The organism is Chroococcidiopsis sp. CCALA 051 (genome assembly GCF_003015105.1).
GTDB classification, from domain to species: Bacteria; Cyanobacteriota; Cyanobacteriia; order Cyanobacteriales; family Chroococcidiopsidaceae; genus Chroococcidiopsis; species Chroococcidiopsis thermalis.
Genome location: NZ_PYCI01000044.1, coordinates 1 through 45,367, shown reverse-complemented (window position 1 = coordinate 45,367; position 45,367 = coordinate 1). Strand labels below are relative to the sequence as shown.

The 45,367-nt window shown below is 43.8% G+C and carries 42 protein-coding genes and 1 tRNA gene; 20 read left to right on the top strand and 23 right to left on the bottom strand.

The annotated features are described in order from the left end of the window. The coding region (locus C7Y66_RS31070) for a hypothetical protein (protein WP_158265916.1) at positions 1–421 on the top strand (421 nt) is incomplete at its 5' end. A 200-nt stretch (positions 422–621) separates the two neighbouring features. Further along, on the top strand, positions 622–1,185 hold the full coding sequence (locus C7Y66_RS13080; protein ID WP_106545912.1) for a zinc ribbon domain-containing protein: 564 nt from the start codon (positions 622–624) through the stop codon (positions 1,183–1,185). 71 nt (positions 1,186–1,256) lie between these two features. On the opposite strand, the gene C7Y66_RS13075 is transcribed toward C7Y66_RS13080, so the two are convergent. Further along, entirely contained in the window at positions 1,257–1,784 is a 528-nt protein-coding gene (locus C7Y66_RS13075; RefSeq protein ID WP_015155203.1) for a DUF3172 domain-containing protein, read from the bottom strand. Positions 1,785–1,966: 182 nt separating this feature from the next. Here C7Y66_RS13075 and C7Y66_RS13070 point away from each other — a divergent pair, with 182 nt between their 5' ends. Further along, positions 1,967–2,776 carry an ABC transporter permease gene (locus tag C7Y66_RS13070; RefSeq protein ID WP_015155202.1) on the top strand — a complete coding sequence of 270 codons (810 nt, stop codon included), beginning with the start codon at positions 1,967–1,969 and terminating at the stop codon, positions 2,774–2,776. 107 nt (positions 2,777–2,883) lie between these two features. Here the strand turns inward: C7Y66_RS13070 and C7Y66_RS13065 are convergent, their stop codons facing one another. Together C7Y66_RS13065 and C7Y66_RS13060 are read right to left on the bottom strand one after the other, a co-directional pair. Beyond that, positions 2,884–3,705, bottom strand: coding sequence for a circadian clock KaiB family protein (locus tag C7Y66_RS13065; protein ID WP_106545911.1), 822 nt, complete (start codon positions 3,703–3,705; stop codon positions 2,884–2,886). A 143-nt stretch (positions 3,706–3,848) separates the two neighbouring features. Continuing rightward, the gene (locus C7Y66_RS13060) at positions 3,849–5,237 is read right to left on the bottom strand and encodes a type IV pilus twitching motility protein PilT (protein ID WP_106545910.1); all 1,389 of its coding nucleotides are present in this window, start codon (positions 5,235–5,237) and stop codon (positions 3,849–3,851) included. A gap of 722 nt (positions 5,238–5,959) precedes the next feature. On the opposite strand from C7Y66_RS13060, the gene C7Y66_RS13055 reads away from it, so the two are divergent. Next, positions 5,960–6,340 (top strand): hypothetical protein, encoded by a 381-nt coding sequence (locus tag C7Y66_RS13055; protein ID WP_015155199.1) that lies wholly within the window; start codon positions 5,960–5,962, stop codon positions 6,338–6,340. A gap of 106 nt (positions 6,341–6,446) precedes the next feature. Here the strand turns inward: C7Y66_RS13055 and C7Y66_RS13050 are convergent, their stop codons facing one another. Further along, the gene (locus C7Y66_RS13050; protein WP_015155198.1) at positions 6,447–6,827 is read right to left on the bottom strand and encodes a hypothetical protein; all 381 of its coding nucleotides are present in this window, start codon (positions 6,825–6,827) and stop codon (positions 6,447–6,449) included. A 98-nt stretch (positions 6,828–6,925) separates the two neighbouring features. Here C7Y66_RS13050 and wecB point away from each other — a divergent pair, with 98 nt between their 5' ends. Next, positions 6,926–8,026, top strand: a complete 1,101-nt coding sequence (wecB, locus tag C7Y66_RS13045; protein WP_106545909.1) for a non-hydrolyzing UDP-N-acetylglucosamine 2-epimerase — start codon at positions 6,926–6,928, stop codon at positions 8,024–8,026. A gap of 6 nt (positions 8,027–8,032) precedes the next feature. Further along, the gene (locus C7Y66_RS13040) at positions 8,033–8,821 is read left to right on the top strand and encodes an S-adenosyl-l-methionine hydroxide adenosyltransferase family protein (RefSeq protein WP_106545908.1); all 789 of its coding nucleotides are present in this window, start codon (positions 8,033–8,035) and stop codon (positions 8,819–8,821) included. 131 nt (positions 8,822–8,952) lie between these two features. On the opposite strand, the gene glgA is transcribed toward C7Y66_RS13040, so the two are convergent. Continuing rightward, entirely contained in the window at positions 8,953–10,431 is a 1,479-nt protein-coding gene (glgA, locus tag C7Y66_RS13035; protein ID WP_106545907.1) for a glycogen synthase GlgA, read from the bottom strand. 515 nt (positions 10,432–10,946) lie between these two features. On the opposite strand from glgA, the gene C7Y66_RS13030 reads away from it, so the two are divergent. From C7Y66_RS13030 to C7Y66_RS13015, 4 genes are all read left to right on the top strand, one after another. After that, complete coding sequence (locus C7Y66_RS13030; RefSeq protein ID WP_106545906.1) at positions 10,947–11,336, top strand: hypothetical protein; 390 nt, start codon at positions 10,947–10,949, stop codon at positions 11,334–11,336. A gap of 127 nt (positions 11,337–11,463) precedes the next feature. Continuing rightward, on the top strand, positions 11,464–12,339 hold the full coding sequence (locus tag C7Y66_RS13025; protein WP_106545905.1) for a M48 family metallopeptidase: 876 nt from the start codon (positions 11,464–11,466) through the stop codon (positions 12,337–12,339). Then, positions 12,318–12,401: transfer RNA gene (locus C7Y66_RS13020), tRNA-Leu, on the top strand. The genes C7Y66_RS13025 and C7Y66_RS13020 overlap by 22 nt, the downstream gene beginning before the upstream one ends. A gap of 37 nt (positions 12,402–12,438) precedes the next feature. Beyond that, positions 12,439–12,648, top strand: coding sequence for a hypothetical protein (locus C7Y66_RS13015; RefSeq protein WP_015155192.1), 210 nt, complete (start codon positions 12,439–12,441; stop codon positions 12,646–12,648). Between the two features lie 73 nt (positions 12,649–12,721). On the opposite strand, the gene C7Y66_RS13010 is transcribed toward C7Y66_RS13015, so the two are convergent. The 8 genes from C7Y66_RS13010 to kdpA form a co-directional block, all read right to left on the bottom strand. Next, positions 12,722–14,428: a GspE/PulE family protein gene (locus C7Y66_RS13010; RefSeq protein WP_106545904.1), complete on the bottom strand. Its 1,707-nt coding sequence runs from the start codon at positions 14,426–14,428 to the stop codon at positions 12,722–12,724. A gap of 456 nt (positions 14,429–14,884) precedes the next feature. Beyond that, positions 14,885–15,589, bottom strand: a complete 705-nt coding sequence (locus C7Y66_RS13005) for a Nif3-like dinuclear metal center hexameric protein (RefSeq protein WP_106545903.1) — start codon at positions 15,587–15,589, stop codon at positions 14,885–14,887. Positions 15,590–15,686: 97 nt separating this feature from the next. Further along, complete coding sequence (locus tag C7Y66_RS13000) at positions 15,687–16,451, bottom strand: rubrerythrin family protein (protein ID WP_106545902.1); 765 nt, start codon at positions 16,449–16,451, stop codon at positions 15,687–15,689. A gap of 133 nt (positions 16,452–16,584) precedes the next feature. After that, entirely contained in the window at positions 16,585–17,688 is a 1,104-nt protein-coding gene (locus C7Y66_RS12995; RefSeq protein WP_106545901.1) for a universal stress protein, read from the bottom strand. A gap of 74 nt (positions 17,689–17,762) precedes the next feature. After that, complete coding sequence (kdpC, locus tag C7Y66_RS12990) at positions 17,763–18,365, bottom strand: K(+)-transporting ATPase subunit C (protein ID WP_106218050.1); 603 nt, start codon at positions 18,363–18,365, stop codon at positions 17,763–17,765. Next, the gene (locus C7Y66_RS12985) at positions 18,365–18,625 is read right to left on the bottom strand and encodes a potassium-transporting ATPase subunit F (protein ID WP_106545900.1); all 261 of its coding nucleotides are present in this window, start codon (positions 18,623–18,625) and stop codon (positions 18,365–18,367) included. Before C7Y66_RS12985 ends, kdpC begins: the two co-directional genes overlap by 1 nt. Positions 18,626–18,641: 16 nt before the next feature. Beyond that, complete coding sequence (kdpB, locus tag C7Y66_RS12980) at positions 18,642–20,738, bottom strand: potassium-transporting ATPase subunit KdpB (protein ID WP_106545899.1); 2,097 nt, start codon at positions 20,736–20,738, stop codon at positions 18,642–18,644. A 61-nt stretch (positions 20,739–20,799) separates the two neighbouring features. Continuing rightward, positions 20,800–22,482 carry a potassium-transporting ATPase subunit KdpA gene (gene kdpA / locus C7Y66_RS12975; RefSeq protein WP_106545898.1) on the bottom strand — a complete coding sequence of 561 codons (1,683 nt, stop codon included), beginning with the start codon at positions 22,480–22,482 and terminating at the stop codon, positions 20,800–20,802. Positions 22,483–22,938: 456 nt separating this feature from the next. On the opposite strand from kdpA, the gene C7Y66_RS12970 reads away from it, so the two are divergent. The 3 genes from C7Y66_RS12970 (at position 22,939) to C7Y66_RS12960 (ending at position 25,740) form a co-directional block, all read left to right on the top strand. Continuing rightward, a complete protein-coding gene (locus tag C7Y66_RS12970; RefSeq protein ID WP_370143939.1) occupies positions 22,939–24,012 on the top strand; it encodes a sensor histidine kinase in 1,074 nt (357 codons plus the stop codon). A 2-nt stretch (positions 24,013–24,014) separates the two neighbouring features. Beyond that, on the top strand, positions 24,015–24,686 hold the full coding sequence (locus C7Y66_RS12965) for a response regulator transcription factor (protein WP_106545896.1): 672 nt from the start codon (positions 24,015–24,017) through the stop codon (positions 24,684–24,686). A gap of 118 nt (positions 24,687–24,804) precedes the next feature. Further along, positions 24,805–25,740: a ParA family protein gene (locus C7Y66_RS12960; RefSeq protein WP_106545895.1), complete on the top strand. Its 936-nt coding sequence runs from the start codon at positions 24,805–24,807 to the stop codon at positions 25,738–25,740. A 33-nt stretch (positions 25,741–25,773) separates the two neighbouring features. On the opposite strand, the gene C7Y66_RS12955 is transcribed toward C7Y66_RS12960, so the two are convergent. Further along, a complete protein-coding gene (locus C7Y66_RS12955) occupies positions 25,774–26,013 on the bottom strand; it encodes a hypothetical protein (protein ID WP_106545894.1) in 240 nt (79 codons plus the stop codon). 324 nt (positions 26,014–26,337) lie between these two features. Here C7Y66_RS12955 and bioF point away from each other — a divergent pair, with 324 nt between their 5' ends. Then, positions 26,338–27,522 carry an 8-amino-7-oxononanoate synthase gene (gene bioF / locus C7Y66_RS12950; RefSeq protein WP_106545893.1) on the top strand — a complete coding sequence of 395 codons (1,185 nt, stop codon included), beginning with the start codon at positions 26,338–26,340 and terminating at the stop codon, positions 27,520–27,522. A gap of 71 nt (positions 27,523–27,593) precedes the next feature. On the opposite strand, the gene C7Y66_RS12945 is transcribed toward bioF, so the two are convergent. From C7Y66_RS12945 to C7Y66_RS12935, 3 genes are read right to left on the bottom strand one after another with little or no spacing between them, the layout of a single operon-like run. Beyond that, the gene (locus tag C7Y66_RS12945) at positions 27,594–28,049 is read right to left on the bottom strand and encodes a GNAT family N-acetyltransferase (protein WP_106545892.1); all 456 of its coding nucleotides are present in this window, start codon (positions 28,047–28,049) and stop codon (positions 27,594–27,596) included. Beyond that, positions 28,050–28,250, bottom strand: a complete 201-nt coding sequence (locus C7Y66_RS12940; protein ID WP_015155177.1) for a hypothetical protein — start codon at positions 28,248–28,250, stop codon at positions 28,050–28,052. A gap of 48 nt (positions 28,251–28,298) precedes the next feature. Further along, positions 28,299–28,604, bottom strand: coding sequence for a hypothetical protein (locus tag C7Y66_RS12935; protein WP_199197415.1), 306 nt, complete (start codon positions 28,602–28,604; stop codon positions 28,299–28,301). A 64-nt stretch (positions 28,605–28,668) separates the two neighbouring features. Between C7Y66_RS12935 and C7Y66_RS12930 the strand changes: the two genes are divergently transcribed. Further along, a complete protein-coding gene (locus C7Y66_RS12930) occupies positions 28,669–30,825 on the top strand; it encodes a Tex family protein (RefSeq protein WP_106545891.1) in 2,157 nt (718 codons plus the stop codon). 248 nt (positions 30,826–31,073) lie between these two features. Here C7Y66_RS12930 and C7Y66_RS12925 read toward each other — a convergent pair whose 3' ends face one another. Beyond that, positions 31,074–32,012, bottom strand: a complete 939-nt coding sequence (locus tag C7Y66_RS12925; RefSeq protein ID WP_106545890.1) for an exopolyphosphatase — start codon at positions 32,010–32,012, stop codon at positions 31,074–31,076. A gap of 229 nt (positions 32,013–32,241) precedes the next feature. Between C7Y66_RS12925 and C7Y66_RS12920 the strand changes: the two genes are divergently transcribed. Continuing rightward, entirely contained in the window at positions 32,242–34,695 is a 2,454-nt protein-coding gene (locus tag C7Y66_RS12920) for a putative PEP-binding protein (RefSeq protein ID WP_106545889.1), read from the top strand. Between the two features lie 108 nt (positions 34,696–34,803). Here the strand turns inward: C7Y66_RS12920 and proS are convergent, their stop codons facing one another. Beyond that, positions 34,804–36,294: a proline--tRNA ligase gene (gene proS / locus C7Y66_RS12915; protein ID WP_106545888.1), complete on the bottom strand. Its 1,491-nt coding sequence runs from the start codon at positions 36,292–36,294 to the stop codon at positions 34,804–34,806. Positions 36,295–36,438: 144 nt separating this feature from the next. On the opposite strand from proS, the gene C7Y66_RS12910 reads away from it, so the two are divergent. Both C7Y66_RS12910 and C7Y66_RS12905 read left to right on the top strand, forming a co-directional pair. Further along, positions 36,439–37,173, top strand: a complete 735-nt coding sequence (locus C7Y66_RS12910; protein ID WP_106545887.1) for a DNA-3-methyladenine glycosylase — start codon at positions 36,439–36,441, stop codon at positions 37,171–37,173. Continuing rightward, positions 37,170–38,711 carry a cryptochrome/photolyase family protein gene (locus tag C7Y66_RS12905; RefSeq protein WP_106545886.1) on the top strand — a complete coding sequence of 514 codons (1,542 nt, stop codon included), beginning with the start codon at positions 37,170–37,172 and terminating at the stop codon, positions 38,709–38,711. Before C7Y66_RS12910 ends, C7Y66_RS12905 begins: the two co-directional genes overlap by 4 nt. On the opposite strand, the gene C7Y66_RS12900 is transcribed toward C7Y66_RS12905, so the two are convergent. Then, positions 38,695–38,877 (bottom strand): type II toxin-antitoxin system HicB family antitoxin, encoded by a 183-nt coding sequence (locus C7Y66_RS12900; RefSeq protein WP_106545885.1) that lies wholly within the window; start codon positions 38,875–38,877, stop codon positions 38,695–38,697. The genes C7Y66_RS12905 and C7Y66_RS12900 overlap by 17 nt on opposite strands. Positions 38,878–39,092: 215 nt before the next feature. Here C7Y66_RS12900 and C7Y66_RS12895 point away from each other — a divergent pair, with 215 nt between their 5' ends. Further along, the gene (locus C7Y66_RS12895; RefSeq protein ID WP_106545884.1) at positions 39,093–39,482 is read left to right on the top strand and encodes a hypothetical protein; all 390 of its coding nucleotides are present in this window, start codon (positions 39,093–39,095) and stop codon (positions 39,480–39,482) included. A 65-nt stretch (positions 39,483–39,547) separates the two neighbouring features. On the opposite strand, the gene C7Y66_RS12890 is transcribed toward C7Y66_RS12895, so the two are convergent. Next, positions 39,548–40,399, bottom strand: a complete 852-nt coding sequence (locus C7Y66_RS12890; RefSeq protein ID WP_015155165.1) for an alpha/beta fold hydrolase — start codon at positions 40,397–40,399, stop codon at positions 39,548–39,550. 97 nt (positions 40,400–40,496) lie between these two features. On the opposite strand from C7Y66_RS12890, the gene C7Y66_RS12885 reads away from it, so the two are divergent. Beyond that, positions 40,497–41,177 carry a queuosine precursor transporter gene (locus C7Y66_RS12885; protein WP_106545883.1) on the top strand — a complete coding sequence of 227 codons (681 nt, stop codon included), beginning with the start codon at positions 40,497–40,499 and terminating at the stop codon, positions 41,175–41,177. A gap of 152 nt (positions 41,178–41,329) precedes the next feature. Here C7Y66_RS12885 and C7Y66_RS12880 read toward each other — a convergent pair whose 3' ends face one another. Continuing rightward, the gene (locus C7Y66_RS12880; RefSeq protein WP_015155163.1) at positions 41,330–42,919 is read right to left on the bottom strand and encodes a nucleoside hydrolase; all 1,590 of its coding nucleotides are present in this window, start codon (positions 42,917–42,919) and stop codon (positions 41,330–41,332) included. Between the two features lie 142 nt (positions 42,920–43,061). Then, positions 43,062–45,203: a molybdopterin-dependent oxidoreductase gene (locus tag C7Y66_RS12875; protein ID WP_106545882.1), complete on the bottom strand. Its 2,142-nt coding sequence runs from the start codon at positions 45,201–45,203 to the stop codon at positions 43,062–43,064. Between the last annotated feature and the right edge of the window lie 164 nt (positions 45,204–45,367).

Here is a 45,367-nt window from a genome sequence, read left to right as displayed (position 1 = left end):
GTATATATACTTTCGCGGTATTAAAGGAATAGAAGATTGGGGAAATACTCCCTCTGCAATTGCTCGATACTTGAATCAAAGAGTGAGTTCTACAGATTATATATATGTCTTTAACTATCACGCAGTAATTTACTGCTTAGTACCAGCTCAAGTACCAACTAGATATGCGTTTCCTCTATTTATCACCACAAAACTAGCAAAAATCACCGATCGAGATCCGGCTAGAGAGCTAGATACAATTATGGCAAAAAAACCACTTTATGCGATCGTGTCTAGCGATCGCACTGAAAATAAAAATATTTTAGATAGAATGAAAAACTATCTTCGACAAAACTACAAGCTGGAAAAAACTTTTGTGGATCTAGAAAGGGAAATTCCAGGAAGAGAAAGATTACAGATTCAGCTCTATAGAAGAGTGTAGCGAGAAGAGAATTCAAAAGTCAAAAGTCAGAAGTCAAAATTGGGACAAGGGAAACACAATCAAGTCACGAGTCACGAGTCACGAGTAATGCCCTCTACTCCCTGCTCCCTGTTAACTGATAAATGTTAAGCGATCGCTCTTTAACTGCAAGAAGATTAGATAATAATAGTAATTAGGAATTAATCAGTAAAGAGGTTCTCATGGCTTACGTATGCGAGATTGGCACGGGTCAAAGAGCCTACCTCGACAATCAAGGTAAGCAAACAATTGTGACTACTGCTAGTAGTAGCCTCGGACAGCAGCAACAATCGAGTCAAAGTTTTGTGACGGGAAGTTGGACAGCATCCCCAGAATCATTCCGAAATGCTAGCGGTGTAGTCGTCAAAATTACGACTAGTCAAGGACAATACTTTATCCAAATCCAGGGTAATAGTATGGGCATGATGGCTGAATCTCCGTCACTTCAAGGCGCTCAACAAATCCAACTACAGCAGATCGATTATATTCCTACCTCATTGATGCCACCGATGGAGCCAATGAAACCGATGGAGCCAATGGAGCCGATGAAACCGATGGAGCCAATGAAGCCTATGAAAATGGGTGACATGGAAATGAGTATGAATCCAATGCAAATGCGCATGGGTAACATGGAACTGCGCATGGATAAAGCAGTCTCAGGTACGCACCGCTTTTGCAGTCAGTGCGGTACGGAAGTCAGTCCGAGCGATCGCTTCTGTTCTGCTTGCGGACATCGCTTGCAGTAATTCATTAGTTTTAGGGGGCGTACAGCTAGCTGCACGCCCCCATAAATACCCTATTAGCCTTTTTTAAGCTTTTAGAATTGTTCGGTCTGACCAGGCGTACCGCCAGATTGCGTCAGATAGAAATTCTTGGCTCCGTCATTTTGATAAACGCAATTAATTTCTGGAGAAGTGCCTAAATCTCCCGTAAAACCAAACGTATTCATTCGGTTTTTGCAATCTCGCACTTGTTCGTTAGTCACTAATTTACGGTCTTCTAAAAGATTCCAGCTGTTGGTTCTCAGCACGCAACCTGGGCGCATACTAGGCTGAGATACATACACGTTGAAGGGGTTGAGAGAAACAAATAGTCTAGTATCCATGACCATTGCACTAGCGCCATACTGCACGCACAGATCGGCATTAGGTGCGGCGCGATCGATAAACTCGCGAGAGGCAACGTTTCGAGTATCGGTAATTGTCGTGGAACTAAAAGCAATGCCAATACCAATTCCTAAGATCAACACAGCCGCCAGTACCATAACCGAAAGGTAATTAAAGGCAGTTTTGACTGGTGAAGACTTCGGAGCAGGTGCAGTTCTAGTAGTAGCTTTACGTCTCATCGTTGATAGGGGTGTAGGGTGTAGGGTGTAGGGATAAGAAAGACTTAGGGACGAGGAAGACAAGGGAGACAGGGGAGACAAGGAAGCAATTCTAGCTACTAGTCACTCTCTTTCCCGACTTCCCGATCCCTGATTTTTCATAAAATTAAGAAGTATGAATTCGTAGTTCGGACTCAAAGTAAGTGGATTTTCAAGTTGGCACGTTAAAAGCAAGAAAGAGTTATCTACAAACCCTGATAGCAGATAGTTTAACGATATTTTGGGGCGATTGGCTAGAATTACGAGTGCGGATTGCCCAAGTTGCTGCTTCAGGCTTAGTGTCGCCCTTGATTTATATTTTGGCGTTTGGTCTGGGTTTGGGAAGTTCGTTGCCCAAGCCTGCTGTAGGTGATAGCTATCTAGAGTTTATCTTGCCTGGAATGGCGGCGCTATCGTCCATGACCATTAGCTTTGGTGGCACGACATTTTCAATTTGTGGCGATCGCCTATTTGCCAAAACCTTTGAGGAATTGCTCTTAGTCCCCGTTCATCCCCTTGCCTTACACATGGGTAAAATGCTAGCTGGAGTTGTGAGGGGGTTAATGACTTCAGCGGCGGTGGTTTTAGTGGCGGCGATCTTTACTGGTAAGGTTTGGAGTTTTCTCAATCCCTTGTTCTGGCTGCTGTTAATTTTGAACTGTGCTGTATTTGCTGGGTTGGGGGTAATAGTTGGGTTAAAGGTGCGATCGCTCGAAAGCGTAGGTTTGGTTAACAACTTTCTCATCGTGCCAATGTCATTCCTGGGAGCCACATTTTTCGAGCCTGGGACGCTACCAGGTTTCCTCAAAGTGGTTGTTTACCTTTTACCACTAACCTACACCAGTATTGGGCTAAGAGCGGCTGCGTATTTACCACTATCGCAGTTTCCTTGGTATAGCATTCTTGTTTTATTCATAGTCGCGATCGCCTTATCTCTTTACGGTGCTTACTTGTTCTCCCACCAGCAGGATTAGTCAGTTATCAGGGAGTAGGGAGTAGGGTGTGGGGTGTGGGGTGTGGGGTGTAGGGTGTGGAGATTGTAAATTTCTTTCTCCCTTGTCTCCCCCCTCTCCCTTGTCTCCTACAATTCCGGCGATATCAGCAATTTCAAAATCTTAGCCGTGTTATCTAAGTCACCTACGAGTCTTCGGACTGGGTGAGGCCACGCTCTGACTAAAGTAGGGGTAGCAGAAACTTGATATAGTTCGGCTTGCTCTGGATGTTTAAAGACATCGACAACTTTTAAGGTGTAAGGATGGCGTAGCGATTGTTCTAGCAGCTGATGTAAAGTCTGAAGGATTCGCTCGGTATTTACACTGTGTCCCGCTACAAATAAGCGCAGCACGTAACCTAGCTTTTCGGAATATTGAGATTCTGCTGGGGTTGCCTCTGTAGCTGTGACTGTGGTTTCTATTTCCGGTGCTTTTAGCTCCGTCTGAGAGAAATTAGCAGTCGCATCATATCTCATATGTGGGGTAGCAGTGGAGGGATCGAACCGCACGATCAAACCACGATCGTCCCACAATTGGGGAAAACAAGCGCGATAGGTAGCTAATGCGATCGGATCGCAAAATTCTTCCGACCAAGGAGCTGCCTGCCACACTAATTCTCCGACATCAAAAACTGCATTGAGTAATGCCTGATGGCGCATCACTAATGGATAAGCTTCAGCAAAGGTTTGGATGTGCTGAGTCTGTGGATCTAACCAACAATCTAGCGTTGCTGTGTAGCAAGGAACGAGAAAGTGGGGTGGCTCTGGCAGTCCTAGTATTTGTTGTAGCTCCATGCATAACTGTAAATGCCAGCGCTGCTGTTTAGAGCGATCGATACAATAAATCAGATCCCCCCCCGGCGTAAACAGGGCGATGCCTTTAAATACTTGGAGCGAACTAGAATGACTCAATTTTAGCGGGGGTAGGTAAAGGACAAGGGGGACAAGGGAGACAAGGGAGACAAGGAAGCAGAGGAGCAATTCAAAATGAGCAATCCAAAATTCAAAATCTAAAATTTCCCTCACTCCTCACTCCTCGCTCCTCACCCCTCTTCCTAGACTCGACCTCTGAGGGTCATAGCCATTTCATTAGGTTTGGGTGAGGCTTCTAGGGCTGTTTCTTCCGTGATTCGTCCTTGTTCGTATAGCTGATACAAAGACTGGTTCATGGTACACATACCCTCGAAGCCACAACGAGGAATAATTGCCTCTATTTCTTCAACCTGATTACGTATAATGTAATCTTTAATTGCGTCTGTATTAATCATAATTTCGTGTACGGCTGCTCGTTTGCTATCTGTAGTACGAACTAAGCTTTGAGCGATGACTGCTACGAGCGATTCAGCCACCTGAATTCGCATGGGTCCCTGTTCTTCGGGATTGTAAAGGTTCAAGATCCGTTCGATAGTTTTTACAGCGCTGTTTGTGTGCAACGTACCAAATACTAAGTGTCCGGTTTGTGCTGCTTTGAGGGCTGCGTTCACTGTCTCGCGATCGCGCATTTCCCCAATCAAAATGATATCTGGGTCTTCTCGTAAGGATGCTTTGAGGGCGTTATCGAATTTTAATGTATGAATTCCTACTTCCCGTTGCTTGATCAACGACTTTTGACTGACATGCACGAATTCAACTGGATCTTCAATTGAAATGATATTCTTCGGCATCGTCTTGTTGATAAAGTCGATCATCGCTGCCATCGTGGTAGACTTACCCGAACCTGTGGGTCCTGTCACCAAAATTAATCCTTTGTGGTAGTGGCATAGATCTCTAAATACCTGTGGCAAATTCAGTTGTTCCATTGTTAAGATTTTTAACGGAATCAGCCGCAGTACCATTGCTGGACCATTCAGAGCAACAAAAATATTGATCCGTACCCGCACCAATCCTTCATATTGGGTTGCACCGTCAAATTCTAAATCTTCTTTGAATTGCTCGATTTGCCGATCGCTCAGAATTTCTCGCAGCCAACTGAAAAAAATCTCTTCGTCGATCGGGGGATGATCGGTAAGTATAATCTGACCGCGATCGCGAAAGCGCGGTACTTCACCTACTCCTAAATGTAAGTCGGAAATACCGCGATCGTATGCTTCTCGTACCAATTGTTCTAATGTAGGCGCGTTACTAATTTTACTTTGTCTAGGACGGACAGCACTAGGTGGTGCTGGTCTAGGTACGTTGAGACGAGGACTTGTAGATGGCAAGGGTAACGGTTCTTCCGGCGGATTCACCGCTACATGAGTGCTGGGGATCGGCTGGATTGGCTGCGTCGAATTCACCCCTGTCACATTCACCGCTACATGGGTGCTGGGGATCGGCTGAATTGGCTGCGTCGAACTCACCACTCCCGTATCTCCACTGGAATTCATTCGCTGCGGTGGTGGTGGTATGGGAGGAACGCGGGGTGCGGGAGGTGGATAATTTGGCTGACGTTGGGGTTCTGTCATATGCCTCAAGTCTGTGTGATTACACGTTTAGTTTTCCCCTAATCAGTTATCAGTTATTCAGTGGTACGTGGTGTGGGGAGAATTCGGAATTCGGAATTCGGAATTCGGAATTAATTGCGAATGCGCGACTTGTGACTTGTAACTCGATCGTGTCTCCCAAGTCCCCCTTGTCTCTCTGACTGTCTTCCTCCTGTTGCCTGACTCCTTAATTTTGACTTTTGACTTTTAATTTTTGACTTCCACCTCGCTAGTTATAAAAATTCATGAACTTGCTTTGAGGATAGTTTTAATCTAACGATTATCAAAATGAGGAATTAAGGTGGGCGATCGCTTTCTTTTTGGTCAATAAGTCTGGGAGGAATTATGAGAAACCACCGCTGTATTTATACGAAATGTTAAGCCAATAAGGGTGCGATCGTTTTCTGGATTGACTCGTGGTTCTGCTTCACAAAAGATTTATCGCTCGATCTTTGTGAAAGCTAGTATCTAAAAGACTTTGAGGTTATATATCTCAAGATAGATGTTGTGACTTGCAAAGCGTTTTCATATGCTTTTCCGTTCGGATTTATAAACAGAAATTATCTAGTGTAAAGATTAATAACTATCCGATCATCTTATCTATGGGTATCTGTATACTAATTTTCAATAGGGCTTAACTGGCTCCGACTCGGCGTACAGAATTTTACAAATCTGAATTTTTGCATTGACTTTGGAGAGAAACTATGGCTTTAACTCAAAGCTCCAATTTAGGGACATCTTCTTCTTTATTTACACTCAAAAGCTTTTTAATCTGGAGTTTCACATTAGCAGTTTGTTTGCTCGTTGTGGGCTTTCCTTTAGTCGTTTTGATGGCTACAGTAGCCTTCTTGTTGTCGATGGTACTGCAATCTGTGATGCCAGTAAGTGCGGTTTTATTAGTAGCAGGAAGTGTAATTGGTTTCAACGTTTTGGCAGTGCTGATTGGAGCTAGCATGTTGACTTTGAAAGGAATTCACCCACATGAAGTTAAATGGTTGAGCTGGCTGCATGGCGAGGCAGATGACATTGATACTTCCGTCTATGCAGCTTGTCCTTTGACCTGCGATACGGAGCCAAAGTTCTAGCGGAAGCTAAGTTTATTTCATCCAAATAATGCATCTGCCCAGTGACCAGCTGGGTTTTTTCATTTTTGTAGAGTGTCGATAAGTAGCTAACGATATACTATCGAGTCTATTGGGAATAACCTTGTCTTTTATAAGCAAAATAACGATTTAAATCTTTGCTACTTGCCATATAGACGGGAATAATAGCGCTGAGAACGATCGCGATTGAACTTCCAACGATCGAAATAGTAGAAAGCCTTGAACTCAGTGCCACAATCACTGCGATTAGACTGACAACAAACAAACTACAGATACCAATTAGAAGCCATTTTGCCCATTTTCGCCCCTGCATCACAAAATACATCACGACAATTGTTAGTAAGATACGACCGATAGCCCACCTGTCCCGTACTGCGATCGCTAATGTAACGTCTAAAATGCAGAGTAGTAAAAACATAGCGAGTAATTTATTTCGAGCTTGCATAGCTGCTCGGTCGAGCTGAGTCATGGTTTTTGTAGTAAGGGTAAGACATTGATATTTACTGTACGATAAATGACCGTTGACCAATTACCATTGACCAATGAACCACTAGCAAAACCAGCTCAATGAAAAAAGTCTGCATTATCTTAGGCACTCGCCCGGAAGCAATTAAGCTAGCACCAGTGATTCAGGTGTTTCAACACGCGCCTCAGTTTGATACCCAAGTTGTTCTAACCGGACAGCATCGAGAAATGGTTGCTCAAGTCATGCAACTATTCAACCTTAAGGCAGATGCAGATTTGGAAATTATGCAATCGCAACAATCTCTGAGCGATATTACTTGTCGCAGTCTGCGAGGATTGGAAACCCTGTTTGAACAGCAGCAGCCGGACTTAGTTTTAGTTCAAGGGGACACGACTACGGCTTTTGCAGCTGCTTTGGCAGCATTCTATCAAAAAATTCCGGTAGGACATGTAGAGGCGGGACTGAGAACAGACAATATCTACGATCCATATCCAGAGGAAGCGAATCGCAGATTGATTTCTCAGTTGGCACATTTGCACTTTGCCCCCACGCCGCAAGCAGTAGAGAATTTGCAACGTTCTGGCGTTTTAGGAGAAATTCATCAAACGGGTAATACGGTCATTGACGCATTGCTATCGGTAGCAGAACAGCAACCAGCTTGTCAGATCGATGGTTTAGAGTGGGACAAATATAGAGTTTTATTAACTACAGTGCATCGGCGAGAAAACTGGGGCGAACCGCTTCAGGGAATTGCCCAAGGTTTTTTGCAGATACTAGAAAAGTTTGAGGATACAGCTTTATTGTTGCCATTGCATCGCAATCCGATCGTGCGCGAACCGCTACAAGAGATTTTAGGTCAGCATCCGAGAGTCTTCTTGACAGATCCGCTAGATTATGGAGAATTAGTAGGGGCGATCCAGCGATCGCACTTGCTTTTAACCGATTCTGGTGGTTTGCAAGAAGAAGCACCGAGTTTGGGTAAACCAGTTTTGGTCTTGCGTAAAACGACAGAAAGACCTGAAGCTGTGACGGCTGGAACGGCAAAATTGATTGGAACTCAAACAGAAGAAATTGTGATGGCGGCGGCTGAGTTGTTAAGTCACCCAACTGCATACGAAAAAATGGCAACAGCTATTAATCCTTTTGGAGACGGACACGCAGCGGAACGAATTTTGCAGGCTGTGACCAATTACATATGCTAATAACTTATGCAAATTAACCTGATTGCAGATTATGGAAATGGCGACCCAGCTTTTGCTGAAGTTACCCAACGGCTATTGATGTCGTTACCAACAGCGCAAATTCATTGGGTTTCCGTACCACCATTCAGTACCCTAGCCACTGGCTTTTGGGTGGCTCAACTCGGACTGAATCCCGGTACAGCAGAAAGGCTAATTTATCATAATTGTGCGCCGCGCCAGGACGACGCACAACCCAGGAAAGATAATGAAGGGGAAGGACTGACATACGTACTGTTACCCAACAACGTCAAAGTTGTGGGAGTTAATGCAGGTTATACTCTGTCTTTCATTAAGTCGGCAGCACAGACGATCAAAATTGTCAAGGTTTCTCGCGGCGGTTCGCAATTTCGATCGCGAGACGTATTTCCTCAAGCAGCAGCAGCGATCGCCTCTGACGACTTAAGTTTGTTAGGCGACGAGTTAGATCCGCAGCAGATTCCCGATCCACCAAGCGATCGCGTGGCGTGGATCGATGGCTACGGTAACATTAAAACTACCATTTCCGCCGATCGCGTCAACTTAGAACCAGAAACTAAGGTAACGATTCGGGTAGGGGATACGATCAGCGATGCGGTATATTCGGATGGTAGTTTCCGCGTTCCCGAAGGGACGCTGGCATTCGCACCAGGAAGTTCTGGCTGGCAAGATCCGAATGGGAGAGAAATTCGTTGGATGGAATTATTTCTACGTGGGGGCAATGCCTGGGAGAGATTCGGCAGACCTCGGATCGATCGCGTCGTGACTTATAGCAAGTAATGGGTAATTGGTAATTGGTAATGGGTAATTGGTAATTGGTCGTATTACTGTAGGGGCGGGTTTTTCAAAGATCTCTGTCAATTACGAAGAGATTGAAAAACCCGCCCTCAAAGGATTGACTGGGTAAGCAATTATTGATGCCGAATGCGATCGTAAATTTTCAGATATTCCGTGCCTGGATGGTTCCAAGAGTAGTCGTATGCCATGCCTTGTAGGGCAAGCTGGCGAAACTCTTGAGGATGGTTGTACCACAAACCAATCGCCCGATCCATTGCCGATTCTAAAGCACCGTAATCGGTCTGATAGAAGACGTAACCGTTACGTTCTTCTGGAGATTTGTTGGGATCGTAGTCGCGATCGAAGACTGTATTTACTAACCCACCAACTCCGCGCACGATCGGTACAGTACCGTATTTCATCCCAATTGTCTGCGTCAATCCGCAAGGTTCGTAATTACTGGGGACGAGAATCATGTCAGCGCCAGCATAGATTAAATGAGATAACTCTTCGTTAAAACCGAGTTCTAAATGGCAGTCGGGGTTATCGTTTAAAAAGTTTTTCTCATGTTTGAAATGAGCGTTGATTCCTGGTTCTGTCGCCGAACCTAGTAAGACGAACTGCGCTTCTCTCTGGAGAGCATAATAGATCGCGTGATGGACGAGGTGAACCCCTTTTTGATTATCTAATCGACCGATGTAGGCGATAACTGGTTTTTTTGGTTCGTCGCGCAGTAAAAGCCGTTCTCGCAAAGCTTTTTTGTTATAGACTTTTTGCTCAAAATCGTCTGAGTTGTAATTAAAAGGTATGTATCGGTCTACTTCTGGATTCCAGAAATCGTAATCAATCCCGTTGAGAATGCCGCTAAATTTATCTTGATGCTGGTGTAGGGTATGACCTAGACCACTGCCAACTTCTGTATAATGAGCTTCCCAAGCATGGTTAGGCGATACAGTCGTGACAGCGTTAGAGTAGACAATCCCCCCTTTCATCAGGTTGATGGCAAAGGGATTGAAATTATCTTGTAGCTTGTCGTATTGGAAGTAATACTCTGCCTGATTCAGTCCTGTTGCTTGTAAGACTTCGTTTCCAGCAATCCCTTGGTGTTTGAAGTTGTGGATCGTGTAGCAAACTCGTTGGTTCCCCATGCCATGATATTTGTAGATTTCATACAGCATCACGGGTACTAGCCCTGTTTGCCAGTCGTGACAATGAATCACATCGGGGCGCTTATTACTCTGGTGCAGAAACTCTAAAGCGGCTTTGCTGAAAAAAGCAAATCGCATATTGTCATCATTACAACCGTAATAGCAGCCGCGATTGAAGAAGTCATCTTGAGAATGCGGTTCGATAAAGAAACAAACTCGCCCGTGTACCCAACCACAGTAGACAGAACAGTGAACTCTACCGTCGTACCAAGGAACCCATAAGTCGCGGTAGGCATCGTGCAATCCCCATATGTGGTCGTAGCGCATACAATCATATTTGGGCAGGATCAGCTCGACACTGTTTCCCCGAATCTCTAATTCCCGACTCAGCCCGTAGACGACATCGCCTAAGCCGCCTGCTTTGATAACGGGAGCGCATTCAGAGGCAATTTGCACGACATACATCTTTAACTTTCTCCTCGCTTAACAGCTTAATAAAAGTTCATTTTTATATTTCATCCATTATATGAAAAATGTACTCATTGACAATAGCTGACGTAAGTGATAGCTAATCGTGTTTTAGTCATGGTGATTGTTATAGGGTTTTGGAGAGTTGACAGTTGACGGGAAATGTCACTCTCCGCACATGATGGCTTGTACTGAAAGAACAGTTAATAAAAATGTAAGGTATCGTCATACATTTCTCTCGTTAGATAGAAGACAGCTTTTTCCGATTTTTTGAAGTAAAATTTTGTGAAAATGTTTGAACCAAGTTAACAATTACTGATTTACTAATAGCCAGGAAAATACAGAATAAGCTAGGCTGAAACTGAGCCACAATTAGCACTTCTGCATGATTGAATGCGATCGCCTGCCTTCATTGATATTAAAAGTTGAGCGAGATAAAAAATGTGGCAGATGTGACGCAAAGTTGGTAAAAAAATCTCAAAAATGTTGGTAAGCAGTATGGAAATTAAGTTATGAAACTGATTTACAACAAAGAAAAACCAACCGCAATTGAAAAGGCTGAAATTGAAAATACCTTAATTGAGATGTGCGATCCTCAAACGAGGGCTTTGTTACGTCTGGCTGTAGATTTTAACGTTTGGTCTTGCGAACAATCCAACCGCCCTAAGCTGATGGTACACTGCAAAAGCCGCGAAGTGACGGCAGCAATCGGTTCCAGGCAAGAGATCCTCAAAAAACTACTTCAGCGCATCCTCGGTTGCGAGGTGACAATGGAAATCTACTACAACATTCCTGAAGGACTCGTGTACTTCGACACTGAAGGCGCAGTTGCACCCGCGAAATGGTATCTTTGCAATCGCAAAGATTGCGGTTCGATGAAAATTCCTCTACCGGATTGTTGATAGTTATCAGTGTAGAGACGTTACATGTAACGTCTCTACACTGATAACTGATGGCTGGTCACTGATAACTAATAACTGACAACTGTTAAGATCGCATCTACATACTACAAACTGGTTCGCAATACTCATGTCTTCCCTCAAGACGCAGTTAGTTGGGCTTAAAGCAGATTCTTTTCGTCATCCTTTAGACTTAGAAGCAACTAAAGCACTCAAACAAATTCCTGGTGTCGATTTGCTGGTGCGAAATTTATTGGGACAATTGGCAGAACAATTTTTCTATATTGAAAATATTGCCTCAAGTATTCTGGTGAGCGATCGCCAATTACCGCAATATCATCAACTGTTAATAGAAGCGTGTCGGGTTTTGGATCTGGAACCGCCGCAATTATATGTCAGACAGCACCCAGTCCCCAATGCTTACACTTTTGCTATGCGAGGTAAGCAACCATTTATTGTCATGCACACTTCACTGCTCGATCTGCTGACACCAGAAGAAGTGCAGGCGGTGATTGCTCACGAATTGGGTCATCTCAAATGCGATCACGGTGTCTATTTGACGCTAGTGAATTTAATTGTCCTCGCAGCCGGACAACTGCCTAATGTGGGTCAGTTACTCGTCCAAACCCTACAGGCGCAACTATTAGAATGGGTACGCTGTGCTGAGTTTACCTGCGATCGCGCTGCCTTGCTAGCGACTCAAGACCCCAAAGTTGTGATGTCGATATTGATGAAACTCGCTGGTGGTTCTCCCGTTCTGGCTTCCCAGCTCAATCTCGATGCTTTTATCGAGCAAGCGCGCGCTTACGACAATATTAGCAATACCGAAATTGGCGAAATGCTGAAATCAGCTCACTCCTCTCAACTCACTCATCCCGTGCCAGTCTTACGTGCTAGAGAGATCGATCGCTGGGCATCTAGTCGCGAATATCAAAACTTGTTAGAAAATACAAAAATAGATTACAATGGTAAAGCTGAAAAAAAGGGCGGGTGGCGAAACTGGTAGACGCACTTGACTCAAAATCAAGCGGGCTTAAACCCATAGGAGTTCGATTCTCCTCCTGCCCATCAGCACAATACCAGAAAAGCTGCAAAGGAGCAGAGTATGCGACTCAAACGATGGGAGTCGCCCCGTCGCGAAGGTAGAAACGACAAAGGTAGAGGCGGTGCGGCAAGAGCCAGACAACTGAAGAAACAGGCGCAGATGATGCGTCAAAGACTCAAAGAAGGCGATAAAGCCGAAGATAGTAAAAATAACCGCAAGAAAGAGGGGAAGGAAAACAAAAATCCTTCCCCTCTTTTTTTAAATATGTAGGGGGCGCGCACACATTATGTAAGGGCGCACAGCTGTGCGCCCCTACATTCAAATGAAATACATACCGCGATCGCTATTGCATTCTCCCCAATTCAGGCAGCTTGCGCCCGTTTAATTCATATTCCGATTCAGCCAAGCTATCACTGGCAAAATGGTTGTTGTACAAAGCACAACGAGGTAGGACGCGCAAGACTTCTTGTACGGTGGTCAACCCAGCCATTACCTTCTCTACCGCTGCCTTGCGGAAAGATGCATAGTTAATCTCTCGTAGGTATCGCTGTAACTGGGTCATCGTACCTTCGTAGATAATATCGCGGATGCGATCGTCTACGTCGATCAATTCGACAACTGCTTCCCGTCCCAAAAATCCAGAATTGAAGCACATCGAGCAACCTCGACCTTTACGCCACGTATCAGTACGTATGTCTCGTCCCAATCCCAGCACTTTCAAATCTGTTTCTGTAGGGGTATAAGGCTCGCTGCAATGGGGACAAACGCGACGTACCAAACGCTGAGCCACCACTCCCAACAACGCATCGCTCAACAAACCAGGATCTATACCTAAATCCTTCAGACGCGGAATTGCCCCGAGTGCATCATTCGTGTGGAGCGTCGTAAATACCAAGTGTCCGGTTAGCGCTGCTCTGACTGCGGTTTCTGCCGTTTCGCTATCGCGAACTTCACCCACCATGATAATGTCTGGATCTTGACGCAAAATTGCCCGCATCCCTGCGGCAAATGTCATCCCTGCGGCTTCGTGGACTTGAGTTTGAGTAATTCCTGGCAGGACGTACTCAACCGGATCTTCTACCGTGACGACGTTAACGTGTTCTTTAGCAACATTCTGCAAACTCGTATAAAGTGTACTAGTTTTACCGCTTCCCGTGGGACCTGTCAGAATAATCATGCCTTGGGGTTGCTCTAACCAAGCTTTGTAGGCGTTCATCGTTTCTGGAACAAAGCCCAGGTTGCCCAAGTGAGTAAAGGGATTTTCTCGGGGCAAGAGGCGGATAACTGCTTTTTCGCCATTGACGCAGGGCAGGGTACTGACGCGCATGTCCATGTTGAGTTCTGCTTCATCGCCTGAAGCATACTTTTCCTCAATCCTGCCATCTTGCGGGCGGCGGTGTTCGGCAATGTCCATGTTGCACATCACCTTCAACGCCATCACGACGCGGCGGCTCATTGTTATTGGTAGGGTGGTAATGTCACGTAGCACGCCATCAATTCGATAACGCACTCTCAAGCCATCTACCATTGGCTCTAAGTGGATGTCGCTAGCTCGGTTGCGTAATGCTCCAGAGATAATAGTTTTGATCCGCTCGATTTGATCGCCAGCTTTGCTTAAATAAATTTCTGTAGTTTCGCTGATGTCTTCTTGCTCTAGTTGTCCCGTAATTGGGTTAACTATGGGCATAGAGCTGATCCGATTGGGATTGAGGCTTTGAGAGTGAAACCAAGTACGGTAGCTTTTGTCTGCAATGGGGACGACTTCGATTTGGCTACCCGTGCGCTGTTGTAGTTGGGCTAGCGTTTCTGAGTCGAGGGATACGGGCGAACCGAGATAGTAACATCCACGCCACAATAGCAAGGGAATAGCTGGAGGCAAGGAAGTTTTATCGGGAAAGTGGCGCAAAAATCTGCTACTAACTTCCTTATCTAGTAGTGTTTGGTTGACAATTCCTTCATTATCTACTAGAAGGGCGATCGCATCATTACAGCTCAATTCGTTCTTTTTGAGCCGTTGCCAAGCGGAGGTAATGTTTGGGGAAGCTTGCATGATTCCTCTGTAAAAGATTTGTGTAGCAGCATTGATAGATATTGCACGCCAAACACTTCAAGCAAAACTATAAATTGCCCAACTTGCCGACGCTAGGGGATGTTCTCGAATTAATTTACTAACATAATTTAATGAACTTATAAAAATTCCTTCATAAACTTATCTTCACTTTCATTCAATCTTCAAGCGGACTTTTACTGTAACTTCATTTTATTTTTTATACCAACTGCTCGTTACTTCCGTGAATGTACAGTTATATTCTAGAAAAATCTCGTCCAAATATGAGTTTGATTATAACGTTTTTGACCTACTGAAGTCACATTTTTTACATCGAATTTAAGCATATACGTATGAGAAAATATTACCGCCAAATCCGATCGCGTAATTAGTTTCGTTGTTGATAAGAAAGTAGTGCGTAGTGCGTGAGTTAAATTATTCTTCCCTACTCCCTGCTCCCTACTCCCTTTCTTCACCGATGACTGATAACCCAGACCAGCGATCGCGCAACAGTCCGGCAAGGGATTTTAAACCCCATTGTTCGCAACGGCGATGTCCCACTGCGATCGCACTAATTTCCGTTTCCTTCAAAGCTTCAACGGCTGGCTGCCGCATTTGTCCAGTGACATACAAATTAGCGCCGCGTGTCGCAGCTTCCCTAACTAGTTCATCGTTCATTCCTCCTACAACTGCTATACGCGAAACTTCTACTGTTTTACTTAGATGTACTTCTTCTAGTCCGCCAAAAATTTCGGTAATGCAATGTAAATATTCCGCGATCTTTTGCTGAGGTATGTTACCAATTGCACCAATCGCTCGCCCTTGTTTTTCTCCCAGTACCTCCAAGTCTGACATAGATAATACATTCGCTAGACGGGAATTAAACCCCAATGTCATGCACTCGTCAAATGCCAAGTGATAGGATAAGATCCCAATATCTGGCAATAATTCCGCTTGGAATTTCCAAGGACGATGGAGAAACAGTGCATCCAATTTTTGTTTCTCCACCCACTGGGATAAATTTTCCCCCGGCTCTAAAGCTAGTCCTATTCTACTAATTGGGCGCGGTGATGGTATGTAAACACCACCCCTTTCAGAAGCAGAATAGCGCTCGATCGCAAAAAAGCGATCCAGAAATTGAGCTAAATCGTTTAAGTAAGGCATGGAGGTCAGTTCTTAGTAGCTAGTGATTGGTGGCTAGTGACTAGATAAAGATTCTAGCTACTAGCCACTAGCCACTCACAAATGACAAATGACCAATTTAAACGGCTGCTAATTCTTGCGGTTGAGAGTCGGCTGGCGTTTCGGCGGGAGCGCCTTCTGTTACTAAAGAACGTGGTTTGTCTTTGCCTTGAAGCATATTGCTGGTAAATGCGATGAGAGCATTGACTTTGCGGGTGCGCCACTCGTCTACGAGTTGTTGCACTTGGTTTGCAGGCATTCGCCGCATCATGGCTTCATAGAGGTAGTTGGCGTGACCAGTTTCATCTTGAGCTACGCTCAGAAGGCTCTTTTTCAGGTTACGGCTAGTTGGTTCGTCTTCAGGTAATACATTTGCCATGCGGACGAAATCTTTGCTAGCATCCAACTCTAAAATGTAGGTGCTAGCTAGAAATACATTCCACTCCATATTTTCCGGCTTAAGCTGCTCTGGGGAGTAGCCTTTGAAGAAAGCATCAAAAAAGGGACTGCGCTGCTGTTCCTTCGGTTTTTCCTCTGGCGTTTTTTCGCGCTCCCGCTTGAAATCGATGACTTGTTTATTCAGTTGTTTCAAAGCATGGGCGAAAATTTGACCGTGCCTAGTTTCATCAGCTGCGTGTTTTGCCAGTTTCTCAGCCAACCACTCATCGCCTTCTACGCCAGCACGTTGACTCAATTTTGTCAAGAAGGGAACCGAGCCTGATTCTGCTAATTGGAAGCCAGCGAGAGTATTGGGACGTGTGAGGGGATCGCGGATTTGTCGAGCAGTATAGTACGCGATCGCACCCGAACCTACCACATGGAGAACGTAAGTTAAAAAGTTCATGCCTGCTGCATCTGGAAGATTTCTCTGTTTTATCCTAGTACATTTGTTGGGGAGCAGGGAGGTAAGAGAGCTGCTCTTGAGCTGAGGAGGCGCAAGGTTGCTGAGGGAGAAAAATGACTTACGACTTACGACTTCATAATGGTTCTTTTTTGTCGGTTGCGATGATGTGCAGATCGATATTTTTAAGTAGGCGGACTAATTTTTGAGTTAAGGAGCCTTTCAATAAGATTTTCCAACGAGATCGTTGGCTTTCCCCAATGACGATTTGCGTGACATGATACTTACAGGCTACATCCGCGATCGCTTTGGCAATGTCATGATTCTTGACGCGAATAAATGTACCGCCAAATTCTTGACACAATTTTTCACAAGTCTCGACGTGTAGGCTTTCTTCCCTAGTGAGGAATTTATCTGGATCTTCCACAAACACAACGTAGAGTGGTGCATTCATGTAACCAGCAATTCTTGCCCCTCGTCGCAAGAGCTGAACGGAGTTAGGATAAGTAGAGACGCAGACTAAAACCCGTTCGTGAATGTTACAATACTGTCCGTCTAGGTCATTGCCGTTGTTACGGGCGCTCAGTTCTAGGGCATCGTCTTCAACGTTATCGGCGACTTCTCTTAGTGCTAGTTCGCGCAAAGCGATCAAATTGCGGCGTTGGAAAAAGTTTTGCAAACATTGGTCAATTTTGTTAGAAGCGTAAATTTTACCTTCTAACAATCTTTCTTCTAAAGTTTCTGGCGTGACATCGACTACCACCACCTCATCTGCTTCGTCGAGTAGGCGATCGGGAACGCGCTCTCGTACTACAATTCCTGTTATCCGCGCTACGAGATCGTTAAGACTTTCGAGGTGTTGAATGTTGACAGTAGAGTAGACATCAATTCCCGCTCTTAAAATATCTTCTACATCCTGATAGCGTTTTTCGTGGAAGGAACCAGGGACATTCGTATGAGCGAGTTCATCTACTAATACTAACTGAGGCGATCGCTTGATAATTGCCTCTGTATCCATTTCTGTTAATGTCATACCGCTACGCATAATGTGTTGGCGCGGTACGATCTCTAGTCCTTCAGCTTTTTGTGCTGTTTCTTTCCTTCCGTGGGTTTCTAGCAATCCAATAATAATATCAATTCCTTCTCGCTTCAAAGCATGACCTTCATCTAGCATTCGATAGGTTTTTCCTACCCCAGGAGCCATACCAATAAAAATTTTATGCTTACCTTTTTTCGCCATTTGTCATTTGCCATTTGTCAGTAGTGAGAAGTTAGTAGTTGATAACTTTTGACTTTTAACTTTTGACTTTTGACTTACGACTTCCCCTTTGTGATTTCCAAAACATCTAATTCTTGATTTAGCTTTAATACATTAACTCCAGGTTCGCCAAATATGCCCAAAAATCTACCTTGAGTATGCTTATTTACAAAAGGTACAATTTCATCAGTTGAAAAATTCCGTGCTTTGGCAACTCTTACTAACTGTGCTTCTACTGCTTCTAATGTAATATGAGGATCTAAGCCAGAACCAGAGGTATAAACCAGATCGGCAGTGGGTTGAATACCGTTCTCTTGCAACTGTTTGGCTTGTGCTTCAATTCGTTTGAGTAATTCAGGATTGCTAGGAGCTAAATTACTCGCACCAGATACACCAGTGGATGCAGTTTCTGTGCTAGTACTATAGTCAACTGTACTAGGACGACTTTGAAAATATCTTTCAGATGTAAATGGTTGACCAATTAAAACCGAGCCTACAGGTTGATTTTCCAAATTTACCACTATGCTGCCATTAGCTTGACTTTGCAAAAATGGTAATTGCCCCACTAAGAGAATTAAACCGGGATAAATAACTGCTGTTAGTACCCACAGCGCCAGAGTTAGACGAATTCCTCGCAGAATTTCTCGAAATATAGACATTAGTATCGCTCCGGTCGAAATACGACATCAAATAAATAAATTACTAGTGCCAATGTTATGAAACCTAAAATTCCTAGTGCATAGGCTTGGGTTCGTTGCCATGTTTCATCTGTGGCTGCATATACTATTGGAGCGAGGATGGCGTTAAGAGATAAAACGAGGAAAATGACGAGGGGTAGTTTGGGACGGATACATAAATTGGTAGTTGGTAGTTGGTAGTTGGTAGTTGGTAATCGATTTAATATTGTCTGTCGTTTCATTTCTTTGTACTCCTTGTCAGGCTAATCCCACTGCTGACACCAAAACATCAATTAACTTAATTGCAATAAATGGTGCAATTACCCCACCTAAACCATAAATTAGAATATTTCGCTGTAGCAACTGATTTGCTGATAGCGGACGAAACTTTACACCCTTCAAAGCTAGAGGAATTAGAGCCGGAATAATCAAAGCGTTGTAAATTAATGCTGATAATACAGCTGAGTTTGTGCTAGTTAATCCCATCAGATTCAAGCTTTGTAAATTAGCTGAAGCAAAAATGACGGGGATAATTGCAAAATACTTAGCGATATCATTGGCAATAGAAAAAGTTGTCAGCGCCCCACGGGTAATTAGCAGTTGTTTACCAATAGTCACGATGTCAATTAGCTTTGTTGGATCGGAATCTAAATCGACCATATTCGCTGCTTCTTTCGCCGCCTGAGTTCCTGAATTCATCGCAACTCCCACATTTGCCTGTGCTAATGCTGGCGCGTCATTCGTTCCGTCTCCTGTCATGGCAACAATTTTGCCTTGCGCTTGTTCCCGTTGAATTACCTCGATTTTGTCTTCGGGTGTGGCTTCGGCAATAAAGTCATCTACCCCAGCTTCTTGAGCAATTACACTAGCAGTAATGCGGTTATCTCCAGTTAACATGACTGTGCGTACACCCATGCGCCGCAACTGATCGAAGCGATCGCGTATACCTGGTTTGACGATATCCTTGAGGTAAATTACACCGTAGATTTCGCCATTGAGTGCAACTGCTAAGGGCGTACCACCTAATTGAGAAATGCGTTCGTAGGCTGTATCGAGTTCGGGGGTTTCGCGTCCGCTACGGGAACGCACGAACCCTTTAATCGCGCCTACCGCACCCTTACGCACCTCACTCCCATCGGGTAAATTCGTCCCACTCATACGGGTTTTAGCAGAAAATTCAATTCCTTCAGCAAGGTTGCGATCGAAGTCTACTGTTGCTCCCAATCTTTCTGCAAGGCGGACGATTGACTTTCCTTCCGGTGTATTGTCAAACACGCTGGCTGCTAACGCCACTCGCGCAATGTCATTCATCGTATGACCGTTGACAGGCACAAACTCCTCTGCCAAACGGTTGCCTAGCGTGATCGTACCTGTTTTGTCCAAAATGAGAGTGTTGACATCGCCGCAGGCTTCTACGGCGCGTCCAGAGGTGGCTATGACGTTAAATTGTGCCACCCGATCCATACCTGCAATTCCGATCGCGCTCAATAAACCGCCGATGGTAGTTGGGATGAGTGCGACTAACAAGGCAATCAAAATTGCGATACTGACGGGACTATTTACATAGCTAGCAATTGTTGGTAATGTCGCTACAACAAACAGAAACACCAACGTTAAAACTGCTAATAACACCGTTAAAGCAATTTCATTGGGAGTTTTAGCGCGTTCCGCCCCTTCTACCAGGGAAATCATGCGATCGATAAAGCCTTTACCAGGATCGGCTGTAATGCGGATACACAGTTCGTCGGAGAGAATGCGTGTCCCACCCGTGACGGAACTTGCTACGTCCGAACCTGGTTCTTTCAATACGGGTGCGGATTCCCCCGTAATTGCCGATTCATCGACTGAAGCTACACCTGCTAACACTTCACCATCAGCGGGAATAATATCGCCAGCCACCACCTTAACCATATCGCCGCGATGCAGTTGGGTAGAAGAAATTTCTTGAATCGATCCATCGGGTAAAAGTTTTTTGGCGATCGTATCTGATTTTGTCGATCGCAAAGCATCGGCTTGCGCCTTGCCTCGTCCTTCTGCCACGGCTTCAGCAAAATTGGCAAATACTACAGTAAAGAATAAAATTAATGCGATTAACCCATTAAAAAATCTCAGGTTTTCGCCTTGAACTGGACCAAATAAATTGGGATCGAATGTCATCAAGACGGTGATAATTGTTCCTACATAAACCACAAACATGACGGGATTTTTTAACATCACTCGTGGCTTAAGCTTGACAAAAGATTCTTTCATTGCTCTTTTGTAAAGTCCTTGAGTGTTGACTTTAGGTGTATGCTTGCGATCGCCGCGAGGTCCTTGCGGTCTAGGACGTGGAGGTTTTGTAGAGGTTACATCCATATAATGTGGTGCGTGGTGCGTGATGTGTAATGCTTGCTAGGGGCGCACAGTTGTGCGACTACTAGCTGCCAGATGCTAGCTGAAATCCTTCGGCAATTGGTCCCAAGGCGAGAACGGGGAAGAATGTGAGGACACCTAAAATTAGAATTACACCAGCCGTAACGCCAGTAAATAGCAGGGTGTCGGTTCTCAAAGTACCTGTAGTTTCTGGAACTGGCTGTTTGCGTGTCATGCTGTCGGCTAATAGCAACAAGGCAGTAATTGGTAAATAGCGTCCTGCTAATAAGCTGAAACAAGCACTTAAATTCCACCATAAAGTAGCATCCCCCAATCCTTCAAAACCGGAACCATTGTTAGCTGATGCTGAGGTATATTCGTAGACAACTTGAGAAATACCGTGAAACCCAGGGTTGCTAATTCCTGCAAGCGTATCGGGAAAGGCAAGAGTAATCGCGCTAGGAATTAAAATCGCGATCGGGTGGACGAGTAAAATAACGCTAGCGAGAACGATTTCTCTTTTTTCAATTTTGCGTCCTAAAAATTCTGGGGTTCTACCTACCATTAAACCTGTGAGAAACACGGTCAAAATTAGGTAAACGAACAAATAAGCCGTTCCCGTTCCTTGACCACCCCAGACCATTTGCACGAACATATTAAATAGGGTAGAAAAGCCGCCACTTGGCATCAGAGAATCGTGCATTCCGTTGACTGCACCGCACATCGTTCCTGTAGTTAAAACTGCCCACAATGCTGTTTCTGCCCAACCAAATCTAACTTCTTTGCCTTCTAAGTTGGGACTATCACCAATTAAATTATTTACTAGAGGATTACCTTGGTATTCGCCTACTCCTGTCACCACAACTAGCGTGACAAAAATGATAAATACCATCCAAAACAGCAACCACCCTTGCTTTTTATTATTTGCAAAAATGCCGTATGTGATAATTAAAGCAGCGGGAATAGATACCATCGCTAGTATTTCTACTAAATTAGTAAAAGCATTTGGATTTTCAAATGGATGAGCGGAATTGATCCCAAAAAAGCCACCGCCATTTTCTCCCAGTTGCTTGATAATTTCAAAATGAGCAACCGGTCCTCTGGCAATAACTTGAGTTGTACCTTCTAAAGTTGTAACTGTAGCTGGTGCTGCTAAAGTTTCTGGAACGCCTGCCATGAGTAATGCGATCGCCCCAATTATGGAAATTGGCAGTAAAATTCGCGTAATCGATCGCACCAAATCGACATAGAAGTTTCCTAAAGGTCTACCTGTTAAACCGCGAATAAAGGCAATTCCTACAGATAATCCAGTGGCGGCTGAGGTAAACATCAGAAATCCTAAAGCTAGCATTTGACTAGCATAACTAAATGTTGTCTCGCCAGAATAATGCTGTTGATTGGTGTTAGTAACGAATGAGATGGTTGTGTGCAGTGCTAAGTCCCAACTCGGTGCTTGTAAGTTGGTCGGATTTAGGGGTAAGATTCCCTGCAACATGAAGATGAGGTAAACAAAAATGCCCATGACGATGTTGCTGTAAAGTATCGCCTGAGCATATTGCCATCCAGTCATATCACTCTTGGTAGGAATGCCACCTAAAGCGTAGATGACACGTTCTATAGGCTTCGCTACTGGATCGAGAAATGTTTTCTTTTCTAAGAAAACGGAGGCAATGTAGCTACTAAAAGAAGGGGTAATAGCTACCAAAATAATTAGTGTTATTGCGATTTGAAGAAATCCTTGCCACATATATATTTAAAATTGATATGTTTGATAGCAAAGTAGGTTTTATTTACCTTATGCTTGAGATTCTGCTGACTTCATCTTGTAGAGTAGGCTCACCACCTGCTAATATCAAGAGTTTTTTCTGTTCCAAACTATAGCAACATAATTATTTGAGCAGTCTGCTAAATATTTATGACTTGTAATAACTTAGCTGATGTTACTTAAATTCTACAATTGAGTTTAGATATAAGTTTTATATTGCTACTGTTTAGACAATGACAATAAAAATAGCAGCGATCGCATAGAGCAGACTATATATATAATTTATTCTCTTGCTATATCTGTCGGTATAGTTAGAACTAAACACTGACTAAACACTACCTCCAGTAGAGACAAACAGTAAGATATATCGGAGATTGCCTAGATTGTCTCGTTAAAGATGACAAAATAATAATTAAAGAATCGAACGAGGATAAGACCATCGCACTTCACAAAAACTTTAGCTGGAGTTCGCTGTGGCAAGTTATTAGCCTATTTGTAGTAGTGCTGATACTAGAGTTCGTGACTCCTGTAGATTATGTCTTTGGCTATCTTTACACGGGACCAATCCTAATTTCAGCTTCCCGCTTGGGTAGGAAAGCAACATTTTACACTACTCTTGCTGCTGTAGGACTGACAATTTTAAATTTATGGCTGCCTGGAGATGAGATTGCAAAAGCTTCAACGATCGCTAGTCGGATCATTGCCGCGATCGCTCTGATTGTGACAGGAATCTTGGGCGATCGCAACCATCAATACGAAATTGCGATCGCTTCTCAACAAGCTAAATTACAGTCTCAGGAACAGTTAGCTAGAGTGAGAGAAGATTTTGCCTCTACGCTTACCCACGACTTGAAAACTCCGCTACTCGGTGCGATTGAAACTCTCAAGGCTTGGGAACAAGGAAAATTTGGTACGGTTACGCCTACCCATTACAAGATTTTAGAAAAGATGATCCGTTCGCATCAGTCTACACTACAACTGGTGGAAACCTTGCTAGACGTTTATCGCAATGATACGGAAGGATTGCAATTACAACTAGCGCCTGTGGATTTAGTCACAATAGCGCAAGCAGCGATCGCCTCCTTGACAGATCTCGCTGCTTCGCGTCAAGTTTATATTAGTTTGGGGTACGGAGACTCAGATTTTCGTCGTGCCATGTGGGTTCAGGGTGATGCGCTGCAATTAGCGCGGGTGTTTACCAATCTCCTCACAAACGGAATTAATCATTCCCGTCGCGGTGGTAAGGTAGAAGTGGTATTTGAATCTCAGGCGGAATATTGTCTTGTCAAAGTTTTGGATAACGGTTTGGGAATTACTGCCGCACAATTACCACATCTATTTGAACGATTTTATCAGGGACATAGCGATCGCCAAGCGAAAGGTTCTGGTTTGGGACTATACTTAACACGGCAAATTATTTCCGCGCATGGCGGTACAATTTGGGCAGAGAATCGTTTGCCTCAAGGCGCGCTTTTCTGTTTTCGTTTACCAGCTTTGTCAGTTTATACATAAGAATGTCTCCTTCCTTACGGTTACTCCTGGTTGAAGATGACGAACTCTTTCGCCTTGGTTTAGAAGTCAAATTGCAACAAGAATCAGGTATAGAAATCGTTGCTGAAGCGGAGGATGGGGAAACAGCCGTAGAAATGGTACAGCGTCACGCCCTCGATGTGGTATTACTCGATGTAGGATTACCTGGAATTGGCGGTGTAGAGGCGTGTCGGCAAATTAAACAGCAAAATCCCCAGTTACCAGTTTTAGTCTTAACTTCTCATTCTCAAAAGTCTTTGATTGCGCGGTTGATTGCCGCAGGAGCAGCGGGTTATTGTTTGAAAGGGATTGCTGCCGAGACTTTGATTTTAGCAATTCGTTCGGTGGCTGCTGGTGCTTCTTGGTGGGATCGCACGGCAACGACAGAGATTCGCACTACATTCGATCGTAACTCAGATACGGGTGAGGCGATCGCCACTCCAGCAGAATCAACTTTACCACTGACGCAACGGGAACAAGAGATTTTAGCTTTGATTGCGGCGGGTAAGTCTAACCAAGAAATTGCTTCTACCCTGTACATTACTCCTGGTACGGTTAGGGTACACGTCCATACCATTATCCAGAAATTAGGAGTACGCGATCGCACCCAGGCGGCGGTGTTGGCAATTCAGAAAAAATGGATTGCTGGCGGGTAATGCTTAAATCACTAAATTTCATAAAGATATTCAAACAATTTTCTCCCATTTGTGCAAGTGCAGCTAAGCTATTCGGAGATTCAAACCGACCAAGAGCTGTATAGCGAGGATGTCAAATATGACCTATACGATCGCCACTGCTAACATGAAAGGAGGTGTCGGCAAAACGACTCTCAGCGTCAATCTAGCCACAGCACTAGCAAAAGAGCATGGTAAGCGAGTATTGATTTTTGACTTAGATACTCAAATTAGCGCCACTCTTAGCTTGATGGCTCCCACAGAGTTCGCTAACTATAGAAAAAGAAAACGCACCCTCAAAAATTTTATCAATCAAATTATTCAACCAAACTCTCAAGCCAGACTTCCGGTTCAAGATGCAATTCATCGTTCGGTCTGTAATATTAATAACCTGGATTTGTTGCCAGGAGATATTGAGTTATATGACGAATATATGGTAGCAGAGATGCTACATGAAAAAGCTTTTGAAGTCGATCGCTTAGATTTTGAAGTTGTCTGGAATCGGTTTGAAAGAACTTTGCTCAAACAGATTTTACAGCCAATTATATCTGATTATGACTGCATTATTTTCGATTGCGCTCCTGGTTACAATCTCATGACTCGTAGCGCTCTTGCTGCTAGCGATTTCTATATTTTACCAGCTAAGCCCGAACCCCTATCAATTGTAGGAATTCAGTTACTAGAAAGACGCATTGCCGAATTGAAAAAAAGCCATGAAGTTGAGGCTGCAATGGGAATTCAACTCATCGGCATTGTGTTTACAATGGCTGGTAATCTATTTACAGGTAGATACCAAAGGCAAGTCGTACAGCGGATCAATCAGGATTTTACCTCTGATAAAATCTTTAATACTCAAATTCCAATGGATGTCAACGTTGCGAAAGCAGTTGATAGTTTTATGCCCGTAGTTTTAAGCAATCCTCACTCTGCTGGAGCCAAAGCTTTTAGTCAGCTAACTCAGGAGTTCGTTCAGAAGTTAAACGTAGCTCAAGAGCAAAAAACTCAGCCGATGAATCCTAGTTTTGCCACTATTTAAAATAGTCAGGTGCGTTATTAACGCACCCTCCGACTATCCTTTAGAAATTTTTCCTTCAAGAATCACTCTGTTAGCGATCGCAATTAATGTTTCTGCAACCTCATCGCGACTCATTAAGTTAACCAAACCAATAATTGAACCAGATAAACAGCTATTATCAATAACTACATTTAAGCCTGAGTGTTCGCCAATCAACCGCTGTACTAACTCAGCTTTATCTTCTAGTGGCAAACTTTCTGCAAGAGGCAGAACTTCATCTAATGTACGTTTCATGTTACCGTTTGAAGCCACAACGCACCTTTTGTTTTCTAAGTGAAAATTGAATATGAGATCATCCTAGAATGAGGCTGATTTTTATTTAACCGCAAATTCACTGGTTTATTCTGCACTTGTGCAGCTGTCTCCGCATTCCTACTTAGATGTTACTAGGTATTTGTTGGTATATTCTCAGGTGAGAAGATGCGATCGCCTATTCTAAAGGTATATCGGTAAGGTTACTGAATTGCTGAGATGAAACACGTAACCTGTGGTAGGGGCGCACAGCTGTGCGCCCCTACAAGTATCATGCTGTATAGAATATTTACGTTCTCATCCCCCATGTCAAAAGATCCTTATGCTTGGATAGAACAATCTTTAGCAACCATCCACAAAGCCGATTGGTATCGTGCCGTACAGACAATTGACAGCCGCCCTGGTGCTATTATCCGAATGGAAGGGCGATCGCTGATTAATTTTGCTAGTAACGACTACTTAGGGTTAGCAGGGGACGCACGGTTAATTCAAGCAGCTATAACGGCTACGCAGATATACGGTGCGGGAAGTACGGGTTCTCGTCTACTTAGCGGACATCGAGAATTGCATCGAGAATTGGAACGAGCGATCGCAATTCTAAAACAAACTGAAGATGCTGTAGTTTTCAGTTCGGGATATTTGGCAAATTTGGGTACAATTGCGGCTTTAGTTGGCAAACGAGATCTAATTCTTTCAGACCAATACAATCATTCTTGCTTAAAAAATGGAGCGATTCTCAGCGGTGCAACAATTATTGAGTATCCCCATAACGATATTTTATTTTTAAAAACCCAGTTAGAACAGCGCGATCGCTACCGTCGTTGTTTAATTATGACTGATAGCGTCTTTAGTATGGATGGAGATTTATGCCCGTTACCAGAATTAATAGATTTAGCAGCTCAATTTAACTGTATGCTATTAATTGATGAGGCTCACGCTACCGGAGTTTTTGGTAAAACTGGGGCTGGTTGTGTAGAATATTTTAATCTTACTAGTAGCCCGTTAATTCAAGTTGGCACGCTGAGCAAAGCTTTGGGAAGTTTAGGCGGTTACGTCGCAGGTTCAGCCGCTTTAATTGATTTTCTACGCAACCGTGCGGCTAGTTGGATTTATACCACAGCTCTTTCTCCTGCCGATACTGCGGCTGCGATCGCGGCAATTTCTATTGTACGAGAAGAACCAGAACGCAGACAGCAACTTTGGCAAAATATTAATTATTTAAAACATTTAATGACTCAAGAATTACCGCAATTAAAATTATTACCTTCTGAGTCGCCAATTTTGTGCTTGCAATTAGCAGATGCAGCCACGGCTTTAAAATTTGGTTCAAATTTGAAAGAGTCGGGAATTTTTGCGCCAGCAATTCGTCCTCCTACCGTACCGACAAGTAGAATAAGATTTTCTGTGATGGCGACTCATGAATTGAGTCAGATTGAGCAATTAGTAGAAATTTTGTGTCAGCTTAATTCTCAGGTGCATTTCAAGATCTAGTTTTGTGTCGCGCATCAGCCGTAGGCGAAGCGTAGCGTTAGACGCAAAGACACAAAGAAGAAGATTTTAAATTACAAATCCTTTGTCATAAAAACACTGTTTGGATCTTCTTTATATTTAGAAAAAGGCGCACAGTTCTTAAAGCCGTATTTCGCATATAAATTGCGTGCTGGCTCAAAAAAAGGCATCGATCCAGTTTCTAAACTTATACGCCGATAACCTCGTAGCTTCGCTTCGTTCAAGATATGCTGAAGTAGCATTGATGCAACACCTTTCCCTCTATATGAGGTTGTTGTACGCATCGACTTAATTTCAGCATGGCTTGCATCTAATTCTTTCATTGCACCACAGCCTGTTAACCTACCATCATCCCACACCGTCCAAAATGTAATTTGTGGTTTTCTCAACCCTGCCAAATCTAGAGCATGTTTACTTGCAGGAGGCGAAACGGACTTCATTTCTCTGATATGTTCTTCCAAAAACTCAGCAATTTCAGAGCTAGAAAGATCGTCGATTTTTATGTTCATTTATATTTCCATTTGTCTCCTTTTCTGCTGCTGTCGCGTCCGATAAGCGGATGATGGACTATTGCGAATATCTGCTTCTGCACTTGCGATCGCGCGATCGAGTAACTCATTCAACTCGTCAAACTGACGACAAACTTCCTTTAACTTCTCAACAGATCGCTTTCTGGTTTCTGGATCGGGTATTCTAGGTTGGTTACTCATGGCAAATTCCAGTTCCTTTTGACATCCATAATACTTGCTGCTGCTGAATCAACGTAGGCTTGTGTCTGCTCTATCGATTGCTCCAGTAAATAAATTTAGCGTAGCAGAACTAGCTACTGGTTGAGCCTCTGCCACTCTTAACAAAAGAGTGTAGAGTCGAGTGTAAGCAGATGTCGATCTCTCCCTAATACTTTGGAGTTCTTCTAGTTCTGGTCTTGTTTCCTCCACTTCTCCAAACCGCTCAAAGATGGCTGCATCTGTAGCTGTAGCTTCGTCGATGCGTTCTAGCAGTCGTCGTTGCAAGCTAAAGATAGTAGAAAATGTTTCATCGGGTAATTTCGCCACTTCGCTCACCGTTGCACTTTTGAATCATATGGCATATTACCTTTAAGAGAGACTGCATAAACTGACTGACTCGATGGTAAACATTCCCCAACTACTAGCTCAAGAACTGACTCTCAAACCCTTCCAGGTGCAAAGCGCACTCGAACTGATGGCGGAGGGTGCGACAATTCCATTTATTGCTCGTTACCGTAAAGAACGCACGGGGGAGATGAACGAAACCCAATTGCGGGAACTAGCTGACAGACACGCTTACCTAACAGAACTAGAAGAAAGAAAAGCAGCAATTTTAAGCGCGATCGCCTCTCTTGGTAAACTGACAGAGGAACTACAGGCAAAAATCACCGCCTGCTTGCAGAAAACTGAATTAGAAGATTTATACCTTCCCTATCGCCCCAAACGCCGCACCCGCGCTACGGCGGCGCGAGAAAAGGGATTAGAACCACTCGCCGAGTGGATTAAATCTCTCAATGTCAAAAACGCCCCCATCGTACCTTTAGAAACAGAAGCAGTAAAATATATTTCTGAGGAAAAGGGAGTTAAGTCAAAGGAGGAAGCGCTTAAAGGTGCAGCTGATATCTTGGCAGAGGAAATTGCTGAAAAAGCCGAATTACGCGCTTACATCCGCGAATATTTACTCAACGAAGGGGTATTTGTCTCGCGAGTCAAGGACGATTACCCCGAAGGTACGACAAAATTTGAAATGTACCGCAACTATCAAATTCGAGTTGAAGATATCGCACCGCACAATCTACTCGCACTATATCGCGGTGAAGCCGAAGGAATCTTGGATTTCGATCTCAGTTTTGATGAAGGGGTGGTATTGTCCTATCTAGAATCGCAGGAAATTCGCACGAAGAACCCCAGTTTGAGGAAATTCTACCACGATTTACTCAAAGATGGATGGACGCGATTGATGAAAGAGTCATTAATTAGTGCCGTCCGTAATGAGAAAAAAAGCTTTGCCGATGTTGAATCAATTAAAACTTTTGAGGCAAATTTACGCGATTTATTGTTATCCAGTCCAGCCGGAATGCGTCCGACACTGGCGATCGATCCTGGATTTAGGACGGGATGTAAGGTAGCCGTACTATCGCAAACAGGGCAATTTTTGGCATATCAAGCAATTTTTCCCCACCAATCAGCAGCAGCGCGATCGCAAGCAGCACAAACTGTTAAGCAATTGTTGGAAAAATACCGAATTGAGTTAATTGCGATCGGTAACGGTACGGCAGGACGAGAGACGGATGAATTTATTTCAGAAGTCTTGCAGACGGTGGAACGCCAACCAATTAAGGTGATGGTTAATGAATCGGGCGCATCGATCTATTCTGCCAGTCAAGTTGCGATCGCGGAATTTCCCGAACTTGATATTACCGTGCGCGGTGCAATTAGTATTGGCAGACGCTTGCAAGATCCGCTAGCAGAATTAGTTAAAATCGATCCCAAATCAATTGGTGTGGGACAATATCAGCATGATGTAGACCAAAAACTTTTGAAGCAAAAGCTAGAGGAAACCGTAGAAAGTTGCGTGAACTACGTAGGCGTAGACCTTAATACTGCTTCTCAGGAGTTACTGGGTTATGTATCTGGAATTACGACAACAATTGCCAATAACATTGTTGCCTATCGGAATGAAAACGGTGTATTTAAAAATCGTCGCCAGTTACTCAAGGTAGCCAAATTAGGACCAAAAGCCTTCGAGCAAGCTGCCGGATTTTTACGGATTCGAGGTGGAGAAAATCCTTTAGATAATACAGCCGTTCATCCGGAAAGTTATAAAATTGTGGAGGCGATCGCTAACGACTTAAACGTATCATTAACTCAAATTTCTCAAGTTGCATCTAAGCTCAAAGGAACGAATCTGAAAAAATACGTGACTGAAACTGTAGGCGAACCAACATTAAGAGACATTATCGGCGAATTAGAAAAACCCGGCAGAGATCCTAGAGCTGAATTTAAATATGCTACATTTCGAGAGGATATCAAAGAAATCTCCGATCTCAAATCGGGCATGGAATTAGAAGGAATCGTCACTAACGTAGCCAACTTTGGCGCGTTTGTAGATATTGGCGTACACCAAGATGGTTTAGTTCATATTTCTCAACTAGCCGATCGCTTTGTGGACGATCCGAAAAAGTTTGTCAAGGTTGGACAAATTGTCAAAGTGCGCGTATTAGAAATTGACGTGCAGAGAAAACGAATTGGGTTGTCAATGAAGTTAAATAAATAAAACGTAGGGGCGGGTTTACCAACAATCTTTATCTTCTCACGAGGAAATCGATAAACCCACCCTACCAAGACCCATTAATTCCTACATATTGTATTAAATTTGCGATCGCAGCAACATTTATCAAAATGCGTCAATTTTTACAGATCTGCTGGGGTGAGGTTATCAATAAACTGCAAGTATTTCAAGTATTTTTGGTGAACCCACCCCTACACGAATATGATATTCAAACCAATAAAATCAAATTTAAATTACTCGTTCGCCTTAATTTGGCTAAGGATTTCCCTTAATGTTTCATCCACTACTTCATGCGCGACTTGACAAGTTCCAGCGTTGGCATGACCACCACCACCATACTTTAACATCAACTCGCCAATATTAACTTGAGAACTGCGATCGAAAATCGATTTACCAACTGCAAACACTGTATTTTGTTGCTTCAAACCCCACATGACATGAATTGAGACAGTACACTCAGGATATAAAGCGTAAACCATAAACCGATTTCCCGCGTAAATAGTCTCTTCTTGCCTCAGATCTAATACAACTGTTTTGTCACGAACAGTCGCACACTTTTTAATTTGTGCTTGAAATTTAGCTTCGTGTTCGCGATAAACATCGACCCTTTCTTTCACGTCAGGAAGATTTAAAATCTCGTCAATCGTGCTGTCTTTACAAGCATCGATCGAATTCATCATTAAATCGTAATTAGAAATTCTAAAATCTCTAAATCTACCTAACCCCGTTCTCGCATCCATCAAAAAATTCAGCAGTACCCAGCCTTGAGGTCGTAAAACTTCCTCTAAAGTAAATTGAGCTGAGTCCGCTCGATCAACTGCTGTCATCATCTCTTGGGAAATATGAGGGAATTTTTCCGCTCCACCAAAATAATCGTAAACAACTCTGGCAGCAGATGGAGCGTTAGGATCGATGATATGAGTGGAGGAGCGATCGCGATTTCTCAGCGTTTCGCTAAAATGATGGTCGAAGGCTAAATACGTACCTTCAACATAAGGTAAATTTGTAGTAATATCATGATTAGTAATTTCAATTTTGCCATCTTGCATATCTTTCGGATGGACGAACTTAATCTCATTGATTAAATTTAAACTTTTTAGTAAAACAGCACAGACGAGACCGTCAAAATCGCTTCTCGTAACTAATCGATACTGTTGGGCTTTTAGTAACATAGTAATCTTGACCTCTTGAGTAAGCGTTCAAAGGGATTTGCATAGACAGCACGCTTATTGGTTTCTAGCTATGCTCGATCTAGTTTTCCCAGGAATTTGCTTAAATAAACAAATAAGAAGGGAGTCGGGAGTCGGAGGAAGAATTCACGCATTCACGCATTCAAAATTATCTAGCCACCAGCCACTAGTCACTAGCCACTCTTTACTGATAACTGACGAGAGAAAATTCTTGAACACACTCTACTTACTGGAGCAAATTTCAGCCGCAGAACGCCTACAGATAGGAGAAAAGGCATTCCATCTCGGTCGGATTGCGACAAACGGTTATCCAGTAGTACCTAGTTGTGTCGTTCCCGCTCAAACTCTGTGGAAATTTCTCGCGCAGTTAAATTCGTCCGATCCATTAATTGCCGATCTGCCAGAATCTTCATTGAGAATAAATGTTGATGATAGTCATCAACTCCAGAAAGTTGCCCAACGCCTACAGCAAGAAATTCTTGCCGCACCCTTACCAGAAGAGTACTGGCGATCGCTGCTAGAAGCGACGCAATCGTGGCAAGCATCGGCATTAATTTTTCGCCCTTCTTTAATTCTGAAAACTACGGCAATCCAAAGTCTCAATTTCTCTGGACTGCTAGAAGCTCAAATATGTTGTCCAGAACCGGAAGCGATCGCCCTGGCTTTGAAGCAAACTTGGAGCCAGTTATTTCGCGCTAGAAGTCTTTTGTATTGGCAGCGCCACAGGATTGAATGGCGAGACATTCATCTAGCAGTCTTGGTACAACCCCTACAAAATGCGATCGCCTCGGGAATTTTAACGTGTAACCCCTCTGAGATTGAGATTAGCGCTACTTGGGGTTTAGGGATAGCGATCGCCCGTGGGGAAGTTTCACCCGATCTCTACTTCGTTTCCACCGCAACGAATCAAGTGCGATCGCGGCAGTTGGGTAATAAAATATTGGCTTATGGAGTTGGCAATATTCCCTTCATTTCAGATTTAACTCTTTGTACGACTTCTCTTTTACCCTCATCTGTCACCCCTTGCTTGCAAACATACTTGTTGAGCGAAGCACAACAGCAGCAGTATGCTCTCAGCGATGAGTCTCTCCAACAACTGATTCAACTCACGCAACAACTAAAAACAGATTTGGGCGCAGCATTCTATTTAGAGTGGACGTTGGCTCAAACAGGGATCGACGCAGAACCGCAACTCTACCTGACCCACGCGAATACCTATAGAGTTCGGGAGCCAGCAGCCAACAGCCAACAGCCAAAAGAAGATTCGGAATTCCGAATACCTCCTCGCTTAAGCAAGCTACGGAATTCGGAATTTATCTCAGGAATCGCAGCAGCAAGGGGAGAGGTCATTGCTCCAGCATACGTGATCGCAAAAAGCGAACCGCGACCTGTCACTATACCAGCAGGATCGATTTTAGTCGCTCCAGCGATCGCCCCTGACTGGCTACCCCTATTGCAACAAGCAGCGGGAATCATCACCGAGCAAGGAGGATTGACTTCTCACAGCGCTATCCTTGCTAGAGAATTAGGTATTCCGGCTGTTGTGAGTGTTGCGCGCGCCACAGGATCGATCCGAACAGGAGAATTATTGGAATTGAATGGCGATCGCGGTGAAGTGTGGAGAAGAGGCGACGAGGGGGACAAGGGGGACAAGGGAGACAAGGGGGACAAGGGAGAAGTCAAAAGTCAAAATTCAAAAGTCAAAATTTCCCGACTCCCGACTCCCGACTCCCAACTCCCTACTATAGTCACTCAACTCATGCTCAATTTGAGTCAGCCGAGTTTAATTGCTCAGGTTAAGGATTTACCCGTCGATGGCGTGGGGTTGTTGCGATCGGAACTGATGATGCTGAACGTGTTAGAGGGACAGCACCCGAGAGTGTGGTTGCAACAAGGACGACAGGCTGAATTATTAGATTTATGGACAGCACAAATTAGTCAATTTGTCAATGCTTTTGCTCCCAGACCCGTATTCTATCGCTCTTTAGATTGGCGATCGCCAGAATTTCAATCTTTGAATCTGGATGGTGTGGATGCTGCTGCTGGTAACAGCCGTAATTCCATCCTGGGACAGCGCGGGACGTTGAGTTATCTCAAAGATCCGAAAGTTTTTGACTTGGAACTAGCTGCTTTAGCCGCTGTGCAGCAGTCCGGTCAAACAAATCTTCACCTCATGTTACCGTTTGTCCGCAGTGTCGAAGAGTTTAGTTTCTGCCGTCAGCGCGTCGAGCAAGCAGGACTAAATCAAGTTGCACAATTTCAACTGTGGATCGTGGCAGAAGTGCCTTCAGTGCTATTTCTACTACCCCAATACGTCAAAGCAGGAGTTCAAGGAGTTTCCATTGGCACGAACGACTTGACTCAATTGTTGCTGGGAGTAGACCGCGATCGCGGCGAGTTAGCGGCGAATCTCAACGAACGTCACCCAGTTGTCCTGCAAGCGATCGCCCAAATTATCCAAATGGCGCAGCAAGCTAATATTTCCTGCTCGATCTGCGGTCAGGCTCCCGTCCTATATCCAGAAATCATTGACTCCCTGATTCAATCGGGTATTACCTCTATTTCCGTCGAACCGAATGCCGTCGAACAGACTTATAAAGCGATCGCCCGTGCTGAGCAAAGATTGCTCCTGGCTGCTGCGCGGAAGATTGGAGCAGAGAAGTAGAGGAACAGAGGGGCAGAGGAGAAATATTACCATTCGCACCCTGCACCCTGCACGCTACATGCTTGCTTCACTGGTTACTGATAACTGGTCACTGGTCACTGGTCACTGCTAGTACGCTCTAGCAAAAATGACTCGCCGATCTGTTTGCCTACCCGTATAAAAACATTTCCCCGTACCTTGTTGTAGGTCGAAAGGAATGCAGCGTCCGGTTGCTTTAGTTTCTTCTTTGATTTTCTCTTCGTCGTCAGAATTACCATCAAAGTAAGCAACGTAAAAACCTGCTTTTTCCTCAATTTGTTGCTGAAATTCAGCGTAGGTTTCGACAAAGTGCAAATTCTGTTGCTGAAATTCTTGCGCCCGTTTAAATAAGCTAACTTGGATGTCCTCTAATAAAGTTTTAATTTGGGATTCCAAGTCACTTTGAGCCACACTAATTTTCTCACCAGTATCGCGACGAACTAACACGGCAGTACCATTTGCTAAGTCTCTCGGACCCATTTCTAAACGTAAAGGAATACCTTTTAATTCCCAATCGTTAAACTTGAACCCTGGACTTAAATTATCCCGCGTATCGACTTTAAATGAAAACGCTTTCGTTGCTTTGAACTGTTCTTGTAGTTCGGTAAATCGAGCTAATACTTGCTCTTTTTCCGCGTCCTTACGATAAATCGGCACGCCAATCACCTGTAAAGGAGCAATGCGCGGCGGACAAACAAAACCGCGATCGTCGGAGTGAACCATAATCAGAGTACCGATCATTCTGGTCGTGATACCCCAACTCGTCGCAAATGGATACTCTTGCGTCCCTTCAGCAGACAAATATTTCACGTCAAAGGCTTTAGAAAAAGTCGTGCCTAAATTGTGGCTAGTACCGACTTGAATGGCGCGTTTATCTTGCGTCATTGTTTCGATTGTATAAGTATGTACTGCCCCAGGAAACTTTTCATTTTCTGTCTTGCGTCCGGCAAATACTGGAATAGCTAAATACTGCTCGACAAAAGTTTTGTAAATTTCTAACATTTGCCTTGCTTCAGCTTCAGCTTCATCAGCAGTTGCATGAGCTGTATGTCCTTCTTGCCACAGAAATTCGGTTGTGCGTAAGAAAGGTCTGGTTCTCAATTCCCAGCGACAAATATTTGCCCATTGATTCAATAGAATCGGTAAATCTCGATAGCTTTGAATCCAATTACGATATGCTGACCAAATAATAGTTTCGCTAGTCGGTCTGACAACGAGTGGTTCGGATAGTTCAGCGTCGGGATCGACGGTAATTTCTCCCGATTCAGTCAGTTGTAGCCGATGGTGAGTCACAACAGCGCATTCTTTGGCAAAGCCAGAAACGTGTTCGGCTTCTTTAGAGAAGTAGCTGACGGGAATAAATACCGGAAAGTAAGCATTCGTGTGTCCGGTGTCTTTAAACATTCCGTCCAGGGTTTGCTGCATTTTCTCCCAAATCGCAAATCCTTCCGGTCGAATAATCATGCAACCGCGAATCCCAGAGTCTTCGGCTAGCTTAGCTCTGTCTACAATGTCTAGATACCAGCGGGAGTAGTCTTCATCGCGTCTGGTGATTTTGAGTGCATCAGCTTTCTCTGCCATTAACGTTCCCTTGTGCCTTGACGATCTCAGATTTAGTCTAAAGCATTAGCTGCCACTGTTAAGGATGTCATTTCGCTCAGATGCGCGATCGCAAAACCCTGGCAAGAAATACAATGTTAAGATGGCAAGCTCTGAGGGTCAAGAATGGATTATTCAGTTGCGATCGCGGCACTTACAAAATCCGACCCTATCCTTGCTACTCTAATTCAAAGAGTTGGTGCTTGTCGCCTCGATCGAGTCCAGCAAACGGGAGATTTATTTTTCTCCCTCTCCAAAGCCATTATCCATCAACAACTTTCAACTAAATCTGCAACTGCGATTCACCAGCGATTTTTGAAAATTTCTCCCGCACAACTTCCCTCCGCCTTAGATATCCTCAATACTCCAGATGAAGTTTTGCGGGGAGTGGGTATTTCTCGTCCTAAAATTATTTACTTGAAAGACTTGGCAGCCAAGGTGACAAATGGATTGCCTACCATCGCCGAGTTGGAATTATTAGACGACGAAACAATCGTTCAGACGCTTACCCAGGTTAAAGGAATTGGACGTTGGACGGTGCAGATGTTATTAATTTTTCGATTGCATCGCTGGGACGTGTTACCTATAGATGACTTAGGTATTCGAGCTGGCGTGCGCAAAGTCTACAATTTGGCAGAGCTACCCCACCGTAAAACTGTAGAACAATTGGGACAGCAGTGGAAACCTTATTGTACGATCGCATCCTGGTATCTTTGGCGTAGCCTGGAACAGTTATCAGCGAACAGTGACCAGTCAGGGGACAAGGAAGACAAGGGGGACAAGGAAGACAAGGGAGAAAAAAACAACAGTCAACTACCAATTAGCACTCCTCACTACCCACAAATGACAAATGACAAATGACAGATGACAAAATTATAGGTATTTGGGTTTTAGGCGATCAACTTTGGATGGGACAATCAGCACTACAAAGTTGTGCCGATAAAAAACAACAAACTCCAGTTATTTTTATTGAATCTTTGCGCCATGCTCAAGAATTACCCTACCACTTACAAAAATTGGTATTAGTATGGTCGGCGATGCGCCATTTTGCCGAGGAGTTAAAGCAAGCGGGATGGAATGTTACTTACAAGCAAGCCGAAGATTTTCAAACTCCTCTAATAGAGTGGATTCAACAAAATCAAATAGCAGAATTGCGAGTGATGACACCGAGCGATCGCCCTTTTGCTAAATTAATAGAAAGCTTAAATCTCCCTTGTCAAATTCAATTTACACCCAATAATCGTTTCATTTGGGGTGATGCAGAATTTATCCAGTGGGCAAGTTCTCGCAAGCGCCTGATTATGGAAGATTTCTATCGAGAAGGTAGAAAGCGGTTTGATATTCTTATGGTAGGCGATTTACCCGCAGGCGGACGTTGGAATTTTGACAAAGACAACCGCCAGCCACCTAAAGGTAAACTAAAATTACCGGAAGCTTTATGGTTTGAATGCGATCGCATTACTCAAGATGTGATTGATTTTGTCATACAGTCACCTGCATTTAAAGATAGTCAAAAGTACTGGCAAATCCAACCTTTTCGCTGGGGAGTTACCCGTCAACAAGCATTACAAGTTCTTGACTTTTTCATTCAAACTCGCTTGTCTAATTTTGGACCCTACCAAGATGCAATGGTAACGGGAGAACAGACAATGTGGCACGCGATGCTGTCTCCTTACCTCAATCTGGGGTTAATTCATCCTTTAGAAGTCGTGCAAGCCGCAGAAAAAGCATATTACGAAAATCAGGGTGAGTGGGAACTCAATAGTATCGAGGGATTTATTCGTCAAATTTTGGGTTGGCGCGAATATATGCACGGGATTTATATCTATATGGGTGAAGATTATCCCACAAAAAATTGGTTTAATCACGCTCAACCCTTACCTGAGTTTTATTGGACTGGAAATACGCAAATGAATTGTTTGTACCAGATTCTCAAGCAGGTAAAAGAAATTGGCTATGCTCACCACATTCAGCGGTTGATGATCTTAAATAACTTTGCCTTAATTGCAGGGATTTCACCGCAAGAATTAGAAGATTGGTTTCACGCCGCATTTATTGATGCTTATGATTGGGTAATGCAAACAAATGTCATTGGCATGGGACAGTTTGCTGATGGGGGAATGATGGCATCGAAGCCTTATGCAGCGTCGGCAAATTATGTCAATAAAATGAGCGATTATTGTAAGAATTGTTATTATAACCCTCGCGATCGCACGGGTGAAAAAGCTTGTCCTTTCAACTTCTTCTACTGGGATTTTCTCGCCCGTCATTACGATAGTTTAAAAAACAATCACCGTATGAGTCAAATGTTGCGAAACTTAGAAAGAATGTCAGGGGAAGAATTAGAGAAGATTCGCGATCGGGCTTCAGAGTGGCATAAAATTAATTCGTTGACGTAGTAGAATGACTTTCATTGGCAACCTCAAGCCAACCTTCAATAGCCTCCTTTAAATTAGCCATTACTTCTTCCATTGTTTCTCCTTCAGTAATGCAACCTGAGAGTGCTGGAACCTCTGCCCAATAGCCTCCCTCTTCTGCTGGGTGAATTATTGCTTTAATTTTCATACTTTTCGTGTCGATATCTTGCCAGAGAATATGATAGCAATCCAATCTGCTATCTCTCAATCGCGCTCCCTCCCTTCTACCAAAAGTGAATTCCCTACCACTACTTCTATCGAGCTAGTTATACTACTGACATTATTTGCATTTTACTTTGTCGATCTGTGAGTTAATAGTAAGCTTTTGGGAAAACTAATATTAGAGTTTCACTTTTCAGTTCGATGAAAAACTTAATCAAACTAGTATTCTTGGGTAGTTTTGCCTTCCTCGCACTTAGAGCTTTTGGTAATCCTTTATTAGCTTTGAGCAATTCTTTTGGTAATCAGGATCAGTACCAAGTTAAGTGGGAAGGTTCTAATGGAGCAGAGCTGTATGGAGGTTATGTGATTATGGATATGAATAATCATAATACACCTATGAGAGCTGAAAGCGTTAAAGCAAAACTGCCTCACACAGTCAATTTTTCCGCTCCTAAAAATGCAATAGTTTCAGCAACTGGAAACACAATTGGCAGCAGTTCAGTGATAGTAAGGATTTATAAAAATGGTTTGGAGTGTGGCAAAGAAGCAATTGTTGGTTCTGGTGCATTACCAAATAAAGTTTGTCAGTAACTGCGTAGAATAGTGTTAAGTAGGGTGAGCATTGCTCACCTTATAATTAAGCAGAAAGCTTGACATTAATTTTTATACTCACTAGCCAAAAACTCCAATACCAAATTATTAAACTTCTCTGGATATTCTAAATGAGGATGATGCCCGCAGCGATCGAAAATGTGGAGATGAGCGTTAGGTATAGTTTTAGCTGCAATATGCGCGTGAGCTACTGGTATAATTCTGTCTTGTTTGCCCCAAATTACTAAAGTTGGTACGGTAATGGTAGCAAGTTGACTGAGAATTGGACGAAACACTTGCGATCGCACTCCTAACAAGTGAAAATTCGTCTTAACCATCGCCATCAGTGCGGGTTTTCTTCCAGGTAAAGCAAAGATGGGATATCGCAGTTCCACCCACTCAGAAGGAATGCTTTGCGGGTTGAAAAAATTATTTTTTAACATCGGCGCTAGCAGGCGGCGTGACGGACGCAGTAACCTAATCAGCAAGGGTAAAGTTGTTAGGCGGATACCTAAAGCGATTTCCTTACCAAATCCCATGCTATCTACCAACACCAACTTATTCACCCGTTGGGGAAATAGCAAAGCCAGTTGTAAAGCCGCACCACCACCCATAGAATTGCCTATTAAAGTCGCAGATTCAATCCCAAGGGTATCCATAAAATCTTTGATAAACTGAGCCTGGTATGTGAGTGAATAGGAAGCTTGAGGCTTATCCGAACGTCCAGAACCCACCATATCGAGTGCGTAGACGCAGTGAGATTTTGCTAGAGTACCAATGTTATACAACCAAAACTCTACCGAACCTTGACCCCCATGTAACAAAATAACGGGATTTCCACTTCCCATCATCCAATAACGAGTATTAATAGAATCAACTTTAACGTATCGATCTACTGGTACTTGCGTCTGATTCATAATTCAAAAGTCAAAAGTCAAAAGTTAGAAGTCAAAACTGAGGAGACAGGATTCATAATGATTCCCCGACTCCCCACTCCCTACTCCCTAATTCTAAATGTCTAAATCTTACAAACATCTAGACGCGATCGCGACTTTATTTGTGACTGTTTTACTAATCTCAAATATTACCTCAAATAAAATCGTTAGCTTAGGATGGTTTACCTTTGATGGCGGAACGCTAATTTTTCCACTCAGTTATATTTTTGGCGATATCTTAACTGAAGTATACGGATACTCTCGTTCTAGAAAGGTTATTTGGTTGGGGTTTTTCTGTGCTTTTTTAATGGCTGTAACTTTTAGTCTTGTTGGCGCGTTACCTCCAGCAGCAGATTGGAAATATCAAGAGGCGTATCATCAAATTTTAGGCTCTACTCCGAGAATTGTCGCTGCAAGTTTAATAGCTTACTGGGTAGGAGAGTTTTCTAATTCTTTTATTTTAGCAAAATTGAAGATCTTAACTCGCGGTAAGTGGCTGTGGACTCGCACGATTGGCTCAACTTTAGTAGGGCAAGTTTTGGATACGACAATATTTATTTTGATTGCTTTTTTTGGAATTGTTCCCAATAGTGTAATATGGGCGCTGATTGTATCTAATTATTTATTTAAATGTGGAATTGAGATTTTATTTACACCTATGACTTATATGGTTACTAATTGGTTAAAGCGTCAAGAGCAAGAAGATTACTACGATACCAATACGAATTTTAATCCGTTTCGTTTTTCCAAAACAAGTTAGTGTAAGAATATCTGGAGTTCCGCGCTTGAAGTTTTAGATCTCGATCCCCCCTGGTTCCCTCCTTGAGAAGGGGGGAACGAAGCCCCCTAGAAAAGAGTTTTAGGGAATCGAGTTCGTAACTTCTAAGAGTAAAAAGTTAGAATAATTTACGATCAATTGCTAGTACAAACCAAACCAAAGACAAAATCTTGAATCGTCGTCTTAAAATCAGGATCGCCAGCAGCAGGCTTCACCGACAAACTCAACCTTACGGGATTTTTGACTCTTCCCAAAGCAAAAAGATTGCCAATATCTCGCCGAAAAAGTTCTGCCTCTGGTAATTGTCCCGTTACCGTACTCGGATCTCCATTCGTCAATGTTGTTATTTCTAAATCGGCGAAATCTTCAAAATTTAGAAAATCATTCCATAGACTAGCTACAGTTAAAGTATCCCAGAAAAATAGTGTATCAAAAACGAACACGCCAGGGGCAGGTGAATTAGCAAATTGAACATTTTTGATATATTGTGCGGGGGCAGTATTACACTGAGAAGGATTATCTTGAATGCGTTGGGCAAACCCTTGCAAGCGGGCGAAATTTGTAGCATTTAACGGGACGACATCCGCCGGAATTCCTGAATTGAGAACTTTATCTACCGCAGGCGCATCAATCCAAAAATTGACTTCGGCATTATTCAGGGAATTGAAAGCTTTTTTGTGTTCTCCAGTTTGAATATTCTCAAAATTCGTTCCTGGAAATGGTAAATGGTGCGAACCAAAAACATGTTCTCCATCTTGATAGTAAATGTTACCTTCCGTCCAAACTGGAAATGGTTCGTTTAAACGGTAGTTACCATTAACATCAAAATTATCGGCTTTATTTTCATCCAAAACACCACCCATGTGAATAGTAGAAATAACAGAACTCAAATCGGCAAGTTTGATTTTCTTAGGACAGCCGTACTTGCGAGGATTTTTTTCTATGTAAGAATAGGCTCTTGCTAAGTTAGTTACGGGTCCAACAGTAGCGATTGTCAGTGGATCGTCTTTTTTGTATGCTTCACAGATAGAAGTTGCTAAATAATTAGCCGCTTTCTTTTTCGGATCGATCAGATCTACTTCTCGTAGTTGAAATTGCTCTAAAGCTGCTTGAGCTTGCGGCAGAATATACCTTAAAGTTTCATCGCGAAACGTTCGATTAAACTCGTTCCAGCAGACAAAATCGCGGGGAGACGACACGAATTCTTGATGGAATAGACAAGGTTCTAAAGCTGGTTTACCTGCAAATGGCAACTGTACCCGTACTGGAGTAAATTCAGTTCCAGGGACGGGTTGACCAAAATCGTCAGCCTCGTTCGGTACGTCAATAGTTGTCGCACTTTCATCACAACCAGAATATATTTTTGCATCGCGATATTGAGCGATCGCTAAAACTTTTTGTGTCAGTCCGTCAATCGATCCTGCTTCAGGACTAAAATCGCCTAGCAGCTCTCGTTTTAATTCTGGATAACCTTCAGAATTATTACAATAAGATTCTCCGTGTGCCATCGTGGTGATTCCAATCAGTTTGACTGGCGGAGATTTCTGTTGCGAAGCAAGGGCTAGAGTTAAGATGGCATAATAATCTTCAAACGCGCCATCGTGATCGAAAATGACTCGAATTGGACGATCGCTAGCTATGGCAGAATTTGGCAAGCAAAAAGTAGCGGCAATAGCTGCGATCGCTAATCCAGAAACGAGTTTTTTCAGTTGACAATTTAACATAATTCACTTGTCTGCAAATGGAGACAAGTTAGCACGAGCAAAGATTGTTCTTGGTATCGAATTTTACTCCTACTATTGCGATCGGACTACGCCATAGAAGATCCCCCCAACCCCCCTTACAAAGGGGGGCTTTTGCGCGTTATTAGAGTGCCATGACCTCAACTAAAGCATCGCCAACAGCGGCGGCGTGACCCATATCTGCAAACGCAGACGAGGTAGCAGCATTGATGGTATTATTGGCAAGGCTGAGTTTACGCCAATATCCCAAAGGTGCGATCGCCACCCCAGAGCGAGTCATATCGCTGACAATTGCAGGGACTTGGAAAGAACCGCGATCGTTAAATACCTTCACCACTTGACCGTCAGCTATACCCCGCTTCGCTGCATCGTCGGGATGAATAATTACTCGCGGTTCGCCTTGAAGTTTGGCGTGCTTGGGTAAATTGGCAAAACAGGAATTGATGAATTGGTGTGGTTTCGCCGAGAGGAGATTCAACGGATACCGCTTTGCGAGTTCGGGGTTGCTTGCTGCTGATTCCCGTTGTGGCGTGTAGGTAGGTAGAGGATCGATTGGTTCTCCTGGTTGATATTCCTCATATCCCTGACGAAATGCTGGCAAGACGAAGTTACTATCTACTTTTGCGGTAGCCAGAAACTCGCATTTCCCTGACGGTGTGGGAAAATTACCCTCAGCATGGGGAACGAGATCGACTTTCAACTTGCCATACCCTTGCTGTTGCAGCGACTCCATACTCATATCCTGCATGACCGGAGCTGACCAGTCGAGGACTTCCATCGCCAGTTGTTCGTCAGTCAATTTGAAGCATTCTTCCTCAAAACCCATCCGCGCCGCCAAACGGCGGAATAATTCGGTATTGGGGACGGCTTCACCCAAAGGTGCGATCGCGGGTTGGTTTAATGTTACATAGGTATGACCCCAAGAAAACATCAAATCTAAATTTTCAACTTGAGTCGTTGCAGGCAGGAGAATATCAGCGTAGTCGGCAGTATCAGTCATAAAATGTTCGCTGACTACTGTAAATAAATCTTCCCGCGCCAAACCAGCGACAATCTTGTCTTGCTCTGCCGATTGCGTCACGGGGTTGCAGTTGTAAACAAATAGCGCCTTAATTGGGGGTTCGAGACTCAGTTCACCCGTTAGCGCCGCACCTAACTGCCACAAGTTAATTAATCGCGTCCCAGGCTGAATAAATTCAGGGCGATGCACGACTTCCCAACGGATGGGGAAGGGCCACATCGGAGCTTGCAGCAATCCGCCGCCCAAATGTCGCCACGCACCGACTAGGGCAGGCAAACAGCAAATAGCTCGGACACCCTGACCACCACCTGTTTGTTTTTCTAGCGCCACTCCCAAGCGGATTACTGATGGCTGGCTAGATGCATATTCCCTTGCTAGTGTCAAGATATCTGACACGGGGACACCCGTTATTTGGGCAACTTTCTCTGGTGGATACTGGGCAACTCGTTCTTTCAGTTCTGCGTAGCCGAGAGTATACTTTTCTACATACTCGGCATCGATCAGATTTGCGCTAATAATAACGTGCATCATTCCCAAAGCCAACGCCCCATCCGTACCTGGACGCAAGGGGATATGCCAGTCAGACTGATTTGCAGTACGAGTTCGCACGGGGTCAATTGAGACTAATTTCGCCCCGTTTTTACGTGCCTCTTGGATAAATGACCATAAATGCACGTTAGTGCTGAGAGCGTTACAGCCCCAAAGAATAATGTATTTAGAGTGCTTGAATGTATCGGGGTCAGTACCGTGAGTTAGTCCGCAAGTCATCATGTAAGCGGTACTGGTGCAGGAAGCGCAGAAGGTACGTTCGCTAATAGTTGCACCCAAGCGATTGAAGAAAGCATCACCCACAGTTAAGCCATTCAGCAAACCTTCATGTCCGAGATAGCTACAGGGCATAATTGCCTCAGCCCCATATTCGTCAATAATTTGCCCAAAGCGGCTGGCAATCTCATCTAAAGCATCATCCCAAGAAATACGCTCGAACTGTTTGCTACCCTTCGCACCCACGCGCCGCATCGGATAGAGAATGCGATCGCTACTGTAAACTCGATCTAGATAATCGCTCACTTTGCCGCAGAGCGTACCACGGGTAAAGGGATGGTCTGGGTTTCCTTCTACCTTAGTAGCGCGACCGTTTTCAACTGTCACCAACATCGCGCAAGTATCGGGGCAGTCGTGGGGACAAGCACCAAATACGACTGATTTTTCCTTGGCTGACTTCTCACTGGCAGTACTGACCATAGATCTATCTCTGCTAGAGCGAATGTTTAATATCTAAAGATCGAAGCAGTAATTGTGTCGTACTATTTGTAAGCAAATTTACAGTTACAATACTTCGGACAGTTTTTGGCGCTTGGCAGTAGACAGAAAAGCCATCGAACCGATAGAGTGCCTTTTAGAACAAA

What these genes read in the sequence shown, in the direction of transcription:
- C7Y66_RS13080 (WP_106545912.1), top strand. Translation starts at nt 622, where the DNA reads ATGGCTTACGTATGCGAGATTGGCACGGGTCAAAGAGCCTACCTCGAC.
- C7Y66_RS13075 (WP_015155203.1), bottom strand. Translation starts at nt 1,784, where the DNA reads ATGAGACGTAAAGCTACTACTAGAACTGCACCTGCTCCGAAGTCTTCA.
- C7Y66_RS13060 (WP_106545910.1), bottom strand. Translation starts at nt 5,237, where the DNA reads ATGACAGAACCCCAACGTCAGCCAAATTATCCACCTCCCGCACCCCGC.
- C7Y66_RS13055 (WP_015155199.1), top strand. Translation starts at nt 5,960, where the DNA reads ATGGCTTTAACTCAAAGCTCCAATTTAGGGACATCTTCTTCTTTATTT.
- C7Y66_RS13050 (WP_015155198.1), bottom strand. Translation starts at nt 6,827, where the DNA reads ATGACTCAGCTCGACCGAGCAGCTATGCAAGCTCGAAATAAATTACTC.
- wecB (WP_106545909.1), top strand. Translation starts at nt 6,926, where the DNA reads ATGAAAAAAGTCTGCATTATCTTAGGCACTCGCCCGGAAGCAATTAAG.
- C7Y66_RS13040 (WP_106545908.1), top strand. Translation starts at nt 8,033, where the DNA reads ATGCAAATTAACCTGATTGCAGATTATGGAAATGGCGACCCAGCTTTT.
- glgA (WP_106545907.1), bottom strand. Translation starts at nt 10,431, where the DNA reads ATGTATGTCGTGCAAATTGCCTCTGAATGCGCTCCCGTTATCAAAGCA.
- C7Y66_RS13030 (WP_106545906.1), top strand. Translation starts at nt 10,947, where the DNA reads ATGAAACTGATTTACAACAAAGAAAAACCAACCGCAATTGAAAAGGCT.
- C7Y66_RS13025 (WP_106545905.1), top strand. Translation starts at nt 11,464, where the DNA reads ATGTCTTCCCTCAAGACGCAGTTAGTTGGGCTTAAAGCAGATTCTTTT.
- C7Y66_RS13015 (WP_015155192.1), top strand. Translation starts at nt 12,439, where the DNA reads ATGCGACTCAAACGATGGGAGTCGCCCCGTCGCGAAGGTAGAAACGAC.
- C7Y66_RS13010 (WP_106545904.1), bottom strand. Translation starts at nt 14,428, where the DNA reads ATGCAAGCTTCCCCAAACATTACCTCCGCTTGGCAACGGCTCAAAAAG.
- C7Y66_RS13005 (WP_106545903.1), bottom strand. Translation starts at nt 15,589, where the DNA reads ATGCCTTACTTAAACGATTTAGCTCAATTTCTGGATCGCTTTTTTGCG.
- C7Y66_RS13000 (WP_106545902.1), bottom strand. Translation starts at nt 16,451, where the DNA reads ATGAACTTTTTAACTTACGTTCTCCATGTGGTAGGTTCGGGTGCGATC.
- C7Y66_RS12995 (WP_106545901.1), bottom strand. Translation starts at nt 17,688, where the DNA reads ATGGCGAAAAAAGGTAAGCATAAAATTTTTATTGGTATGGCTCCTGGG.
- kdpC (WP_106218050.1), bottom strand. Translation starts at nt 18,365, where the DNA reads ATGTCTATATTTCGAGAAATTCTGCGAGGAATTCGTCTAACTCTGGCG.
- C7Y66_RS12985 (WP_106545900.1), bottom strand. Translation starts at nt 18,625, where the DNA reads ATGAAACGACAGACAATATTAAATCGATTACCAACTACCAACTACCAA.
- kdpB (WP_106545899.1), bottom strand. Translation starts at nt 20,738, where the DNA reads ATGGATGTAACCTCTACAAAACCTCCACGTCCTAGACCGCAAGGACCT.
- kdpA (WP_106545898.1), bottom strand. Translation starts at nt 22,482, where the DNA reads ATGTGGCAAGGATTTCTTCAAATCGCAATAACACTAATTATTTTGGTA.
- C7Y66_RS12965 (WP_106545896.1), top strand. Translation starts at nt 24,015, where the DNA reads ATGTCTCCTTCCTTACGGTTACTCCTGGTTGAAGATGACGAACTCTTT.
- C7Y66_RS12960 (WP_106545895.1), top strand. Translation starts at nt 24,805, where the DNA reads ATGACCTATACGATCGCCACTGCTAACATGAAAGGAGGTGTCGGCAAA.
- C7Y66_RS12955 (WP_106545894.1), bottom strand. Translation starts at nt 26,013, where the DNA reads ATGAAACGTACATTAGATGAAGTTCTGCCTCTTGCAGAAAGTTTGCCA.
- bioF (WP_106545893.1), top strand. Translation starts at nt 26,338, where the DNA reads ATGTCAAAAGATCCTTATGCTTGGATAGAACAATCTTTAGCAACCATC.
- C7Y66_RS12945 (WP_106545892.1), bottom strand. Translation starts at nt 28,049, where the DNA reads ATGAACATAAAAATCGACGATCTTTCTAGCTCTGAAATTGCTGAGTTT.
- C7Y66_RS12940 (WP_015155177.1), bottom strand. Translation starts at nt 28,250, where the DNA reads ATGAGTAACCAACCTAGAATACCCGATCCAGAAACCAGAAAGCGATCT.
- C7Y66_RS12930 (WP_106545891.1), top strand. Translation starts at nt 28,669, where the DNA reads ATGGTAAACATTCCCCAACTACTAGCTCAAGAACTGACTCTCAAACCC.
- C7Y66_RS12925 (WP_106545890.1), bottom strand. Translation starts at nt 32,012, where the DNA reads ATGTTACTAAAAGCCCAACAGTATCGATTAGTTACGAGAAGCGATTTT.
- proS (WP_106545888.1), bottom strand. Translation starts at nt 36,294, where the DNA reads ATGGCAGAGAAAGCTGATGCACTCAAAATCACCAGACGCGATGAAGAC.
- C7Y66_RS12910 (WP_106545887.1), top strand. Translation starts at nt 36,439, where the DNA reads ATGGATTATTCAGTTGCGATCGCGGCACTTACAAAATCCGACCCTATC.
- C7Y66_RS12905 (WP_106545886.1), top strand. Translation starts at nt 37,170, where the DNA reads ATGACAGATGACAAAATTATAGGTATTTGGGTTTTAGGCGATCAACTT.
- C7Y66_RS12900 (WP_106545885.1), bottom strand. Translation starts at nt 38,877, where the DNA reads ATGAAAATTAAAGCAATAATTCACCCAGCAGAAGAGGGAGGCTATTGG.
- C7Y66_RS12895 (WP_106545884.1), top strand. Translation starts at nt 39,093, where the DNA reads ATGAAAAACTTAATCAAACTAGTATTCTTGGGTAGTTTTGCCTTCCTC.
- C7Y66_RS12890 (WP_015155165.1), bottom strand. Translation starts at nt 40,399, where the DNA reads ATGAATCAGACGCAAGTACCAGTAGATCGATACGTTAAAGTTGATTCT.
- C7Y66_RS12885 (WP_106545883.1), top strand. Translation starts at nt 40,497, where the DNA reads ATGTCTAAATCTTACAAACATCTAGACGCGATCGCGACTTTATTTGTG.
- C7Y66_RS12880 (WP_015155163.1), bottom strand. Translation starts at nt 42,919, where the DNA reads ATGTTAAATTGTCAACTGAAAAAACTCGTTTCTGGATTAGCGATCGCA.
- C7Y66_RS12875 (WP_106545882.1), bottom strand. Translation starts at nt 45,203, where the DNA reads ATGGTCAGTACTGCCAGTGAGAAGTCAGCCAAGGAAAAATCAGTCGTA.